Here is a 57,671-nt window from a genome sequence, read left to right as displayed (position 1 = left end):
CCGGGAGAACCTGACGCTGCCTCTGATGCGCCCGCTGCGGCGGGCCTTCGGCCGCCTGGACATGCGGGCCGAACGGGCACTGACCCGCTCGTGGATGCGGACCGTCGGGCTGCGCCCGCCCAATCCCGAGCAGCCGCTGAAGCTCTTCAGCGGCGGCAACCAGCAGAAGGTCGTGCTGGCCAAGTGGCTGCGCGTCCGTCCCCGCGTGCTCCTGCTCGACGAGCCCACCCAGGGTGTCGACGTGGGCGCCATCGCGGCCATCTACGAGTTGGTCCTGGCCGCGCGACGCGACGGGACCGCCGTCCTGCTGTGCTCCTCGGACACCAAGGAGCTCGTGTCCCTGTGCGACCGCGTCCTGGTGTTCAAGGACGGCCGGGTGGTCAGCGAGGTCCCGCGCGAGTCCCTGACCGAAGAACGGCTGATCCGCGACGAGTTGGGACTCGGGACGACCGGAAGCCGCACCGGAACGAGCGGACCGGAGTGAGGAAGATGCAGACAACCGATATCACCGTGAATCCCGCACACGCGGCGGACGGCACGCCGCCCGAGAGGACGCACGAGGTGCACGGGGTGCGCCGGTCGGCGCGGTTGCGGCGGGCGATGGCGTTCCGCAACGTCTCCGCGCTCTACCTGCTCGCGTTCATGGTCGCGGTGTTCGCCCTGTGGGTGCCGGACACGTTCCTGACCACCGGCACCTGGCGGTCCCTGCTCTCCGACCAGGCGGTCACCTGCCTGGTCGCGGTCGGCCTGGTCGTCCCCACCGCGGCCGGCGTGATCGACCTCGCGATCGGCGCCCAGGTCGGACTCGGAGCGATCCTCGTCGCCCGACTGCTCGTCGGCCACGTCCCGATCCCCGTCGCCATCGTGCTGTCCGTCCTCGCCGGCGCCGCCGTGGGACTCTTCTCCTGGCTGATGATCACCCGCGCCCGGATCCCCTCGTTCATCGCCACCCTGGCCGTCGGATCCCTCCTCGCCGCAGCCATCGCCTGGATCTCCAGCAGCCAGCAGATCGTCAACCTGCCCCCCGGCTTCTCCGAACTCGGCACCGGCCAACTCCTCGGCATCACCTACCCCGTCTACCTCATGCTCGCCGTCGCCGCACTGCTCTGGTACGTCCTCGAACGCACACCCGCCGGCCGCCGTATCCACGCCACCGGCGGCAATCCCCGGGCCGCCGCCCTGGTCGGCGTGCGCCCCTCCCGGGTCGTCCTGTTCGCACTGATCACCTCCGGAGCCGTCGCCGGACTGGCCGGACTGCTGCTGACCTCCCAGCTCTCCACCGGCGACCCCACCGTCGGCCCCGGCTACCTGCTCCCCGTGATCGCCGCCGTCTTCCTCGGCTCCACCCAGTTCCGCGGCGGCCGCTTCAACATCTGGGGCACCGTGGTCGCCGCCTACACCCTCGCCGTCGGAGTCAAGGGCCTCCAACTGGCCGGCCTCCCCGTCTGGATCCCCGACCTCTTCAACGGCACCGCCCTCCTCGCCGCCGTCGGCCTGGCCGCCTGGCGGAGGACGCCCGGCACCCGCAGGATCGGACCGGGTCTCCTACGGCGTGCACAGCCCACCACCCGATAAACCGGCAAGAAGCCGGACGCGGGCGCCCCGGGCCCACCGGGGGGTCCGCGACCGGCAGAGCGACCGAACGCGGGTTTGATGGGGGCCGGGTTCCCACCGGGGGGCAACCCCCCCCCCCCACACACCCCCCCCGCCCCCCGCCCCCCCCCCCCCCGGCCCCCCGGGGGGCCCCGCGACGGCAAGAGCTACCGAACGAGGTTTTCATGGTCAAGGCCGTCGATTCCGCACTGTTCCGCGAAACGCTGGGACACTACCCGACCGGAGTCGCCGTGGTCACAGCGGTGGCCGAGGACGGCAACCCCGCCGGCATGGTCGTCGGAACGTTCTCCTCGGTCTCCCTGGACCCACCGATGGTCGCGTTCTTCCCGGCCGTCAGTTCCGGGAGCTTCCAGCACCTCCGGACCGCCAAGGCGTTCTGCGTCAACGTCCTGGCAGCCGATCAGGAGGCGCTGTGCCGCCGCATGGCGACCGGCGGAGCGGGCAAGTTCGACGGAGTGCGCTGGCGGCCCGGGCCGCTCGGGTCGCCCATCCTGGAGGACGCCGTGTCCTGGATCGAGTGCACGTACGAGGACGTCCGGGAGGCGGGCGACCACTTCATCGTCCTCGGGCTCGTCCACGAACTGGCCGTCCAGCGGTCGACGCTCCCGCTGCTGTTCTTCCAGGGCGGCTACGGGCGGTTCTCCCCGGGGTCCTTCCTCGCCACTCCGGATCCCGATCTGATCCAGGCGGCGCAGCTGGCCGAAACGGTCCGGTCCCAGGTCGAGGAGCTCAGCGCCGAACTCGCGGTCAACTGCGGCGTGCTGGTCAAGATCCGCGGGGACGCCGTGCAGGTGCTCGCCGCGAACCGGGCATCCGTGGCCGAGCCGTTCCCGCTCGGCCACCGCCAGCCGATCATCCCGCCGCTCGGGGCGGCCTTCCTGGTGAACTCGGCCCCGGCGGAGGTCGAGGAGTGGCTGGGGCGTTCCCCGGACGACAGCCCGGACCGCCGCGAGCTCCACCGTGCCCGGCTCGACCAGGTGCGCGAGTGCGGCTACTCCCTCCTCGCCGCCGAGCCGGGACTGCTCGGGCGCCAGCAGGCGGCGCTGTCCGCGTTCGAGCTGTCCGACCGCCTGCCACGGCACGAACGCGCGGTGCAGCAGGCGACGTCCGAGCTGGCCGAACTCTTCTGCCCCGACCTCCGGCCGGGCGAACTCTACGACCTCGCATCGATCGTCGCTCCCGTCCCGACCGACGCGGACCTGCCCCCGATGGCGATCCGGATGACCGGAATGCCCGCCTCCGTGCCGGCGGAGCAGATCGAAGCCTGGGTCGGCAGGCTCAAGCAGGTCGCGGCCGCCGCCGGCGCGGCCATGACCGCTACCCGCAGGTGACCGTCGCAGGCGGCAGCACCGTCCCGACCGGCCCGCCCCGGGCTCTCACCCGGGCTCTCACCCGGTCGGCCGCCTCCGGAGGGTGATCGACAGCGGGAGACGTGCTCCGGCTCCGCCGCCGTGCGGCACGGCGGGAAGCACGGGCCCGGACGGGGACCGGCCCCGGAGGCTCCGGCCGGCGGACCCGTCCGGCCTCCGGCCCGGCAGCTCAGGCAGGCCCGGCAGCGTGGTGCATCGGCCCGGCAGCGTGCGGTGCATGCTGCCGGGCCGAGCTGTCGCGGCACCCCGGCGCCCGCCGACACGGGCCGGCCGCCGGGAAGGATCCCCGCTCCCGGCGGCCCCCGCGGGGGCCGCCGGGTCACCGCGCCCGGGCCGGCGTCAGCCGGTGGCGAGCTGGAAGGACTGGGCGCCGGTGCCGTTGCAGGTCCACTGCTGGACGAGGGCTCCGTCCGCGGTGGAGGCGCCGGGGATGTCCAGGCACTTGCCGCTGCTGCGGGAGACGAAGCGGTAGCTGCCGTCGGACTGGCGCACCGGCTGCCACTGCTGGTTGGCGCCGGAGTTGCGGGCCCAGGTGGTGAGCTTGGTCCCGTCGGCCGTCGAGGAGTTCGGGAGGTCGACGACCTGCTGGTTGCCGGCGGCGTTGCGGTTGGTGATCACGTAGTAGCCGCTGTCGGTGGCGCTGAACTGCCACTGCTGGTTGGCCTGGCCGTTCCCGCAGGTCCACTGCAGGATCGGGGTTCCGTTGGCCGTCCCGGCGCCCGACGCGTCCACGCACTTGCCCGAGTTGGTGTTGACCAGCCGGTACCAGGCCGCGGTGTCCACCGGGCCGGACGGGACCGAACCCCCGAGCGGGTCGAGGGTGATGGACGCCTGCTGCGGGTTGCCGTCGTGCACCAGCGACTCGTGGTTGCCGACGTCGTCGAAGGCGAAGGCGTAGGCGTTGCCGTCGGCCATCTGCGCGTGCAGGGCCCGGGCGTAGTGGTTGGTGACGGCGTCCTGGTAGAAGCCCGCGGCGCTGCTGTCGGGCTGGTTGGGGTTGGTGAGCAGCGTGGAGCGGTTGTACCCGGCGCACAGCGTGCGGGAGATCGGGCCGCGCACCAGGTCGTTGGGGGCGTCCAGCAGCTTGTAGCAGCCGAAGATGCTGTCCGAGTCGGGCTTCTGGAAGGAGGTGACGACCGCCCCGGAGCTGTTGGTGAAGTTCATGGTGTTGCCGGAGACCCGTCCGAAGTACTTCGTGTTCGGCTGGTCGGTGAAGGGCGTGACCGTCAGCGTCGAGCTGCTGTACTTCGACCACACGCGGTTGACGTAGTCGTCCATGACGGTGCTCGGCAGGGCGCCGGACTCGATGCCGTGGCCGGGGTTGACGGCGCGCAGCACCGTGCCGTCCGAGCGCGTCTGGATGAGGCCGGCCCAGCCGCCTGGCTGGTTCCGCAGGGAGTTGAAGAAGGCGTTGTAACCGCCCTGCTTCAGCTGGCCGGTGGACTTGGTGCTGCCGTCGGCCGCCTTGACGCCCACGGTGTACGGGAGCGAGAACATGTCGACCTGGGTGCTGTTGATCCACAGCCCGGAGTCGTTGAGGGTGTACTCGGTCCAGTCGAACAGGATGTTGTGGTTCGGATCGCTCGGGTTCTGCACGGCGGGCTGCACGAGCCCCCCGGTGGTCAGGCTGAAGACCAGCTTCTGACCGAAGGAGAAGTAGATCCGGCCGGAGAACTTCGGGATCCGGATCGTGGCGGTCTGGCCGTTCGCCGGCCCGGCGATCGACGCGTCCGGTGCCGGGGTCGGGGGGTTGCCGCCGGCCGGCCAGGCGTGGAAGGTGCCGTTGCCGTCGGCCCAGCCCTGCCGGCCCGTGGACAGCTGGGTGCCCAGGTCGTAGATGTAGAGCGGCTCGCTGCGCCCGGAGTTGTTGGTGAAGGTCAGCGGGATCGTGTCGGGTACGGCCGCGTCGGCGGGGGTGGCGATGAGCGCGGTCATTCCTGCGGCGGTGGTGGCCGCGGCGAGGAACAACGCCAGTGACTTCCGTGCCATGAGCACGTGTCTCCTCGTGGTGGGGGATTTTCTGGATCCGGGCGTGCGGGTGCGTGACGACACCGAGGGGGATGTCGGCGGCGCCCGGGCCGTTCTGCGTGCCCGTCCGGCGCTGAGGGGGAGTCGGTGGGCCGCCCTTTCTGAGAGCGCTCTCAGCATCAAGGCCCTGAGCGCGATCTGTCAACGCCTCGGCCGAACCGCCGTCAACCACGGTCCTCCGTCGGGGTGTTCACTCGGCGGCCCGCCGTCGACTCTTCCTGTCGGAAGGATTGACATGCGTGCGAGGTCGACGGTCTGATGTGGTTGATTCCGTTCGACCTCGTGGAGTTATGTTCTTTTTTCTCCGCGAGGACGATCGCGTTCCGCCATCCGGATCGGACACGTACCGAACGCACCTGCCCGCCTCCGCCGCACCCGCCCCGCCGCCGCCGACCCGGCGGCGGGGGCCGGAGCAGGCGCCGTCGCGGCGAGCGGCCCGACCGCCGACGCCCGGGCGCACCCACCCGTCAGCAGTACGCGCATGCCCGCACCCGAAAGGAACTCCCCGTGCTGAAAGGGAAGTCAAGCCGAGCACTGCTCACCCGCTGCGCCCTGGCAGCGACCGTGGCGGCGACCTTCTTCTCCACCGCCCCCGCCGTCCACGCCGCTCCCGCCGCGGCCACCACGTGGACGGTCACCGGACCGTCCGCCGGCTCGCCCACGTCCGCGCAGCTGACGCTGACCGACGGCGCACTGACCTTCGGCGTGTCGAACCAGGGCCGTGCGATCCTGTCGCCGTCCCCGATCGGCATCGAGACCGCCGCGGCCGACCTCACGAGGAACCTGACGTTCACCCGGCGCCAGGACCGCGCGGTCACCGAGGCGTACACGACGACCACCGGCAAGCAGTCCGCACGGCGCACCACGTACAACGAGACGACGCTGTCCTTCACCGGCACCGGCGGGGCCGCGCTGGACGTCGTGGTGCGCACCTCCGACACCGGCGCCGCCTACCGGTACGTGCTGCCCGGCTCGGGTCCGGTGACGGTGCGCCGCGAGGCGTCCTCCTGGAGCGTCCCGGCGTCGGCCGCCGCCTGGCTGGTGCCCCCGCACCGCGAGGACCAGGGGAAGTGGTTCCAGACCACCGCCGGCGGAGCACCCTCGAACAACTACGGCATGCCGGCGCTGTTCCAGGTCGGCGGAACGTACGCGCTGGTGGCCGAGACCGACCTGGACGGCCGCTACGCCGACAGCCGGCTGACCCACTCCGCCGGCTCCGGCACGTACACGACCTCGATCACCGCCGCGCCCGTCACCGGGACTCTGCCGCTGGCCACCCCCTGGCGCACCGCGACCGTCGGCGACCTGGCGACCGTCACCACCTCGACCATCGTCGACGACCTCGCGCCCGCCTCCAGGGTGGCCGACACCTCGTGGATCAGGCCCGGCACCGTCGCCTGGTCCTGGCTGACCGAGCACTCCAGCCCCGGTGACCCGGCCCGCCAGCGCCAGTACATCGACTTCGCCCAGCACAACGGCTGGGAGTACGTCCTGGTCGACGAGGGCTGGCAGTCGAGCTGGGTGCCGGACCTGGTGGCCTACGCCGCGCAGCGCGGGGTGCAGGTCATCCTCTGGTTCAACTCCTCCAACCTGCAGACCGCCCAGCAGCGCGACCAGTGGCTGCCCCTGGTCAAGAGCTGGGGCGTGGCCGGCCTCAAGATCGACTTCAGCTACGAGTACACCCAGCCGACCCTGAAGTGGTACGACGCCGTCCTCGCCCAGACCGCGCAGCAGAAGCTGATGGTGAACTTCCACGGCTCCGCCACCCCGCGCGGCATGCAGCGCACCTGGCCGCAGGTGATGACCGCCGAGGCGGTGTTCGGCGCCGAGCAGCAGCAGAACCGGGCCGTCTTCAACACCTACCTGCCGTTCACCCGCAACGCCGTGTCGAGCACCGACTTCACGCCGGTCGTCTTCAGCCTGGCCAACCGCGACACCACCGACGCCCACGAGCTCGCCACCGCGGTGGTCTTCGAGTCGGGCTGGCAGCACCTCGCGGACAACCCCGAGAGCTACCGGTCCCGGCCCGAGGCCCTGCGCATCCTCGACCAGCTCCCCACCGCGTGGGACGAGACCCGGCTGCTCGGCGGCAGCCCCGGCCAGGAGGCCTACCTGGCGCGGCGCAACGGCGGCCGGTGGTACCTCGGCGGCATCTCGGCGGTCGCGGCGAAGACCTTCCAGTCGCCGCTGGGCTTCCTCGGCGGCGGCCAGTGGCTGCTGGAGACCGTCCGGGACGGCTCCGGGGGGCTGCTCAGGGAGACCAGGGTGGTCACGAACACGGACACGCTGTCGGTTCCCGAGGCGCGCAACGGCGGCTTCGCATCGGTCGTCTGCCCCTACACCAGCGGGATGACGACCTGCGGCACGGCCGACACCGACGGGATCCTCAAGGGCCGGGAGTCCGGCCTGTGCGTCGACGTGCCCGACAACAGCCAGGCCAACGGGACGGCCGTCAAGCTGTGGGACTGCCACGCCGGCGCCAACCAGGCGTGGACCCTGAACCCGTCCGGCCGGCTGTCGGTGTACGAGACGAAGTGCCTGGACGTCAAGGGCGCCGGCACCGCCGACGGGACGGTGGTGCAGATCTACGACTGCAACGGCACCGGCGCCCAGAAGTGGGCGGTCAACGCCGACGGCTCGATCGTCAACACCGGGTCCGGCAAGTGCCTGGGCACGAACGACCACGGCACGGCCAGCGGCACCGGGCTGGCCATCCGAGCCTGCAGCGGCGGCGCCGACCAGAAGTGGGCGCGCGGCGACGTCTCCGCCCCCCTCAAGGGGCAGGAGTCGGGCAGGTGCCTGGACGTGCCGAACGGCAACGACGCCAACGGCACCCGGCCCGCGCTGTGGGACTGCAACAACGGCACCAACCAGCTCTGGACCTCGACGGCCACCAACCAGCTGCGGGTCTTCACCAACGAGTGCCTGGGAGCCGCCGGCGGGGCCACCGCCGACGGGACCGCCGTCGAGATCCGCGACTGCAACGGCTCGGCCGGACAGCAGTGGCGGGTGCGGTCCGACGGCGCGGCCGTGAACGTCGGCTCCGGCAAGTGCCTGGACGCCATTGGGAACGGCACGGCCAACGGCACCCTCGCGGTGCTGTGGACCTGCAACGGCGGCGCCAACCAGAAGTGGGCGCGCGGCTGATCCCCTCGTCCCGCCCGCGGCCGGCGCGTGCAGCGTCCGGCCGCGGGCGGGCCTGGCCCTCCGTCCGTGCGTCCGTGCGTCCGTGCGTCCGAGGGACGGGAGGCCGATTTCATCCGACACCGGCGCATCGTGCACCGACCATCACGCCAGGAGCCGCACATGTCTCACGAACAGCACAGTTTCCGACAGCGTTTCGCGGCTGCGGCCGCTTCGCTCACGTTGGCCGCCGGCGGTCTGACAGGTGCGGCCGCGGCGACCCTGACAGTCGCGGCCGGTGTGCAGATCGCCACCGTGGCCGCCGCGCCGGAGGCCGCCGCACTGGAGAACGGCCTGGCCCGGACCCCGCAGATGGGCTTCAACAACTGGAACACCACGGGCTGCGGTTCGCAGTTCGACGAGGCGATGGTCAAGGGCATCGCCGACATCTTCGTCTCCAAGGGCCTCAAGGCCGCCGGTTACACCTACGTCAACCTCGACGACTGCTGGGCGCTGCCCTCGCGGGACGCCGCCGGCAACCTGGTCGCCGACCCGGTGCGCTTCCCGAACGGCATCAAGGCCGTCGCGGACTACGTGCACTCCAAGGGTCTGAAGTTCGGCCTGTACTCCAGTGCCGGCACCAAGACCTGCGCCGACAACGGCTTCCCCGGCGGTCTCGGGCACGAGACCCAGGACGCCAGGCTGTGGGCTTCCTGGGGTGTGGACTACCTGAAGTACGACAACTGCAACAACACCGGTGCCGATGCGAAGACCCGGTACACGACGATGGGCGACGCGCTCAAGGCGACCGGCCGCCCGATCCTCTACAGCATCTGCGAGTGGGGCTCCAACTCGCCCTGGAACTGGGCGCCGCCCATCGGCAACTCCTGGCGCACCACCGGCGACATCAACGACACCTGGTCGAAGATGATCGAGATCGCCCACAAGAACCAGCCCCGTGCGCAGTACGCCAAGCCCGGCGCCTGGAACGACCCGGACATGCTGGAAGTCGGCAACGGCGGCATGACCGACACCGAGTACCGCACCCACTTCAGTCTCTGGGCGCAGATGGCCGCCCCCCTGCTCATCGGCAGCGACATCCGCACCGCGAGCCCGGCGACGCTGACCATCCTGAGGAACACCGACGTCATCGCCGTCGACCAGGACTCCCTGGGCAAGCAGGGCACCGTCGTCTCCTCGTCCGGCGGGCTCGTCGTGATGACCAAGCAGCTGGCCGACGGCGACCGCTCGGTCACCCTCACCAACGAGAACAGCTCCACCGCCACCGTCAGCACCACAGCCGCTGCGGCCGGGGTGCCGAACGCGTCCTCGTACAGGCTCACCAACCTGTGGACCAAGGCGGTGTCGTCGACGAGCGGCACGATCAGCGCGTCGGTGCCCGCGCACGGCACGGTGATGTACCGGGTCTCGGCCGGTACCGGCAGCAGCACCGGTACGACCCACCCGCTGATCAGCGCCTCCTCGCAGCGCTGCCTGGACGCGGAAGGCGACAGGACGGAGCCCGGCACCAAGATCGAGATCTGGGACTGCCACGGCAGTGCCAACCAGGCCGTGACACTCACCGCCGCCGGTGAGCTGCGCCTCTACAACGGCTCGGCGTGCATCGACGCCTACGACAAGCAGACCGCCCCGGGCACCGCGGTGCAGCTGTGGACCTGCAACGGCGGATCCAACCAGCAGTGGAGGCTCAACCCCGACGGGACCGTCACCGGCATCCAGTCGGGACTGTGCCTCGACGTCAGGGGCGGCGACAAGCCCGCGGGGAACGTCAACGGGATCCCGCTGGAGCTGTGGACCTGCAACGGCGGATCCAACCAGCAGTGGAGCCTCGGCTGATCCGTTCCGCCCTGGACGGAGACGGACCCGGCACGTGCGCGCCCGGCGTGCGTGCCGGGTCACCACCGACCGCCGGCGGCTCGCCGGGCGCCGAACACCTCACGGCCTTCAGCACCTGCCGTCGCGGAGCCGCAGGGAGGGGCACCCCCGTCCGCGGCCACCACGGCCGGCCGCTCATGGACGACTTCCCACGAGAAGCACTGCGGCCTCGCCCACGTCGGCCACGACACCCTGGTGCGCACCCCCGGGACCAGCACCCGCCGGGCACTCCGGACACTCCGGGTACTCCCGCTACGGCGCCACCCTCTTCGTCGTGCTCCGGCCCGCGTGGTACGACGACGAGGAGGAACGCGTGGAGTTCGGCGAGATCCACGCGTTCACGGGACAGGACTTCGCCGTCACGGTCCGGCAGGTCCGGCGACCCGACCTCGGTGTCGTCCGGCGCCGGCTCGAAGCAGAACCGGAATTCCTGGCGACGGGACCGGAGGCGGTCCTCACCTCGGTCCTCGACGAGATCGTCGACGGCTACGCACCGGTCGCGGCCGGACTGGAGGAGGACGTCGACGAGATCGAGAACCCGCTCTTCAACGGGAACGTCGACCCGCATCTCTCCAGACGCATCTACCAGTTGCTGTCACAGGTGATCGGCTTCCAGCACGCCGTCAAACCCCTCGCCGCGATGTTGCAGGCCCTGCTCCGCGGATCGCCGAAGTACGGGACGAACAGCGAGGTGGAGAACCGGTTGAGGAACGTGCTCGATCACACGATCCGTGTGACCGAGCGCGTTGCCACGATGCGGACCCTGCTGGACAACGCTCTCACCGTGCACGCCACGCTCGTCTCGCTCGAACAGAACGACGCGATGCGCAGGATGTCCGGCGCGAGCCTCGCGCAGGGCGAGGAAAGCCGCCGGCTCGCCCGCGAGACCATCGAACAGGGCGAGGAGGTCAAGAAGATCTCCTCCTGGGCCGCGATTCTCTTCACCCCGACGCTCGTGGCGTCCGTGTACGGCATGAACTTCGACCACATGCCCGAGTTGCACCGGGCCTGGGGCTACCCCTTCGCCCTCGTCCTCATGCTCGGCCTCGGAGTCGGTCTCTGGGCGGTGTTCAAACACAAGCACTGGCTGTAGGCGTACGGGGCACGAGGCGTCGCGCAGGTCCGCGACCGGGTCGGGGTTCGGTGAAGGGCCGCCCGGTGGAGGGTCCGTCCGGTGAAGGGGCCTTGCCGCACGCGGACGGGCCCGGGCCGGTGGCGCAGATCCATCCGGTTACCGAAGGTCAGCAGGGCCACCGTGCCGTCCCGCGGCGTGGGGGTGGGGCCGGCCGTGGTGACGGCCGGCCCCGGGAGGCGGATCAGGCGGGCAGGGTCCACTTCTGGGCGGCGGAACCGTTGCAGGTGTAGAGCTGCACCTTGGTGCCGTCCGCCGTGGCCGCAGCAGCCACGTCCAGGCACTTGCCGGACTGGGGGTTGCGCAACTCCCCCGCCGTGGTGGGCGTCCACTTCTGGGCACCCGTGCCGTTGCAGTCCCACAACTGCGCCTTGGTACCGTCCGCCGTACCCCCGGCAGCCAGGTCCAGGCACTTGCCCAGAACACGGAGCTCACCCGCCGTGGTGGTCGTCCACTTCTGGGCGTCCGTACCGTTGCAGGTGTAGAGCTGCACCTGGGTACCGTTCGCCGTGGCCGCAGCCGCCACGTCCAGGCACTTACCCGCCAAGCCCCGCACCGGACCCGCCGAACCCGCCGGCAGCAGTTCCTTGATCCGGACGTTCCGGAACGAGACGGGGTCGCCGTTCCCGTGGTTCTGAAGGCCGATGTATCCCTGCTGGAGGCTACGGACGGGGTCGGTGTTGGTGAAGTCGTTGATCTTCACGCCGTTGAGCCAGACCTGCAGGCGCTCGCCCTCCACCTTGATCTCGTAGGTGTTCCACGAGCCGGGAGGGTTGAGGGCGGCGTCGCGGGCGGCCTGATCGGCCGCCTTGAAGCCGTAGACGGAACCCGTGGTGCGGGAGGTGTCGTCGGAGGCGTCGATCTGGATCTCGTAGCCGTTGTTGACGGCCGACAGGGGGTCGTCGGAGGCCGGGAATCCCACGAAGACACCCGAGTTGTAGTCCCCGTCCATGCGCCAGTCGAGCTTCAGGGAGTAGGAGCGGAACTCCTTGGCCGAGTACCAGAGCATGCCCATGCCGCCCTGCGAGGTCAGGGTGCGGTTGGCCAGGGCGAAGGATCCGGGTCCGGCCTGCTTCCAGCCGGTCGTGCTGCTGCCGTTGAAGAGCGGGGTGTAGCCGTTCTCCGGGCGGCAGTCGGCATGCGCGACGCCTGCCGCGTAGCGGATGCCGCCGAGCAGGTGCTTCAGGAACGGGCCTTCGCCGTACGATTCCTTGGTGTGCCCGAGGCCCGTGTAGAACGCCCGGCCTCCGCTGTAGTCCTGGCACCAGGAGATGGGGTGGTCGCCCATCGACCCGCCGGAGTAGCTGCTCTCGTCCACCGAGGCCAGCACGTGCGTGCTGCTGCGCGGGTTGACCCGGTAGTTGTACCACTCGTCGGTGCGTGTCCAGGTGGCACCGAGGTCGGCGGTGGCCGGGTTGCCCTGGTCCTCGGTCCGGACGGTGGCCTGCTGGATGGACGGGTGGGAGGAGAAGTAGGCGCCGACCAGGCCTCCGTAGAACGGCCAGTCGTACTCGGTGTCGGCGGCGGCGTGTACCCCGACGTAGCCGCCGCCGGATGCGATGTAGCTCTCGAAGGCGGTCTGCTGGGTGCCGTTGAGGACGTCACCGGTGGTGCTGAGGAAGACGACCGCCCGGTAGCGGGAGAGGTTGCCGGCGGTGAACGCCGCCGGGTCCTCGGTGGCGTCGACGGTGAAGTTGTTGGCTGCCCCGAGGCTGCGGACGGCGGCGATGCCGTCCGGGATGGAATCGTGACGGAAGGTGACCGTCCTGGAGAAGACCAGGACCCGGTAGGCCGGGTCGGCGGCGGCCGCGGGTGTGGCGGTCGCGAGGGGGACGAGGGGGACGGTGAGCAGCGCTCCGGCTGCCGCCGCCGCCCACTTGGCAAGAAATCGCATGGTGGGGGGACTCCTTGTTCAGCGGTCGTTTCGTCGACGGGTGGTGCTGGGGAGGAGCGTGGGAACGGGGGACGGCGTGAGGGTGGGGCCGGCCGTGGTGACGGCCGGCCCCGGGAGGCGGATCAGGCGGGCAGGGTCCACTTCTGGGCGGCGGAACCGTTGCAGGTGTAGAGCTGCACCTTGGTGCCGTCCGCCGTGGCCGCAGCAGCCACGTCCAGGCACTTGCCGGACTGGGGGTTGCGCAACTCCCCCACCGTGGTGGGCGTCCACTTCTGGGCACCCGTGCCGTTGCAGTCCCACAACTGCACCTTGGTACCGTCCGCCGTACCCCCGGCAGCCAGGTCCAGGCACTTGCCGAGGACACGGAGCTCACCCGCCGTGGTGGTCGCCCACTTCTGGGCGTCCGTACCGTTGCAGGTGTAGAGCTGCACCTGGGTACCGTTCGCCGTGGCCGCAGCAGCCACATCCAGGCACTTACCCGCCAAGCCCCGCACCGGACCCGTTCCCTGACGTGTCATCACGAAGTCGTCCAGGTCGAAGAGCGCTCCGCTGCCGCCCTTGAAGACCAGGTAGAGCGTGGTGGTGGCGGCCGGCCGGTTGGTCAGCTGGGTGGTGACGTCCAGGAAGGTCTCCCAGCCTCCGGTCACCGGCACGGTGGCGGTGCCGAGCAGGGTGCCGGTCGAGGAGCCGGCCCGGACCTCAAGGGTGCCGCCCACGCCGCCCGAGGAGACCCGCGCGGTCAGGGCGGTGACGTTGGAGAGCGCGTAGGGGGTGAAGGAGATCCAGTCGCCGTTGTTGATGTCGCCGACCGTCCTGCCGCCGTTCGCCCCGTTGTGGGTGAAGACGTTGACGCCGGAGGAGGAGCTGTAGTGCTCGGCCTGGCGGTGCGTCGGCTGGGAGCGGTTCTCCGTGTGGGTGGTCAGGGCGGGCTGGCCGTTGGCGCCCTTGTCGGTGTACTCGGCGTCCCAGACGCCGTAGATGTTCGCGTTGGGGTCGTGCTCGCCGTCGGCGATGGTCTGCACCGTGCCCGAGCAGCCGGTGGCCGAGGTCTGCGGGTGCCCGTGGCTGTCGTGTCCCAGGATGTAGGTGACCTTCACCCGGGAGCAGTCGATGGCACCGTCCTCGGGGTCGGTGACGGTGACCCGGAACGGGACGGCCTCGCCGCTGTCGATGACGCTGCCGGCGACGGGGAGGTCCAGTTTCACGGTGGGTGCCGTGTTGCCCACCGTCACCGTGACACTGGCCGAAGCGGTGAGCCCGGCAGGGTTGGTGACCACCAGGTTCGCGATGTACTGGCCGTTGGCGGTGTAGGTGTGCGACGGGTTCGCGGCGGTGGACGTGGCGCCGTCGCCGAACTTCCAGGCGTAGCCGAGGGAGCCGCCCGCGGGGTCGGCGGTGCCGGCGGAGGAGAAGGTGACGGCCAGCGGTGACAGGCCGGAGGTGCGGTTGGCGGTGGCGACCGCGGTCGGGGGAAGTCCGTCGGGACGGTACTCGATGCGGTAGAGCGCGGAGTTGGCGTCGCCGCCGAAGTTGCCGGTGCCGTAGTCGAGCACGTAGAGCGCGCCGTCCGGGCCGAACGCCATGTCCATCACCTGGGTTCCCAGCCAGGGGAAGGCGTTGACGGCGTGGACGCTGCCGTCCGTCTCCTGTTCGATCCGCTTGATCCAGCGGCGGCCGAACTCGCCGGCGAAGAAGTCCCCGTCGTACTCCTGCGGGAACTTCACCTGCGAGGTGGAGGCGGCGTTGTAGCGGTAGACCGGGCCGCCCATCGGGGATTCGGAACCCGAGCCGAACTCGGCGACCGATCCGCCGTCGTAGGGGATCCAGGCCGACTGGGCGGGCGGGAGGCTGGTCAGGCCGGTGTTGCGCGGGGAGTCGTTCCGGGGAGCCGCGCAGTCGAACTTCTGGCCGGAGGCCTTGGTGGCGAAGTCGTAGTCGACGTAGGCGTCGTTCTTGCCGGTGCAGTACGGCCAGCCGAAGTTGCCCGGCTTGGTGATGCGGTTGAACTCGACCTGTCCTGCGGGTCCGCGGGTGGCGGAGGTGGAGCCTGCGTCGGGCCCGTAGTCGCCGAGGTAGACCACTCCGGTGCCCTTGTCCACCGACATCCGGAACGGGTTGCGGAATCCCATCGCGTAGATCTCGGGGCGGGTCTTCGCGGTGCCCGAGGCGAAGAGGTTGCCCGAGGGGATGCTGTAGGAGGCGTCCGCGTTGACCTTGATCCGCAGGACCTTGCCGCGCAGGTCGTTGGTGTTCCCGGCGCTTCGCTGGGCGTCGTAGACGGGGTTGCGCGAGGAACGCTCGTCGATCGGGGTGTAGCCGTCGGACGCGAACGGGTTGGAGTCGTCCCCCGTCGAGAGGTACAGGTTGCCCTGGGCGTCGAAGTCGATGTCACCGCCCACGTGACAGCAGATCCCGCGCGAGGCGGGCACGTCGAGGACCTTCTTCTCGCTGGCCAGGTCGAGGGTGCCGTCCGTCTTCAGCACGAAGCGGGAGAGCCGGTTGACGCCGTCGAAGCGCGCGAAGTCGGCGGCGGCGCCGTCACCGGGCGCGTCGCCCGAGGGGGTGGAGAGCGTCGGGGCGTAGTACAGGAAGACGAAGCGGTTGGAGGCGAAGCCCGGGTCGACGGCGACGCCCTGGAGGCCTTCCTCGTCGTGCGAGTACACCGGCAGCGTGCCGGCCACCTTCGTGTCGCCGGCCTCGTTCGTCAGGCGCAGCGTGCCGTCACGCGAGGTGTGGAGCACGGAACGGTCGGGCAGGACCGCGAGGGTCATGGGCTCGCCGACCTCCTGGACCCCCTTGGCCAGGGTCACCTGTGCGAAGGCCGAGGCCGCGATCTCCGCCTCGCCGGGTTCGTGGGCGTGTGCCGTGGCCTGCTGCGTCAGGCCGACACCCGCCACCAGCAGGACGCTGACGACGGCGGACAGCACTTTTCGTGGGCGCGGGGCTGGTCCGGTACGGGTAAGCACGTTGCTTCTCCATGGTGGATTGTGGGGTGGGTCCGCGTTCACATGCCCGCTGTCGCGCGGGCCTCATGTGGGGTGCCCCAACACCGAAGTCGCGGGGCGCTGCGGGCGGGCAGGGGGGTCGCACCGGTTCGCGTCGGCGGCGGGCCCTTGGTCTGGGACCGTAGTGGCTTCTTTCCTGTACGGGAAGGCCTTTGACAGGCACGGCCCATGACTTTTAATCAATTTAGGGCAAAGGGGGGTTGCCGGTGATCCACCCGAAAGGCGGCGCGGGTCAGGAGGGGCAGGTGGTGAGCCGCCCCGGCCGGTCACGCACCGACGCCACGTCAGGGCGTGCCGCCGGGCCCGGCACGCACACGGCCGGGGCCCGACGGCCCCGGGCCGAGAGGCTGACCGACAACTCCCCCGCAGGTAAAGGGACTTCGGCGCCCGCCCGGTCGGCGCTCCAGCCCGGACCGCGCGCCCGGCAACACGCCCGGCACGCCGCCCGGCACGGGTCGCCTCACGGGCGGAGCGGCGGGCCGGGGCTCAGCTGCCGGCGTTCTCGGAGAAGGCGGCGTCGAAGGACCGGGCCGGAGGGGAGAAGGCGTAGCGGCGCAGTTGCGCCAGGGACTCGGGGGCGCCGTGCAGCCGGTCCATCCCCGCGTCCTCCCACTCCACGCTGATCGGGCCGGTGTAGCCGATGGAGTTGAGCATCCGGAAGACGTCTTCCCAGGGCACGTCGCCGTGGCCGACCGAGACGAAGTCCCAGCCCCGGTGCGGGTCGCCCCAGGGCAGGTGGGAGCCGAGCCGGCCGTTGCGGCCGTCCAGGCGCTTGCGGGCCTCCTTGCAGTCCACGTGGTAGATCCGGTCCCGGAAGGCGTCCAGGAAGCCCACCGGGTCCAGGTCCTGCCAGACGAAGTGGCTGGGGTCGAAGTTGAGGCCGAAGGCGGGCCGGTGGCCGACCGCCTCCAGGGCGCGGCGGGCGGTCCAGAAGTCGTAGGCGATCTCGCTGGGGTGCACCTCCAGGGCGAACCGCACACCGACCTCGTCGCAGACGTCCAGGATCGGGTTCCAGCGCTCGGCGAAGTCCGCGTAGCCGCGTTCCACCATGGCCTGCGGCACCGGCGGGAACATCGCCACCGTGTGCCAGATCGACGATCCGGTGAAGCCCACCACGGTGTCCACGCCGAAGGCCGCCGCGGCCCTCACGGTGTCCGTCATCTCGGCGGCGGCCCGCTGCCGCACGCCTTCGGGTTCGCCGTCGCCCCAGATGCGGGCCGGAAGTATGGCCTGGTGCCGTTCGTCGATCGGGTGGTCGCAGACGGCCTGGCCCACCAGGTGGTTGGAGATGGCCCAGCAGCCCAGTCCGTACGTGTCGAGCAGGGCGCGCAGCCCGTCGAGGTAGCCGTCCTCGTTCAGGGCCCGCTGGACCTCGAAGTGGTCGCCCCAGCAGGCGAGTTCCAGACCGTCGAAGCCCCAGTCGCGGGCCAGCCGGCAGACCTCCGTCAGGGGCAGGTCCGCCCACTGGCCGGTGAACAGGGTGAAGGGTCGGGTCATGCAGGTGCCTCCTTGGGGGGCTTTCTCCGGGTGGGGCCACAACGGGAAGGTCACTCAGGCGGTTCCGGCCACGGGCAGTCCGGCCAGCTCCAGCAGCAGGCCCTTCACCTCGGTGGCGGCGATCCGGTCACGGGCGGCGGACACGGCGGAGCAGAGCAGCACCGGCCCGTCCGCCGGATCGTCGGGCAGTCGCCCGTGCGAGCCGCGCACCGCCCGCGCGGCGGCGTCGAGGCCGACGACGTCCATGGTGTACCGCAGGCCGAGCTTCTTGCGGGCCAGGGCGAGCGCCGCACGCCGCCGGGCCGCGCCCGGCGCCTCCGGGTCGAAGAGGAGCTCCGCCGGGTCGTAGCCGGGCTTGCGGTGGATCTCCACCGTCCGGGCGAAGTCCGGGGCGCAGGCGTCGTCCAGCCAGTAGTAGTAGGTGAACCAGGCGTCGGGCCCGGCGACCAGCACCAGCTCGCCCGAGCGCGGATGGTCCAGTCCGTGCGCGGCCTTCCCCTCGGCGTCCAGCACCAGGTCCACCCCGGGCAGCGTCTCGCAGAGCCGGCGCACCGCGGCCACGTCCGCACGGTCCCGTACGTAGACATGGGCGACCTGGTGGTCGGCGACGGCGAACGCCCGGGAGGTCCAGGGGTCGAGGTACTCCATGCCGGCCTGGGTGTGCACGCTCAGCAGGCCCTCGGCACGCAGCAGCCGGTTGACGTCCACGGGACGGCGCGCCTCGGTGATGCCGTACTCGGAGAGCACCACCACGGTCGCGCCCCGGGTCTCGGCCGCCTCCAGCAGCGGTCCCAGCTCGGCGTCCAGCTCCCGGGCGGCGGCGGCGCTGCGCGGGTCGGCCGGGCCGTACCGCTGGAGGTCGTAGTCGAGGTGCGGGACGTACACCAGCGTCAGGTCGGGGTCGTGGTCGGCCATCACCTGGCGGGCGGCGCGGCAGATCCAGCGCGAGGAGGCCAGGCCCGCGCCCGGCCCCCAGTACTGGAAGAGGGGGAAGGTGCCCAGCAGGCCGGTCAGCCGGTCGTGCAGCCGGGGCGGGTGGGTGTAGCAGTCCGGGTCCTTGCGGCCGTCGGCGTGGTAGACCGGGCGGGGGGTGACCGTCCAGTCCACGTCCGCGCCCATCGCGTACCACCAGCAGACGTTGGCGACGGTGTAGCCGGGGCGGGTGCGGCGGGCCGTCTGCCACAGCTTCTCCCCGCCGACCAGTGCGTTGTGCTGCCGCCACAGCAGCACTTCGCCCAGATCCCGGAAGTACCAGCCGTTGCCGACCACGCCGTGGCCCGACGGCCGCTCCCCGGTGAGGAAGGTGGACTGCACCGAGCAGGTCACGGCGGGCAGCACCGTGCCCAGTTCGGCGCGGAAGCCGCGTTCGCCCACCGCCCGCAGCCGGGGCATGTGCGCCAGCAGACGGGGGGTCAGCCCGACCACGTCGAGGACGACCAGGGGGCTGCCGCTCATGCGATCGACCCCGTGGTCCCGGCCGGGACCGCGCCGCGGACGGACAGCTCCTGCGCTGCCCAGGCCAGCTCGGCGGCGATGCCGTCGGCCAGCCCGGCCTCGGTGCGGGGCCGGGCGCCGCCGGGCAGCACCCCCCAGGTGTAGGTCTCCACCTCCAGGTGGTCGCAGCCGGGGCCGTCCGGGCGCAGCAGGTCGTCCAGGGCGGCTCGCAGCACGGGGGTGGTGGAGCGCAGCGGCGGCGCGGGGTCCGCGTGCAGCGGCACGTGGTAGTGGACGCGCCAGGGGCCGGGCAGCCGCCGGTGCACCGCCTCGTCCAGGTCGTCGGCGCCGTGGCCGGACGGGGAGCGCACCTGGTGCAGGAAGCGCGGCTCGGACCAGCCGTGCAGCGCCGCGCCGTCGGCGGCCGGGTCCGCGACCTCCAGCGCGGCCGACAGCTGGACCTTGACCACCGGCAGCCCGGCGGCTGCCAGCCGGGCCAGCGCGGCCCGCGGATCCTCGTAGGCGCAGGCCAGGTGGGCCAGGTCCAGGCAGACCCCGATCCGCTCGGGGTCTGCGCCCCGCAGCAGCGCGGCGGCCTGCCCGGTGGTCTCCACCACGCATCCCGGCTCGGGTTCGAAGCCCACTCGCACCGGGCGGCCGGTGCGCCGCTCGATCTCTGCCAGCCCGGAGGCGAGCCGGTCCAGCGCCCGGGCGCAGCGGTCGGCCCGGTCGCCGTCCCAGGGGGTGCGCCAGGCCAGCGGGAGGGTGGAGACCGATCCGCGGGCGGCGTCGTCCGGCAGCAGGTCGGCGAGGACGGCGGCCAGGTTGAGGGTGTGGGCCAGCCGCTCGGGGGTGGTCCAGTCCGGCCGGTAGACCCGGTGCTTGACCACGGGGGCGTGGAACGCCTGGTAGGGGAAGCCGTTGAGGGTCACCACCTCCAGCCCGCGGGCGGCCAGTGCGAGGCGGAGCCGGGCCCGGGCGGCGGTGTCGGCGGCGAGGAGGGCTGCGACGGGGGCGGCGAGCCACAGGCCCACACCGAGGACCGGCGTGTCCAGGGTCCGGCGGACCACGGCGGCGTACCGGTCCAGCTGGCCCACGATGCCGGGCAGGTCCTCGGCGGGGTGCACGTTGGTGCAGTAGCCCAGGTGGAGGGTACGGGGCCGGTGGGTGGGTGAGGCCGGGTCGGGCAGGTGGAAACGCATCAGTTGCCTCCCCTGCGTATGGAGTTGCCTGCGAAGGCGTCCGCCGGCCGGGGGTCCGGGTCGAGTTCCAGTCGGCCCGACCGGGAGTAGAAGGCGACCGGGTTCCGCCACAGGACCTGGTCCACGTCGTCGGGGGTGAAGCCGGCGGCCAGCATGGCCCGGCCGGTCTCCCGGGTGAGGAGCGGGTCCGAGTGGCCCCAGTCCGCCGCCGAGTTGACCAGTATCCGGGCGGTGCCGTAGCGGAGCAGCAGGGCCACCGTGCGCTCCGGTGTCATCTTGGTGTCGGGGTAGACGGAGAACCCGGCCCAGCATCCGGCGTCCAGTACCCGCTGCACCGTCAGCTCGTTGAGGTGGTCGACCAGCACCAGGCCGGAGTCGATGCCGGACTCCCGCACCACGGCCAGCGTCCGGTCGGTGCCGACGGCCTTGTCCCGGTGCGGGGTGTGGACCAGGGCGGGCAGCTCGTGCTCCACCGCGAGCGCCAGCTGGGCGGAGAAGACCTCGTCCTCCTCGGGGGTCATCGAGTCGTAGCCGATCTCGCCGACCGCGACCACGCCGTCCTTCTCCAGGTAGCGGGGCAGCACGTCGAGCACCTCGCGGCAGCGCGCGTCGTTGGCCTCCTTCGGGTTGAGCGCCAGGGTGCAGTGGTGGCGGACCCCGTGCAGCGACGCCCGGTACGGCTCCCAGCCGAGCAGTGCGTCGAAGTAGTCGGTGAAGGAGGAGACCCCGGTGCGCGGCTGGCCCAGCCAGAAGGCCGGCTCGACGACCGCCCGGACACCGGCGGCGGCCATCCGGCGGTAGTCGTCGGTGGTGCGGGAGGTCATGTGGATGTGCGGGTCGAAGATGCGCATCAGCGGTTCTCCTGCTGCGGGAGGTGCGGGAGGTCCCGGGGATCGCCGCCGGGACCGTGAGCGGTGTCGGCCGGGTGGTCCCGGCGGTGGGTCAGGTCCCGGCCGTGGGTCAGGTCCCGGCCGTGGGTCAGGTCCCGGCGGCGGGTCAAGCGCTCCAGCAGGACGGCGGCGTCGGCCGGTACGGGGCGCCCCGCGCTGCGCCGTTCCTCGGCGAAGCCCGTCAGCATGGCGGCCAGGGTGGCGTCGGCGCGCAGGTCCAGACGGTGCACGACGGTCAGCGGCACTCCGGTGAAGACGCACTTCAGCACGGACTGGCGCCAGATCGCGTCGTCGAGGTGGTCGGCGGCCGGGCCGAGTGCGGCGGCCAGCAGCCGGGGGTCGTTGGTGCGGACGGCGTCGAGCAGCAGCGGTACCCCGAGGCGGCCGATCCCCAGTACGGGCAGGGCCTTGAGCACGGCGCGCTTTTCGGCGGCGTCGCCCGCCCGGTAGGCCTCCGCCACCACCTCGGCCAGTTCCGCGCCCTCCAGTCCGGTGGCGCCGAGCAGGACGGCGCGGGCGGCCTCGTCGGCCGTCCAGCCGGGTGCGGTGGGCAGCGGGCTGCGGCCGCAGCGGCGGGCGGCCGTCGCGAGGCGGTGTCCCAGCGCCGGTGCCCGGGTGGCACGGTCGGCGGTGGCCACGTCCCGGATCGCTTCGGCGAGCCAGCCGGCACCGGGCAGGGGTGCGAGGGCGGCCCGGAGTTCTGCGAGGGAGAGGTGCGGCCCGGCCGCGGGCGGGAGGGTCGTCCGGGTCACCTGGTCCTCCGTCGGGTGGTGGGCCGGGCGCTCCGCAGGTGTCCGGAGTCGTCGCTGCGGGGTTCCGCCGGGGTCCGGGCGGTTTCCTCCGGACCTCCCTGACGGGCGGTCGGCTCGGCGGCGGTGCGCAGGAAGGCGAGCGACGCGGCGGCGACCCGGGGGGCGGCGTGGGAGTGCCGGGGCAGCTCCACCGAGGTCAGGCCGCGGTAGCCGGACCCGGCCAGGACCTCCAGCACCGGCGGGAAGTCGATCTCGCCGGCGCCGAACTCCAGGTGCTCGTGCACGCCCCGCCGCATGTCCTCGATCTGTACGTGGACCAGGTACGGCGCGGCCGCCGCCACGCAGTCCGGCACCGGGTCCGGTTCCAGGCAGCGGCAGTGGCCGATGTCCAGCGTGAGTCCGAAGCGCTCCGGGGCGCCCAGGCGGCGGCGCAGCTCGTGCCAGTCCGCGAGGTCCGCCACCAGCATTCCCGGCTCGGGCTCGAAGCCCAGCACCACCTCCGCCCGCTCGGCGGCGGCCACCAGTTCGGTGCAGCCCTCCGTCAGCCGCCGCCAGGCGGTGGCGGGGTCGGTGCCCGGCTCGGGCGTGCCCGACCAGCAGGAGACCGCCTCCGCGCCCAGGTCGGCGCCGACCTCCACCGCCAGCCGCAGATAGGCCAGTCGGGACGCGGGGTCGTCGTCGAGCAGAGTGGGGCGGTGCTTGCGGCGCGGGTCGAGCAGGTAGCGGGCGCCGGTCTCCACCACCACCGCCAGGCCGAGTTCGCGCAGCAGGTCGGCGACGGCGGCGGTACGGCGGGCGAGGCCGGGGGCGAAGGGGTCCAGGTGGTGGTGGTCCAGGGTCAGGGCGACTCCCTGGTAGCCGAGGTCGGCGATGATCTGCAGGGCGTCGGTCAGCCGGTGGTCGCCGAAGCCGTTGGTGCCGTAGCCGAAGCGCAGCGGGGAGGGGGTGCCGGTCATGCGCGGGGGGGCTCCTTCGGGGACGAGTGGGGTGGGGGCTCGTGCCGGAACCGGGCGGAGGATGCGGGGCGGGACGTGGGCTCGTGCCGGAACCGGGCGAAGGTGCAGGGCCGGACGGGGGCTCGTGCCGGAACCGGGCGAAGGTGCAGGGCCGGACGGTCCGCGGCGAGCCGGGTCCGGGGCCGGTCAGGTCGGGGACATCCGTCTGGCGAGCAGCCTGCCCGCCACCGTCGCGGCGGCCAGGGCCAGGGCCGTCCGCGGTCGGCCGTGCCGGGCCGTGAGGGAGGCCTGCAGGGAAGGCAGCGACGTGATGCCGGCGGTGACGGCCTCCCGGATCCGGGAGGCGGTCGGCGACCGTACTGCAGCTGCCTGCGCCGATCCGTACCCGGCCGCGTACCAGCCGGCGAGCGTGCCGGCGGTGGCCGTCGTCCGGGCGCCGGCGGCGGCGCTCAGGGCGACGGTGGCAGCCAGGGTGACGGCGGGGAGGGAGGAGGTCGCGCCCGACACTTCCGCGCGGGACAGCGCGGTCACCGTCCAGGTGTGCGCGGCGACGGCCAGTGCCGCGGGCAGCGCGCGGCCCGGCTGCCCGCCGCTTGCCCCCAGCAGGACGTCCAGCGCCCTGCAGCAGGCCATCACGGGGGGACCGGCGGCCCCGCCCTTGGCCGCGAGGTCGTACGTCCACAGGGCGGCGGCCAGCGGTACCGCCGCCGCCAGGGCCCGGTAGCCGCCGGCCGCCGCGGCCAGGGTGACTCCGGCGCAGGTCAGCCCGGCGGCCAGGGCCAGCGCGGTGGTCGGCGAGACCCTGCCCGAAGGGATCGGCCGCTCCGGCCGTTCCCTGGCGTCGAGCTCACGGTCGGCCCAGTCGTTGGCGGCCATCCCGGCCCAGTAGAACGCGACGGAGGCAGCCGCCAGCCCGGCCGTCCGCGGGCCGAGGCAGCCTGCGGCCGAGGCCCCGGCGACGAGGTCGCCCGGTACGGAGAGAGCGGCCGGGGCCCGGACCAGCTCGGCCAGGTCGGGCAGCGTCGTCATCGGGCGGTCCCGGCGGCGAAGGCCCCGTCGGTCCGGTCCGGGGAGCCGCCCGTCCGGCCGGCGGAGGTGTCCGGTTGCCCGGCCGGGGTGTCCGGTTGCCCGGCCGGGCCGGTCAGCCGCTCGGCGAAGCCGCACAGCCGCGCCCACTGCTCCGCCAGGCCGTGCGGCAGGTCGCCCTCCGGGTCGAGCGGGTCCTTGAAGAAGAAGGCCAGGTCGGGCAGGGGGCCGGCGAGCCCGGCGCGGTGGGCGGCGGCGGTCAGCCGGGCGAGGTCCAGGACCAGGGGTGCCGCCAGTGCCGAGTCGCAGCCGTGCCAGGTGAACTCCAGCCGCATGCGGGTGTCCAGGAAGCCGGAGAAGCTCACCAGGTCCCAGGCTGTCTTGAAGTCCCCCAGGTCGGGCACGTAGTCGATCCGGCAGTCGCCCTCGGGCCGGTGGCCCAGGATCGCCGGCAGCACCTGCTGCTTGCTGGCGCTCTTGGCGGCGTTGGCTCCCGGGTCGGCCAGGGAGGCGCCGTCGCCGCCGCCCAGCAGGTTGATCCCGGACCAGCTGCGGACCCTGAGGTTGCGCATCGCGAACATCGGCGCCAGTACGGACTTCAGCAGCGTCTCGCCGGTCTTGCCGTCGTGCCCTGCCAGGGGCAGTCCCTGACGCTCCGCCAGCTGCATCAGGGCCGGCAGCCGTGCACCGGTGGAGGGGGTGAAGTCCACGTACGGGCAGCCCTGTTCCAGCGCGGCGAGGGCGTAGAGCGAGCTGGGCGGCAGTACCGCCGCGCCGGGCTCCTCCAGGGCGCCGCGCAGGGCGTCCAGGTCCCCGTGGGCGGGGTGCGGCGGCGGCGCGGGCTCGGTGTTGGAGAGGTTGACGACCACGACGCGGGACAGCGCGTGGCGGTGGGCGAACCCGGCGAGGTCGGCGCGGACGGCGCGGACGGCGGAGGCCTGGTCGGGGTGGTCGCCGGGCTCGGGGGCGGGACGCAACTCGCTTTCCACTTCGGCCAGTTCGGCGGCCAGCGCGGCCACGAGCCGGGCGGGGACGACACCGGAGTCGGCCAGTTCCTCGGCCTTCTTGAGGAGTCGCAGGTCGGACCTGTCATGGCCGCCCACGACCAGGTCGGTCCACTCCGGCAGTGCTGCAGCGGCGAAGGGCGGGAGTTCGGTGACACAGCCGTCGGGCGCGGCCAGGCCTGCTCTCAGGGCCAGCAGGCCGAGGACCGAGGTGGTCGCAACGGAACCGCGGGCACCGATGAACCAGAGTCCGGTGGGCATGGAGCCTCCGTGCGGGAGGGGCGGGTACGCGGGGAAGCCGCGGTGTCCGCGGGGGACCACAGCGGCGTCACGAGCGTGGCGCTCCGGTGATGGACTGTCAAGAGACTAACGAGGGAACGAACTTAAAGGCGCATCCGGTGCGACATACTTTTGGCTCACTCGTAGAAAAGTTTCGTCGTTCTCTGTCAAAGATCTGGACAGGCCGCGGCGCCGTCCCTACGGTCTGGCAGTGCGGCTCGGGCCGGTGAAGCCGCGGGCCGCCGGTCGGACGGCGTCCGCACGGCCGGCCGGCAGCACCACGACGCCGATCCGCCCGGTCCACCGATTCACCGATCCATCGATCCACCGGCCCGCCGATGCCCGGATGCAGAGGTGCACGCACCCTGCCGACATCCCGCACGGTCCCCGTCCACCCGGCAGGCGCGAGGGCTCTCGCGACCCCGGCCGACCCCCCCCGTTCCTTCGAAGGAGGTGATTCCGTGAGCGTCCGGTACGGAGTGCTGAGCCTGTTGCGCGATCTCGGCCCGCTGTCCCGTGCCGAGCTGTCCGGCCGGCTGGAGGTGCCGCGTCCGCGACTGCTGGCCGAACTCGACCGCATGGTCGCCGCCGGCCACGTGCTGGAGGCGGGGCCCGCCCTGTCCAGGGGAGGCCGCCGCTCCACCCTTGTCGAACTCCATCCCGGTGTACGCTTCGCCGCCGTCGACCTGGACACCGGCTGGGTGAACGTCGAGATCACCGACGGCCGGCTGGAGCCGGTCGCCTCCCGCGCCGAACCCTGCGACATCCGCTCCGGTCCCGGCGCCGTGCTGGACCGGATAGGCGAACTGCTGCACACGATGCGCGCCCAGGGCCACTACGCCCGTCTGAGCGCCATCGGCATCGGCATCCCGGGGCCCGTCAGCTTCCGCGACGGCGTCCCCGTCTCCCCGCCGATCATGCCCGGCTGGGACCGCTTCCCGGTGCGCGACGAACTCGCCCGCGGACACGGCTGCCCCGTGGTGGTGGACAACGACGTCAACGTGATGGCTCTCGGCGAGCAGCACAGCGGCGTGGCCCGGGCCGTCGACGACCTGCTCTTCGTCAAGATCGGCAGCGGCATCGGCTGCGGCATCCAGATCCACGGCCGGATCTACCGGGGTGCCGAGGGGTGCGCCGGCGACATCGGCCACCTGCAGGTCGAGGCCGGCGGACCCGTCTGCGCCTGCGGCAACACCGGTTGCCTGGAGGCGTACTTCGGAGGCACCGCACTCGCCAGGGACGCCACGGCGGCGGCCCGGTCCGGCCTGGCCCCGGCGCTGGCCGAGCGGCTCGCCGCCGCCGGCGCCCTCACCGCGGAGGACGTCGCCGCCGGCGCGGCGGCCGGCGACATCGTCTGCGTCAACCTGATCCGCGAAGGCGGTCGCCGGGTCGGCCAGGCGCTGGCCACGCTCGCGAACTTCATGAACCCGTCGATGATCGTCATCGGCGGAGGGCTGGCAGGGCTGGGCCACCTGCTGCTCGCCGAGATCCGCAGCGTGGTCTACCAGCGCTCGCTGCCGCTCGCCACCGGCAATCTGCCCGTGGTCCTGTCCGAACTCGGTTCCCGGGCCGGCGTCGTCGGCGCCGCCCTGCTGGCCAGCGAACTCGTCTACGGGAGACCTTCATGACCGACCCACCGGCCCCCGCCCGTGCGGACCGCACCGCCGCCGGTGCCGAAGAAGCACCACTCCTCACCCTGCGCGGCATCGTCAAGACGTTCCCCGGCGTCCGCGCCCTGGACGGCGTGGACCTGACCGTGCGCCCCGGCGAGGTGCACTGCCTGCTCGGCCAGAACGGCGCCGGCAAGTCCACCCTGATCAAGGTCCTCTCGGGGGTGCACCGGCCCGACGCGGGTGAACTGCGCTGGCAGGGACGGCGCGTGGCGTTCACCGGCCCCCAGGCCGCCATGCGGGCCGGGATCGCCACCATCTACCAGGAACTCGACCTGGTCCCCGACATGACGGTCGCGGAGAACATCTTCCTCGGCCACGAGCCACGCACCGCCGGCTTCGTCCACCGCGGCGCCGTCAGGGAGAGCGCCCGGGCGGTACTCGAACGCCTCGGCCACGGAGAGATCCCGGTCACCCGTCCGGTGGGCAGACTGCCTGCCGCCGCCCAGCAGATCGTCAGCATGGCCCGGGCCCTCTCGGGCAGCGCCCGGCTGATCGTCATGGACGAGCCCAGCGCGGTGCTCGCCCACGACGAGGTCGAGAACCTCTTCCGGATGATCCGCAGACTGCGCTCCCAGGGCATCGCGGTCATCTACATCTCGCACCGCCTGGAGGAGATCCGCGAGATCTGCGACCGGGTCACCGTCCTCAAGGACGGCCGCACCACCGCCGCCGGCCTGCCCGCCCGCACTCCGGCCGACGAGCTCGTCTCCCGGATGACCGGCCGCTCGCTGGAGTACGTCTTCCCGCCCCGGCCCGAGGCGCCGCCGTCCGGCGGCGAACTGCTCCGGGTCGAAGGCCTCGGCCGGCGCGGGGAGTTCGCCGACGTCTCCTTCACCGTGCGACCCGGCGAGATCGTCGGCATCGCCGGGCTGGTCGGCTCCGGCCGCTCCGAGGTGCTGGAGACCGTCTTCGGTGCCCGCCGCCCCGACACCGGCCGGGTCAGCGTCGACGGCGTACGGCTGCGGCCCGGCAGCGTACCCGCCGCCGTGCGGGCGGGTCTCGGCCTCGCCCCCGAGGAGCGCAAGAGCCAGGCGCTGCTGCTCGGCGAGCCCGTGCAGCGGAACATCGGCCTGGCGACGCTGAGTCGGCACGCCGTCGCCGGTTTCGTCCGCCGCGGCGCCGAGCGGGCCGCCGCGACCGAGGTCGCCGACCGGCTGGAGCTGCGCCCGCGCGACGTGGGCCGCAAGGTCCGCACCCTCTCCGGCGGCAACCAGCAGAAGGTGGTGGTCGGCCGCTGGCTGCTCGGCGGCACCCGGCTGCTGCTGCTCGACGAACCCACCCGCGGCGTGGACGTCGGCGCCCGCGCCGAGCTCTACCGGGTGATCAGGGAACTGGCCGGAGGCGGGGTGGGGGTGCTGCTGGTCTCCAGCGAGGTGCCCGAAGTGCTCGGTCTCGCCGACCGGGTCCTGGTGATGCGTGAGGGCCGGATCGTCCGGGAGGCCCGCGCGACGGAGATCGACGAACCCACGGTCCTCGACCTCGTCATGGCGGGGTCCCTCTCGGAAGGAGCGGTCCAGTGACCGATCTCGCCCCGGCACACGTGCCGGCGACCAAGCCCGGCTGGTGGAAGGGGGACGCGAGCGAGCCGGTCCGGCGCAACCTGGGACTGGCCGCCGTACTGATCGCCTTGGTGATCATCGGCATGATCAGCGCCTCCGACCAGTTCCTCACCAGCGGCAACATCCTCAACATCCTCACCCAGGCCTCCGCCATCGGCGTCATCACCCTCGGGATGACCTTCGTGATCATCGGCGGCGGCATCGACCTCTCGGTGGGCGCGCTCACCGCCCTCGCCGCGATCTGGTGCACCACCGTCGCCACCCAGGACTACGGCGCGACCGGCATGATCTTCACCGCCGTCGTGGTCGGCACGCTGGCCGGCGCCGTCAACGGCCTGCTGGTCGCCTACGGGCGCCTCGTGCCCTTCATCGCCACCCTGGCCATGATGGTCGGCGCCCGCGGCCTGGCCACCAAGATCTCCGACAAGCAGACCCAGCCGGTCGAGGTCGATGCGATCAACCGCCTCGCCGAGGCCAAGGTGGCCGGCGTCCCGGCACTCGTGCTGGTCTTCGCCGCGGTCACCGCCGCCGGCTGGGTGCTGCTCAACCGCACCACCTTCGGCCGCCGCACCGTCGCGGTCGGCGGCAACGCGGAGGCCGCCCGGCTGGCCGGCATCAACGTCCGCCGGCAGACCGTCTACCTGTACGCGCTCTGCGGCTTGTGCTGCGGCATCGCCGCCGTGATGGTCGTCGCCCAGGCCAACGCCGGGTCCTCCGGCCAGGGCGACCTCTACGAGCTGGACGCCATCTCCGCCGCCATCATCGGCGGCACCGCCCTCACCGGCGGCCGCGGCAGCGTCGTCGGCTCGTTGATGGGCGTCCTGGTGTTCACCACCATCACCAACCTCTTCATCCTCAACAACCTGCCGACCGAGGTCCAGAACATCGTCAAGGGCGCCATCATCGTCGGCGCCGTCCTGGTCCAGGAGTTCCAGCCCCGTGAACTGCTGCGGCGGCGCTGAACCACCTCTCCTCCCCTGCCGCGCGGCCTTCGGGACGCCGGCCGCACGTCAACCCCCTCCACTCGCGAAGGACATGCCATGAACGCTCAGCCCCAGCCGCTCTCCCGCAGAAGGATCCTCCTCACCGGTGCCGTCGCCGGCGCCGGCGCACTCGTGGCCGGCTGCACCTCCAACCACCGCGACGAGGACCCGGTCGCCGCCGCCCCGGTCGCCGCCACCAGCGGCACCCCCGGCAAGGCCATCACCGTCGGCTTCTCCGTGCCGGCCGCCGACCACGGCTGGATGGCCGCCATCACCTCCAACGCCCAGGGCCGCGCCAAGCAGTACAAGGAGGTCACCTTCAAGGCCGTCGAGGCCGGCGAGGACGCCACCGCGCAGCGCGCCGCCCTGGAGACCCTCATCCAGTCCAAGCCCGACGTCATCATCGTGCTGCCGCACGACGGCGCGCAGCTCACCGCCTCCGGCCGCAAGGCCATGCAGGCGGGCATCCCGGTCATCAACCTGGACCGCGAGTTCTCCGACGAACTGGCCTTCCGCGTCCTGGTCAAGGGCGACAACTACGGCATGGGCGTGGCCGCCGGCCACTTCATCGGCGGTCGGCTCAAGGCCGCCGGCAAGACCGCCCCGGTCATCGCCGAGATCGCCGGGATCGACAACCTGCCGCTCACCCAGGAGCGGAGCAAGGGCTTCAAGGACACGCTCGCCGGCTACGGCTTCACCGTCGGCCACCGGGCCGCCGCCGAGTTCACCATCGACTCCGGCCAGCGGGTCGCCGCCAACCTGCTCCAGGCCGCCCCCGCCCTGGACGCGCTCTGGAACCACGACGACGACCAGGGCGTCGGCGTGCTCGCCGCCATCGGCCAGGCCGGACGCAAGGAGTTCTTCATGGTCGGAGGCGCCGGCTCCCGCAAGGCCATGGAGCACATCCGGGACGACGACAGCGTCCTCAAGGCCACCGTGACCTACAGCCCCAGCATGTCCGCCTCGGCCGTGTCCCTGGCCAGGCTGGTCGCCAACGGCCGCGGCATGGGCGACCTGGCGGAGCTCGGCGTCCCCAAGGAGATCCGCCTCGCCTCGGAGACCATCACCAAGGAGAACGTGGCGAACTACCTGCCGCTCGGCTTCTGACGCACGCCCGGGGTGCCGGCGCCGCGCCGGTCCCTCCACGACAGGGAGAGAAATTGTCCACTCAACGACTTCGGATCGGCATGGTCGGGCATGCCTTCATGGGCGCCGTGCACTCCCAGGCATGGCGCACCCTGAACCACGTCTTCGACCTGCCGCTCCGGGTCGAGCAGACGGCGCTGTGCGGCCTCCACCCCGACCAGGCCGAGGCCGCCGCGCACCGGCTCGGCTGGGCCGGGCACCTCACGGACTGGCGTGAGCTCGTCGCCCGTGACGACATCGACGTCATCGACATCTGCACTCCCAGCGACAGCCACGCCGAGATCGCCGTGGCGGCACTCGCGGCGGGCAAGCACGTGCTGTGCGAGAAGCCGCTGGCCAACACGGTCGACGAGGCCCGCACCATGACCGCGGCCGCCGAGCGGGCCGCCGCCCGCGGGATCCGTTCCATGTGCGGCTTCACCTACCGCCGGGTGCCGGCGCTCTCGCTGCTGCGCAACCTCATCGCCGACGGCCGCCTCGGTGAGATCCGGCACGTGCGCGCCACCTACCTCCAGGACTGGATCACCGACCCGGAGTTCCCCCTGGTCTGGCGGCTGCGCAGGGAACGGGCGGGATCCGGCGCACTGGGCGACGTGGGTGCCCACATCGTCGACCTGGCGCACTACCTGACCGGCAGCCGGCTCACCGGGGTCACCGGGGTCACCGAGACCTTCGTCCACCTGCGGCCGCTGCCCGCCGACCGGGACGGCGGCAGCGGCGGGCTCACCGCCGAGGCTGCCGCCACGCCCGAGCTGGGACGGGTGACGGTGGACGACGCGGCGGTCTTCATCGGACGGCTGGAGAGCGGCGCCCTCGCCACCTTCGAGGCCACCAGGTTCGCCACCGGCCGCAAGAACGCGCTGCGCATCGAGGTCAACGGGTCGCTCGGCTCAGCCGCCTTCGACTTCGAGCGGCTCAACGAGCTGGAGTTCCTGGACACCGCCCAGCCCGCCGCCGAACAGGGCTTCCGGCGCATCCTGGTCACCGAGCCCGACCACCCCTACCTGGCCGCCTGGTGGCCGCCCGGCCACGGGCTCGGCTACGAGCACAGCTTCACCCACCAGGCCCGCGACCTGGTCGCGGCGATCGCCGAGGGGCACGACCCCCGGCCCTCGTTCGCCGAGGCGCTCCAGGTGCAGCTGGTGATCGACGCCGTGGAGCGCAGCGCGACGAACAGCTCCTCCTGGACCGCCGTACCGGAGGCCACGACGGAAACGGAGGCCGAAGCGGCCTGAGACCCGGCCGCCCGTACTGTCCGGTGGCCACCCCGGCGGCCGGTGGCCACCGGACGGCTGTTCCAGGACCGATCCGCCGCAGGAACAACTCCGGCACGGAACCCCGGCGTTCGTCTCGTGGAGAGACAAAGGCGCTATCGGTTCAGCCAATACCCTTTCCGGACACGAAGCGTGACTGCTAGGTTCGACGGGAACAGCCGGGGGCTGGGACGCTACCGAGTCGCGGGGAAAGGAGAGGTGGAGTGCGGCGGATGACGGCACGGGTCGCCAACTCCCACCAGAGCACGCTGCTTCTCCGGCTACGGGACAGGGGCTCTCAGTCACGGGCCGTTCTGGGCGAGGTGATCGACCTCTCCCGTTCGAAGCTGGCCGTGGAGATCGACCGGCTGCTGGAAACCGGCCTGGTCGTCCAGGACGGCGTCGCGGCCTCGCGCGGCGGACGTCCCTCGCACAACATCCGGCTCTCCCCCGACCTGCGCTTCCTCGGGATAGACATCGGTGCCACCTCGGTCGACGTCGCGATCACCAACGCGGAGCTGGAGATCCTGGGCCACCTCGCCGAACCGCTGGACGTGCGGGAGGGACCTGTCGCCGTGTGCGAGCGGGTGCTGGCGATGGTGGCCGAGCTCCGCGCCGCCGGCCATGCCGAGCACCTAGACGGGGCCGGGGTCGGGGTGCCGGGCCCGGTGCGCTTCCCCGAGGGCATCCCGGTCGCCCCTCCGATCATGCCCGGCTGGGACGGCTACCCCCTCCGCGAGGTCCTGGGCCAGGAGCTCGGCTGCCCCGTCCTGGTGGACAACGACGTGAACGTGATGGCGCTGGGCGAACAGCACGCCGGCGTGGCCCGCTCCGTCGGCGACTTCCTGTTCGTCAAGATCGGCACCGGCATCGGCTGCGGCATCGTGGCCGACGGCCGGGTGCACCGCGGCGTCACCGGCAGCGCCGGCGACATCGGGCACATCCAGGTCGAGCCGAACGGGCACCTGTGCATCTGCGGCAACCAGGGCTGCCTTGAGGCCTACTTCGGCGGCAACGCCCTGATCCGCGACGCCCGCGCGCTCGCCGCCGACGCCCGCTCGCCCGAACTCGCCGCGCGGCTGGCATCCACCGGTGCGCTGACGCTCGCGGACGTGGCCGCGGCAGCGGCCGCGGGGGACAGCGCGGCCCTCGAACTCATCCGGCAGGGCGGCCACCGCACCGGTCAGGTCATCGCCAGCCTGGTCAGCTTCTTCAACCCCGCCATGGTGGTGATCGGCGGAGGCCTCACCGGCCTCGGGCACACGCTGCTCGCCAGCATCCGCACCCAGGTGTACCGGCAGTCCCCGCCGCTGGCCACCGGCAACCTCCCCATCGTGCTGAGCGAACTCGGCTCCACCGCGGGCGTCATCGGCGCGACCCGCCTCATCAGCGACCACCTCTTCTCCGTCGCCCACTGATTCCCGGCGCGGTCCGCCGGGCCGGACACGCCGTCCGGTGAGGTGCCCGTGCCGCTGCGCGCCCGGGACGGGGCGGTTCATCCGAACCTGGCGACGCCCGTGACGCCCTCTGCACCGGTCGCACGGGAAACTGCCGGACCGACAGGGTCCGTTGCGCTCGCCACGATCAGCTTGCCCACGGCGTCCCCGAGCAGGGTCTGGGCCTGGGGTTCGAGCTTGTCGTCGGTGATGAAGAGGTCGACCTCGTCGAGCCGGGCGAAGCTGCTGAGCCCGACGATCCCCCACTTGGTGTGGTCGGCGACCACCGCGACCCGCTGGGCGGAGGAGATGAGGGCGCGGTTGGTCTGCGCCTCCGCGAGGTTCGGCGTGGTCAGCCCCGCCCGGTCCGAGACGCCGTGGGCGCCCAGGATCAGCAGGTCGACGTGGAGGGTGCGGATCGCCTGGTCCGCGATCGGGCCGACCAGCGCCGCGGAGCGCGTGGGCGAGCCACCGGTCAGCAGCAGCGACGGTGCGGTCCCGCCCCGTTCCTGAGCGGTCGTGCGAAGGAGATCGCCGATCGGGAGCGAGTTGGTGACCACGGTCAGGTGAGGGATGTTCAGCAGCCGCATGGCGATCGCGTAGGTCGTGGTGCCGGCCGAGAGGGCGATCACGGTGCCGGTCTCGACGAGTGAGGCGGCCGCGTCGGCGACGGCGGCCTTCGCGGCGGATTCCCGGCCGGACTTGGCTTCGAAACCGGGTTCGTCGACGGCCCCGCCGGGATTGGCCACGGCGCCCCCGTGGACCTTCTGCACCGCCCCGGCTCTGGCGAGTGCGTCCAGGTCGCGTCGGACGGTCATGTCGGAGACCCCGAACTGCTCGACGAGGTCGGACACCCGGACAGCACCTGACTGGCGCACGCGGTCGATGATGAGGGAACGTCTCTGGGACGCCAGCATCGCCGCATCCGCCATGACCATCCCCTGTCGCACACACCGCACGCCGTGACATCGGACCGAAAGCACCGGAACCGAACAGACACAGGATAGGCCTCAACATCACCGGGGAGGAATGGGCAAGCCGGTGGAATCGGCCGGCGGGCCGCCCGGGCGCCCGGGGGCCGGGTGGGCGGACGTGCCACGAGGAGTCCCTTCGCCGATGAGGAGCGCTCGGACCGGCGGCCGGAACAGGGCGCCACGAGCCTGGCCACAGTGTGGCCGCGATCAGGCCCGGTGCATACGGATCCTCCGATAACATCGCAGCGCCGACCTTGTGCCGGCCGACAAACCTGACGGTAGAGACGGTGGATCGAGGCGAACCCCTCATGGAGCACGAGACCCCGCCCGCCTGGCCCGTACGGCGGCGGATGCCCGACCTCTCCGCCCTCGACGGCCCGACGCGCGCCACGGTGGTGGCGGCCGTGGAACGTCTGCGCGCGCTGCGCGGGGTCTTCGCCGACCGCCTCCTGGCCCTCGTCCGGTCGGACGTTCCCGGCTACGCGGTCCTGTCCGACGACGAGCTCCGGGCGTCGGCCCGCCGGTTCATGGACATCCTCATCGGGGAGCTCTCGGCCCTGCGGGTTCCCGACGGTGCGCTGCGCGACATGCTCGGCGAGTACGCCCTGGAGCGCGTCGCCCGTGGAGTCCCCCTCGACGTCCTCGCCATCGGTTACCAGCTGGGCTCGCGCGAGATGCTCGCCCTGATCGACGAGGTCGCCGCAGAGGTCGACCTGCCCTCCGGACTCCTGCTCGCGGTGCACGACAGCACCTGGGAGTTCGCCAACGAGGCGTCCTCGGTCTTCGCCCGGGTCCAGCACGACCTGGCCCTGGAGCGCGCGCATTTCGACGCCGAGCGCCGCTCCGCCTTCGCGGGGGGCGTGCTCGGCGGGGCGTTCACCACCGAGCGGATCCACCGTGACGCCCCTCTCTTCGGGCTCGACCTCCAGCTCCCCCACGTCGCCCTCGCCGCGCGAGCGGCGTCCGCCGCCGACGCCGACGCGGTCCGCCGCGCCGTCGCGTCCGCCGTCGGTGTCCCCGCCGACCGTCTCCTGCTGGCCCAGGTGGGGCCCGGCCTGGGCTTCATCGTTCCGAAGGCCCCCGCGAGCACCGCCCACCACCTGGTCGCAGCCGGCCCGCCCCTGCCCCTCGAACAACTCCACCACGGCTTCGACGAGGCGGTGGTGGCACTTGAGACCGCCGAGCGGTTCGCGATGACCGGGCTGGTACGGCTCTCCGACCTGGGGCCGCGTCCCCTGGTCCGCTCCGCCGCCCGAACCGCCGACCTGCTCTCGGCGCGCCACCTCGCGGCCCTCGACGAGACGGGACGGTCGAACCGCGAGATCGAGGAGACCGCGCGGGTGTACCTGGAGTGCGACCAGGAGGTCCGGGAGACGTCGCAACGGCTCGCCGTCCACCCGAACACCGTGCGCTACCGGGTCAACCGCTTCCAGGTGCTCACGGGGCTGAACCTGCGGCACACCGAGGACCTGGTGACCGCGTGGTGGCTGCTGAACCGGCGGCGGACGCACGGCCACCCGTCCCGGCCGCCGCTCCCGCCCGCCTGACCCGAACCGCCCCGGACGGACCCGCGTCCGCGGCGGGGCCGTCCGCCCCGGCACCCGGGACGAGGGGCCCGGCCGGGGCGGCGACGTGCACACCCCGGTGGTCGGCGACTCACCCGCGTCGACGACGAGGCCCGACCGGCGCACCCTGTCGGGGCACACCGGTCGGGCTTCGTCGTCAGGCCTGCCGGACTCCCCCGGGCGGGGCCGGCGGGGTTCTTCCGGTGACCGCCGGCACGCCGGCCGTCAGGCCGGGAGGCCGATGGCGCGTTCGCCGTTGCGGCGCTGCTGGATGACGACGGCGATGACGAGGAGCGCGCCCTGGGCGACGTTCTGCCAGAAGGAGTTGATGCCCTGGACGGTGAGGCCGTTCTCCAGGGCGCCGAGGAGTGCGACGGCGAGCAGGGTGCCGCCGATGCCGCCCTTGCCTCCGCGGAGGGCGCAGCCGCCGAGGGCGGCGGCGGTGATGGCCTTGAGTTCGAGTCCTTCGCTGCCGGAGGTGGGCTGGCCGGAGCCGGTGCGCGCGGTGAGGAGGATGCCGGCGACGGCGGCGACGGTGCCGATGAGGGCGTAGACGGCGACGAGGTACTTGTTGATGTTGATGCCGGCGAGGCGGGCGGCGGTGTCGTTGCCGCCGATGGCGTAGATGTTGCGGCCGATGTCGGTGTACTTGAGGAGGAGGTGGACGGCGAGGGAGGTGAGGATGAGGATCCAGACCATGACGGGGAGGCCGGCGATCTTGCCGCGGCCGAGGAAGACGAAGACGTCGTTGTTGAGGACGTAGCCCTGGGCGCGGCCGTTGGAGACGAGCTGGGCGAGTCCCTTGTAGGCGGCGAGGCCGGCGAGGGTGGCGATGGTGGGGTTGACCCGGCCGTAGACGATGACCACGCCGTTGAGGACGCCGATGAGGATGCCGACGCCGACGGCGGCGGCCATGCCCACGAACGGGTTGGCGCCCGCGCTGGTGAAGGCCATGGCGCTGACGACGGAGGCGACGCCGGCCTGGGAGCCGACGGAGATGTCGAGGCCGCCGCAGATGATGACGACGGTCTGGACGACGGCGAGCAGGCCGGTGATGGTCGCGGCCTCGGCGATGACCTGGATGTTGTTGACGCTGAGGTAGTTGTCGTTGAGCACGCCGAACAGGGCGAGGACGACGGCCAGGGCGCCGATCAGGCTGAGGTTCTGACCGCCGATCGTGGCGAGGAACGTCAGCGGGTTCGAGCCCTTGCGCCGGTCGGGGCTGCTGTCGGCGGCCGGTCGGGTGGTCGTGGTGCTCATGCGGATGCTCCAGGGACGGGGGCGATGTCGTCGGCCATGGCGAGGTTGAGGATGGCTTCTTCGGTGGCCTCGGCGCGGTCGAGTTCGCCGGTGATGCGGCCGTTCTGCATGACGACGATGCGGTCGGCGAGGCCGAGGACCTCGGGGAGTTCGGAGGAGATGACGAGGATGGCGACGCCCTGCTCGGCGAGGTCGGCGATGATCCGGTAGATCTCGGCCTTGGCGCCGACGTCGATGCCGCGGGTCGGCTCGTCCAGGATCAGCACCTTGGGTTTGTGGGCCAGCCAGCGGGCGAGGACGACCTTCTGCTGGTTGCCGCCCGAGAGCTTGCGCACCTCGTGCTCGATCGACGGGGTGCGCACCCGCAGCCGGTCGGCGTACTCCTGCGCCAGCTCCCGCTCCGCCGAGCGGCGGACGAAGCGGAAGCGGCGCAGGCGCTCCAGGACGACCAGCGAGGTGTTGTCGCGGATCGAGCGGTGCAGGAAGAGGGCCTGGGCCTTGCGTTCCTCGGGCGCGAGGCCCAGGCCCGCACGGATGGCGGCTCCGGGCTTTCCCGGGGGCAGCCGTCGGCCGTCGAGGGTGACGGTGCCGGAGCGGACCGGCAGGTCGCCGGCGAGGGCGAGGGCGAGCTCGGAGCGTCCGGCGCCGATCAGGCCGGCCAGGCCGACGACCTCGCCCGCGTGGATCTGCAGGGTGACGTCGCGCACGGCGTCGGTGGTGACGCCCTGGACGTCGAGGACCAGGCGGCCGGGGGTGACGCGCTCGCGGGTGAACATGGCGGACAGGTCGCGGCCGACCATGAGGCGCACCAGCTCGCCCTCGCTGGTGGTGGCGGCGTTCTGCACACCGGCGAGGGCGCCGTCCCGCAGCACGGCGATGCGGTCGGCGAGTTGGAAGATCTCCTGCATGCGGTGGGAGACGTAGACGATCGCGACGCCGTCGTCACGGAGCCGGCGGATCAGCGTGAAGAGCGCGTCGACCTCGTGCTCGGACAGCGAGGAGGTCGGCTCGTCGAAGGCGACGATCTTCGCGTCCTCGGTCAGTGCGCGCATGATCTCGACGAGCTGGCGCTGGGCCGGGGTGAGCCGGGAGCCGAGCAGTCCGGGGTCGAGGACCTTGTCGAAGCCGTACCGTCGGAGGTCGGCGGTGATGCGGCGGCGCAGTTCGGCGCGGTCGAGGCGCCGGCCGGCCTTGCGGGGCAGGGAGCCGGCGTAGACGTTCTCGGCGACGGAGACGTGCGGGATGATCTCGGGTTCCTGCGGGATGATCCGGATGCCGGCGCGGCGGGCGTCGGTCGGTGTGGCGAACTGGACGGGTTTGCCGTCGAGGACGACGCTGCCCTCGGTGGGCCGGTGGTCGCCGGTGAGGATCTTCAGGAGCGTCGACTTCCCGGCGCCGTTCTCCCCCATGAGGGCGGTGATCCGGCCGGCCGGGAAGTCCAGGGTGACGCCGCCGAGAGCCTGCACCGGGCCGAACCGTTTGACGACGTTCTGCACGCCGGCGCTGCCGGGGGTCGGTGCGGCGGGCGGGCGGGGATCCGGGTTCGTGTCGTGGGCTGTGCTCACGGTGGTCACCTTCGGGTTGTGCGGGAGACGGGAGGCGCTTGTCACGCGGGGGCCGGTGACATGGGTGGCGGGTCGCCGCCCCGGCCCCGCCGGGGGGGCGGGGTGCCGGGGCGGTGGTGGCCGGTGTCCGGCCGGGTGTCAGCTGCAGGTGACGCCGGCGGACTTCCAGGTGGTCGCGTCGACCATGGTGGTCGCGGCGAAGGCCTCCTTCGGGAAGTCCTTGCTGTTCTTGAGCTTGTCGTACATGGTCTGGACGGCCAGCGCCCCGACGTCCTTGCCGTTGATGAAGAGCGCGGCCTTCATGCCGGAGGGCTTGCTGCCGCTCCAGTCCTTGCAGGCGAGGTAGGCGCCGAGGCCGACGCCGATGACGTTGTCGGCGCCGATGCCGGCGTTCTCCATGGCGGTGACGCCGCCCTGGACGTTCTCGTCGTTGCAGCCCCACACCACCCAGTGCTTGACGCCCGCGTTGGCGGTGATCGTGGCGGCGATCTTGTCCTGGGCACCGGTGGGCGTGTTGTCGGTCGCGACGTCGATCTTCTGGACGCTGGCGCCGGACGCCGCGATGAACGCGTCCTTCGCGGCGTTGACGCGGTCGGCGCAGACGGTGACGTCCTGCTTCCAGGCGGAGACGATGCGGGTGTCGGCCTGGTTCCAGCCGGCCTTCTTGAACTCCTCGCCGGCGCGCTTGCCGACCTCGGTGCCCATCTGCTGGCCGGAGAAGCCGATCCGGGCGACGAGGTCGTCCTTGCCGCACGCGGACGGGTCCGGGCCGGTGGCGCAGATCTGGTCGTCGGAGGTCAGCAGGGCCACCTTGCCGTCCTTCGCGGTCTGCACGACCTGCGGCCCCACCGCCGGGTCCGGCACCACGATGATGATGCCGTTGGTCTTCTGCGCGATGGCCGACTGCACCTCGCTGACGGTCTTGTTGGCGTCGTTGCCGAGGTTGACGACCTTGAGGTCGATGCCCAGTTCGGCGGCCTTGGCCTTGGCGCCTGCCGCCTCGCCCACGAAGTACTCCTGGTCGCCCTGCTTCTGCAGGTAGGTAATCGAGATCTTGCCGTTCACCGGCGCCGCGGGGACGGCGTCCGACGTCACCGACTCCTGCCCGGTGGAACAGGCGGTGGCCAGGCCGAGGGTGAGCAGCAGGCCGGTCGCAGCGACGGTGCGGCGGGTGGTGCGGAACATGGACAGCTCCTTGAGCATGCGCCGGTGTCGGCGCTGGTGTGCGGGGGAAGGCGGCGGTACCGGGAACGCATGGCTGACCGCGGTGGGATGGGGAGGGCAGGGCCTCTCCGGAGACGTCCGCGGACTGCGGCAGCCCGTTCCACCAATAACTAACACGTTCAAACGGTATGCAACACATAACATCCTTGACGCGCAACGGCGTCAAGGGGGCGGACGGACCGATATCTGCTCGTGACCATCTGTCACGCGCGTTTCGGCCCATCGCATTCGTTCAGCCAAAAACCTAAACTGGCATGCCTGTTGATCAATCAACCAGCCGCCGCCCGCCGGCGGTGTCCGGCTTCACGGGCCCGCGGGCAGCTGACCTGCAGATTCCCACGCGTGTCGACACCGGGCCGGTTTCACACACATTCCGACACCGGACCGGTGTCCGGTCGACGGGGCCGGCGGAGGGCGTGGTCACCCCCGTCGGAGCCGCGTGCCGCTCCTGCGCACGCTTCCGGCCGGACGGACGGGCGTGCGGACCCTCACGGGAGCCGACCGCGACGCCGAAGGCTGCCGCCCCTTCGCACGGGGGCGGCAGCCTTCGGTCACTGCCCGGACGTGCCGGGCACGCTCGTCCACCGGTCGTGTCCCGCACCGGTCGTGTCCCGCACCGGTCGTGTCCCGCACCGGGCTTCGGGCGGCGGGGCCGGGACTGACGGGACGGCTCCTGCTACAGCACGGTCAGGCTGTCGAAGTTCGCTCCGGTGGCCTTGGTGAGGGTCGCGCGGACGGTGACGTTCGTCCCCTGCGGGAGGTTCTCGGTGCAGGAGGCCGTCGCCCAGGTGTCCCAGCTGCCCGTGGGCGGCAGGGCGAGGGTGGAGCCCTTCCTGCCGTTGACGTCGATGGTCACGGGGCGGTCGGTGTCGCTTCCGTTGGCGTAGCGGATGAGGAGTTGCCTGTTCCCGGCCGACGCCACGCTTACCGTCCACGCGATGGTGGCCCCTGCGGACGTCCCGTCGAAGTCGGCGTAGCCGGTGCCGGTGTAGCCGGGATGGCGGGTGTCGAGGATGAAGGTGCTGTCGAACCGCGCGCTCTCGGCCTGGTGGACCGTGCCGCCGCCGACGGCCGGGAAGGAGGCACCGCTGGGCTCGACGGTCGCGGCGGTGCCGCCGTTCCCGCTCACGGGGATCTCCGGTGTGACGACGGTCAGGACCTTCGCCTGCGCGTCCCACACGCTGCCGCCCGCGCTCCCGCTGATGAGGGCCGCGGCCTCGCTGGTGAAGGCCGGCAGGGTGGCACCGCCGTTGACCCGCATCCCCACGGGCTTCGCGAGGCCGTGGAAGCGGACGAGGTAGCGGCGCCTGTCGGGCGCGCCCTGGTACGTCCCCTGCGGGTGCGCGACGACGACGCGGGTCGCGGCGTCGGTGTAGGTGAGGCGGGTGACGCTGGTGTTCTGGGCACCGGCCCGGTACGCCTCGGTCACCCCGTCGTCCTCGACGAGTTCGAAGGCGCCGTCGGCCCCCGCGTAGACCTCCATCTCCAGCTGCCGCTTGGTGAGGTAGGCGGTGCTCTGCGCGTACGGGTACCTGGGCAGGATCGCCCCCGCCTTGACGAACAGCGGTGTCTCGCCGGTACGGGTGGTCCAGGCGAAGTCGCCGGTGTCGGATCCGGTGTGCTTGATGTCCGCCCAGAAGTTGTACCAGGTGGCTCCGGCCGGCAGCCAGATCTGCTGGACGCCCCCGCCGTCGGAGGTGAGGGGTGCGACGAGGAGCGAAGGGCCCCACATGTACTGCAGGTCGTGGGTGTAGGCCTGGGGCCGGTCCTGGTGGTCGATCACCATGGCCCGTGCCATGGGCATGCCGGTGGCGGCGGCCTGGTGGGCGAGCGTGTAGATGTACGGCATCAGGGTGTACCGCAGTTGGCCGTACCGGGCGAAGTCGGCCTGCGCCTGCGCTCCCTGGTCGAGCGGCCAGCGCGATGCCTTCGTGCCGTACTGGGCGGTCGAGGCGGAGGTGTGGGGGCGCCAGATCGGGGAGAGGCTGGACCAGGCGACCGGCCAGTTGCGGTAGAAGGCGTCGGAGACCGTGCCGCCGTCGAAGCCGCCGCCGTCGATGTTGGCGAAGGGGAAGCCACCGAGACCGGCCGTCTGCATGCCCCGGATCTGGTTCCGCATCTCCTCGTAGGTCTGGCTGATGTCACCCGTCCAGTAGTGCCCGTAGCGCTGCTGGCCCGCGGTCGCGCCGCGGCTCCAGGTCCACGGGCGCTTGGCGGATCCGATGTGCCCGCTCCCCGAGGGGTCCCAGCCTTCTCCGCCGACCCCCTTGTGCAGGTTCAGGAAGTAGGCGTTGCGCCCTTCGGCCCAGGTGCGGCCGTCGGCCGTCCTCGCCGTGTACGGGATCCCTCCGAGGTCGTCGGTCTCGTCGATCCACAGACCGTCACCGGGGTACCCGAGGCTCGGGTCGAGGGCCTTGTCCCAGAAGACCTTCCACACCCAGGCGCGGGTGGCGGGGTTGGTCCAGTCGGGGACGGCGTTGCTGTCCTTCACGTCCTTCAGGTCGGCCGCCGCGAGGCTGTAGCCGGGCGGCGGGCCGGCCTTCCACCCCGCCATCTCGTTGGTGTTGTTGCGGTTGTAGTCCAGGGTCACGGTGACGCCGTTCGCGGCGGCCCACTTCCGGTAACCGGCGGGGTCGGGCCAGCGGTCGGGGCTGAACTCGAACCACGAGCCGGACCAGGAGCCCGAACCGGCGCGCCAGCGGTTGTCGTTGACCTGGTGGTCGAAGGGGAAGCCGGCCGCGCGGTGCCGGCCGATCTTCTCGCGCCACCAGTCCTGGGTGCTCACGTCGGCGAAGCTCTTGTCGGACATGTGGAGTCCGAAGATGGACTGCTGGGGCAGTCGCGGGCGGCCGGTGAGCCGGGTGTAGCGGTCGAGGAGCTGCGCGAACCGGGGACCGTTGATCAGGAAGTAGTCCACCTGGGGGCGTGCGCCCCCGGCGTCGTGCCCGTCGGCGAAGAACCCGTACCCGTTGCTGCCGCCGAAGTTGAAGGTCGTGTCGAACGTGGTGTTGAAGAACACCCCGTACCCCTTGCTGGAGAGATAGAACGGCACGATCGCGGGCGCCTGGTCGATCGGGTTGTGGGCGGCGGCGTACGCGTCGGCGTAGTTGTGGGAGAGCGTGTCGCCGGTGCGGTCGAGCCGCGGTGCACGGCCGAGTACGCCGTGCCCGGCCTTGAGGAAACGCTCGCCCGAGGACGGCGGGGCGAATGCCTGGGTGGCGATGGTGGCGTTCGTGCCGCCCCAGCTGATGCCGCGGGTGGCGTCCTCCTTCACCAGCAGGGCGCCGGTGGCCCGGGAGTAGAACTCCAGCCGCATCGGCCGCTTGCGCAGGACGACGCGCAGGCCGTCGGCCGCGGCGGTGTGCACCTCGATGGTGTCCGAGGTGACGGTGAGGCTCAGGCTGCCGCCCATGGCGGAGTGGTTCCCGGGCACCACCATCTCGTAGCGGGTGTCCGCGAAGAAGCTCTCCCCGGCGCGGGCGGCGTGCACCCTGACGATCTGGTCCCCGTACGCGGTGAGGCGCAGTTGCTGACCGGTCGTGCTGGTGACGGTGACGCTCCGGCTGTCGGCCGTGTGCTTGGAGTAGTCGGCGAGCTGTTCCGGGGCCGCAGCCGCCGCGCGGGTGGGCACGGTGCTCACCGCGCCCACGGCCATCGCGCCGACGGCCGTGGAGAGCAGGGTCCTGCGCTTGATCTGTCCGGGTTCCATGGTGTCTCCCATAGGTGTGGCTGCCGGGGTGGCCGGACTCGGCCCTGTCGGGGCGCGGCTCCTGTCAGGAGACGCGCCAGACCTGGTTCGAGCCTCCGTTGCCGCTCCACTGGTCCAGGGCGGTGCCCGCGGTGGTGGAGTTCTTCGGCACGTCGACGACCAGGCCGCTGTGGAGGTTCTTGAGGACGTAGGAGGTGTTCGACGCGGAGGCGTAGTCGCCGACCGCGTCGAAGGCCCACAGCTGGTTGCTCGCGCCGGAGCACGGCCACTGGATGAGCTTTCCGCCCGCGGTGGTGGAGGCGCCCGACACGTCCAGGCACTTGCCGCTCTTGGCGCTGACGAGGCTGAAGACGTTGCCGTGGGCGCGGCGGAGGTTCCAGGTCTGGTTGGTGCCGCCGGTGGCGGGCCACTGGATGATGCCGGCGCCGTCGCTCGTGGACGCCTTGTCGACGTCGACGACCTGCGAGTTGCCGGCGCTGGTGAGGACGTGGCCGGCCGCACCGGGCACGGAGGCGTCGGCGGTCCAGGTGCCCGCGGAGACGTCCAGCGACCAGGACGAGAACCATCCGACGTTCAGCGTCGTGCCCGAGAAGGTGATCGGCAGCCAGACGAGCGCGGAGCTGCCCAGGTCCGAGGGGTTCCAGCGGTCGCCGGCGTAGATGTACGTGGTGCCCGAGGAGCCGCTGACCGGGATGATGTTCGCGGTCTGGGTGTTGTACGTCGAGGTGCCGACGGGTGCGAACTCGGTGAGCGTCGTCCACGGCCCGCTCAGCGAGGTGGCGCTGGCGTACACGTTGTCGTTGAGGTTCCAGCCGGTCAGGCGGGAGCCGAGGAGGTAGTAGCGGCCGCCGGACTTCATCATCGCCGGGGACTCGTAGTCGGGCAGGAGGGCGACGGTGGAGGCCGCGGAGAGGTAGTCGGCGGACAGCCGGTCGATGCGCAGGCCGTGCTGCGGATCCCGGGACAGCAGGTAGGCGGTGCCGTCGGGCTCCTGGTACAGGCCCAGGTCCTTGCTCTGGAAGCCCAGCGGCCGGGAGCTGCCCCGGTAGGTGTACGGGCCGCAGGGGGTGGAACTGGTCGCCACACCCACCTTCGCCTCGGAGTAGGACGGGCTGTCGATGTGCATGTACATCACGTAGGTGCGGGTCGAGGCGTTGTGGATCACCTTGGGCCGCTCCACGATCCGGCCCGGCCCCAGGTCGCCGCTCGCCTGCCGGGACAGCGCGGTGCTCCGGTAGGTCCAGGTGCGCAGGTCGGTCGAGGAGTAGCAGGGGATCGCACGGAAGGACGTGTCCGAGGAGTTCTCGCCGGTCTTGTCCTCGCCGAACGCGTACCAGGTGCTGCCCGACTTGACGATCCCCAGGCCGTGCATCTGCAGCCGGTTGCCGTTCTGGTCCTTCCACGCCGCGCCCGGGGTGAACGTGCTCACGTCCGCCGCGCGGGCGGTGGGCAGTGGTCCCAGGAGGGTCGCCGCGAGGAGCAGCAGTGCCGCCACGGTGCGCCGGAGCAGCACCGCCGGCCCGGGGGTGTTCTTCCGCATGGTTTCTGCCTTCTCCGGGGTCGTCGCCGACCGGTCGGGGTGGGTTGTCGTCGGCCAGGAGCGTCGATTCGAAAGCGGTCACCGCCCGGTTCCCGGCGGGACTGACGCCGGGAACCGGGGCACTGTGCGGCGGCGCCGCCGACCGGGTCGGCGGCCGACGGCGCCGGGCGCTGCCGGAGGCCCGCCGGTCCTCACCCGTGAGAAGGGGCGGACGGCCCGCGGCAGCGCCGTACGGGGGGTCAGCTCGACGGCGGCAGCGTCCACTTCTGGTTGGTGGCGCCGTTGCAGGTCCAGATCTGGAGCTGGGTGCCGTTGGTGGTGCTGGAGTGCGGGTCGTCGAGGCACTTGCCGGTGGCGGGGTTGACCAGGGCGCCGTTGGCCGGCTTCCAGTTCTGGTTGGCGGCGCCGTTGCAGGTCCACAACTCCACCAGGGTGCCGTTGGCGGTGTCGTTGCCGGTGATGTCGAGGCAGAGGCCGTTGGCGCGCAGGGTCTGGCCCTTGACGGTCCACTGCTGGGACGGTCCGCCGTTGCAGTCCCAGATCTGGGCCTTGGCCCCGGGTGCGGTCGATGCCTTGTAGTCGTCGAGGCACTTGCCGGCGATGCCGGACCTCACCGGGCCCGTCGGGTCCGGGGGGTTGCCGCCCGGTCCCGGCAGGGCCGCGACGAGTGCGTCCTCGGCGCTCGCCGTGCTGCTGGAGGAGAGCTCCCTGATCGGGCCGGCCCAGGAGACGCCGAATCCCTTGCTGTTGGTGTCGTGGGCCGCGATCGAGCTCGCCTGGGCGTTGAGCCACGCGTCGTAGGCGGTGGTGCGGGCGGCGGTGGCCAGCGTCCGCAGTCCGCGCACGAAGATGCCCTTGAACGAGGCGGCGTCCGGGCCGCAGCCCGAGGATTCGCACGGCTCGGTGAGGACGCCGTTCCTGGACAGGTGGGAGATCGCGGCGTCGGCGATCTGCCGGGCGGTGGTGAGCAGAGCGGTGTCCCCGGTGGCCTCGGACAGCTCGGACAGGCCGGCCAGCACGACGCCCTGGTTGTAGGACCAGGTCTGTGCGCCGTTGTTCCTGCACGAGGCGTCGAGGCCGTCGTTGACCAGGTGCGAGCTGTTGATCATCCCGGTGCCCTTGAACCAGTTCCACTCCTGCTTGGCCCGGTTCAGGTAGGTGGTGTCCCCCCGGGATGCGGTTGTGCAGGGCGGCCGTCAGCTGGAGGAAGAGCTCGTTGGGGATGGCGTTCTTGTATCCCCTGGCCGTGCTCCACCAGATGCCGCCGCCGCACGTCGAGTCCCAGTAGCCGTGCAGGTAGTCGGCGTCGGTCCTGGCCATCTGCAGGTAGGCGGGGTTCCCGGTGATGTCGTACGCCTGGACCCAGGCCAGCGCCCACCAGGCCGTGTCGTCCATGTACTCGTTCTCGAAGTTCGACGCCTTGTGCTTGTCGAAGGCCCCGGAGATCGCGTACGAGTACTGGGTGTCACCCGTGGTCTGCTGGTAGGTCTCGATCGTGCTCAGTGCCACCGCGGAGTTCCACCAGCCGGTGCCGATCTGACCGGTGCCGGGGTCGTAGGACTTCATCAGCGCCGCGGCGCCGTTTGCGGCGGGTGAGGCCGCCGACGCCGTGCCGGCCGATCCGGCCAGCGCCGACGCTCCGAGGGCCGTGGCCGTCACGGCCGAGCGCAGGACCATGGCCCTGCGCCGGCGCTTCGTCCCGCGGTCCCGGTCACCGGGTGCGGTCGTGCTGCCGTCCATGACACCGGGTGCGTGCGCGGTCGTCCTCACCGCGGCGTGTTCCGCCGTGTGAAGTCTCATGTCTTCCCTCGTTCCGGGTGGGGGTGGGGGGTGAGGGTGCGGGTGGGCGCGGGGGCCCTGTGACGTGCGCGAAGTGAGGCGGTGAGCTTTCGACGGGACGGCGTTCCTGGGGGTGTCCCGCGACATGGCGTGGTCGTGCAGGCCGCCGGGGAAGGCCTCCCCGGCCCGAGCCGGGGCGGGGCGGGGCAGAGCAGCGTGGCGTGGGGCGGGGCGCGTTGCCGTGCTCCCCGGAGCCGGGCGGTCCGTCAGGCCCCGGCGAGGGTCCAGGTCACGGTGTCGGTGTGGGTGGCACCGGCGATGGAGGCCGTGACGGTGAGGGTGTTGGTCCCCTGGCGGAGCTTCACGCCGGTCCACTTGAAGATGCGGTCCGAGCTGTTCCGCTTGCCGAGCGAGGTGCCGTTGAGCACGGCGGTGACCTCGGTGGCGTTGGAGTAGACCTTCACCTCGGTGGTGGCGTCGGTGCGTGCGGTCCAGCGGCGGCTGGTGATGTGGAGGGTCGGCTCGGGTGACCAGTTGGCCTTGTACCAGTAGAAGGAGTCCTTGCGGGTCGAGCGGTCGCGGGTGACCAGGCCCTTGTCGTTGATGCCGCGCTGGCCGCCCTCGTTGCGTCCGTCGGAGGCGAAGTCGAACATGTTCCACACGAAGCTGCCCCAGACGAAGGGCCGGGCGGCCAGTTGCTTCCAGGAGGCCTCGTGGAGGAGCGCCTGGTACTCCTCGGGGTGGAAACCGCTCCCGTAGCCGGACGGGTTGAGGGCGTGCTGGGTGATGTTCGCGCCGGCGCCGTACTCGGAGAGGGCGAAGGTGCGATTCGGCTCGGCCTTGTGGAGGCTGTCGGCCCAGCCGCCCAGGTCGTTGTAGGAGCCGCCGTACCAGCCGAAGTACTTGTTGTACGCGGTGGTGTCCGCGTGGCCCGCGACCTTGGCGTCGTTGCCGAGGTTGTTGGCGTAGGCGCTGAGGCGGTCCGGGTCCTCGCTCCTGACCAGCGCGGCAAGGCTCGCCAGCAGGTTGTTGGTGGCGGTGTCGTCGGTGCGCTGCTCGTTGCCGATGCCCCAGAAGACGATCGAGGGGTGGTTGTAGTTCTGCCGGATCAGCTCGCGCAGCTGGTTCTGCGTGCTCGCGGTGAAGGCCGCCGAGTTCGTGGTGCCGTTGACCAGCGGCACCTCGGCCCACACCACCACGCCGGTGGCGTCGGCGAGGTTGTAGTCCTTCTGGTCGTGCTGGTAGTGCGCCATCCGGACGGCGGTGGCGCCGAGTTCGCGGATGAGGGCGAAGTCCTGCATGTGGTCGGCGTCGCTCTCGGCCCAGCCGACGCCGGCGCGGTCCTGGTGCAGGTTGACGCCGTGCAGGTCCAGGTGCTTGCCGTTGAGCGAGAACCCGCCTGCGGGGTCGAGGCTGAAGCTGCGCAGGCCCAGCGGCTCGGTGACGACGTCCGTGACCTTCCCCGCGACGGCGTCCCGGATCTCCACGGTGGCGCTGTACCGGTACGGATCGGCCAGGCCGTTCCACCGGCGGGGGTCGGCGATGGTGAGCGTCTGGACGACGTCCGCGCCGGAGTCGGCCCCGATCGTCTGCGGTGCGCTGCTGCGGTCGGCCACGATCGTGCCGTTCGCGTCGGTGACGACGGCGCGCACCACCAGGGAGCGGCTGGTGGTGTTGTTGTTGAAGACCGTCGCCCGCACGTCGACCGTCGCCGAGGCCGCGGTGACACTGCGCTGGCGCAGGTAGACGCCGGGGCCGGCGTGGTCGAGCATCCGCACCGCGAGCTTGTCGACCGCGTAGAGGCTGACGTTGCGGTAGAGGCCGCCCTGGAAGGTGTAGTCGGCGCTCAGCGGTGCGATGTCGGGGTTGTCTGCGTTGGTCACCTTGACCGCCAGCACGCTCTCCCTGCCCGGCGTGAGGTTCGCCGTGGCGCCGAACCGGAAGCGGGAGTAGCCGCCCTGGTGCCGGCCCAGGTGGGTGCCGTCGATCCAGACGTCGGCGACCTGGTTGGCCCCGGCGAACTGCAGGAAGAGCATCTTCCCCGACAGGTCCTCCGGGACGGTGATGCGCCTGCGGTACCAGCCGACGCCGCGGTAGTAGTTGCCGCCGCCGTCCGCCCCGTCCTGGGCGTTCCAGGTGTGCGGCACGCTGAGAGCGCTCCACGCGCCGTCGTCGAAGGCGGGGGCCTGCGCGCCGGCGACGTCGCCCTGGTGGAAACGCCAGTCGGAGTTGAGGCTGAGCCAGGTACGCGATGCGGGCGGGGTGTAGGTCTGCGCGGCGGCCGGCGCGGCACCGGCCGTGCCGCCGCCGGCGGCGAACGTGGCGAGCGCGCCGCCGGCCAGGGTGCCGAGCACCGTGCGGCGGCTGGGGAGTTCGTGCATGGCATGCCTTCCCGGGGGGTGGGGGATGCGGTCCCGGACGGCTTGTGACTCCGTGCCGTGCGGGGGGAGGCTCAGGCTGGAACCACTGGGCCACATACGTGAACGATGATCTGCAATATGAACTCTAGTGAGAGGCGAGGCTAGGCCGGGGCGACTCCCAGGGTCAACCCTGCTGCGTGAGCGAGTAGTTCCATCCCGACGAGTGCAGCCGGACCCCTCATGCTTCACATGGGTGAACGCGCCGCGTGATGACCATCCTCACATCCCACGGGCTCCGACGCTCCGGCCTGCGGCTTCTTGCCCGGCCCGCATGTCGGAAAATGTTTCTTTGTCTTGAGTCTTGACCCTGGAAGAAACAGGACAGCACACTTTGGCCCATCCCCTCGCTGGGCGAAGGGCACATTCCGGGCCTGGACCAGCACCGCCAGGACGCGGCGACGACGGCGACCGTCGGAAGTCCCGCGCGAACCGCACCACGGTCCCCGTCCTGACCCTCCGTCTCCCCGCGAGGGGCGGCGGCTTCCCGTCCGATCCTGCAGCGGGTCGAGCCGGACAGGCCCGACAGTTCACGCGATCCTCCGTCCCGTCAGGCGGGCAACACGCCCGGCGGGACACGACCACACAGCGAAGGACATCACCCTCCATGCCCGAATTCCCCGGAAGCAGACTGAGCCTCCCCGCCCCCTCGCGCCGCCGGGTGCTGTCCACTCTCGCCGCCGCCGGCGTCGCGGCGCCCCTCCTTGCGGCCTGTTCCGCTCCGAGCGGCCCCAACAGCGGAAGCGCCTCGGCCGCGCCCGGCTCGCTCGCCGACACGCCCGCCGAACCGGTCACGCTGAACGTGCTGGACGTGGCGGGGAACCTGGCCCTGACCAAGCCGATGATCGAGGCGTTCACGGCCGCGCACCCCGAGATCGTCTCGCGGGTGACGTACAGCACCGGCACCGCGCCTCAGCTGGCCGCGAAGGTCCAGGCGCAGCAGCAGGCGGGCAACGTGCAGATCCACCTGGTGCTCACGGGGACCGACGGTCTGGCCTCCGGCATCCAGAAGGGCCTGTGGTACGGGTTGAAGCCGTACCACGACACGTTCTTCCCGGGCCTGATGGCCAACTACCAGCCGGCTGCGGCGGCGATGACCTCGCTGGCCGAGGACCAGGGCATCGAGCTGGTCTGGTACCCGTCGGGGCCGCTGCTGGAGTACGACCCGGCGAAGGTCTCGGCGCCTCCGGCCACCGCGGACGCACTGCTGGACTGGGCGAAGGCGAACCCGGGGAAGTTCCAGTACGCGCGGCCCGCGAACTCCGGTCCCGGGCGGACCTTCCTGATGGGCCTGCCGTACCTGCTGGGTGATTCCGATCCCACGGACCCGGCCGACGGGTGGTCCAAGACGTGGGCGTACCTGACGGAGCTGAACAAGCACGTCGACTCGTACCCGGCGGGGACGACCGCGACGATGAAGAACCTCGCCGCCGGCACCGTCCACATGGTCGCCACGACGACGGGCTGGTACGTCAATCCGCGTGCGCTGGGCACCGTCCCGGCCGGGATGAAGGTCGCGAAGTTCTCGTCGTTCACCTGGGTGAGCGACGCCCAGTTCGGGGTGATCCCCAAGGGCGTCGAGGCCGACGTGCTGACCGCGGTGCTGCGGCTGCTGGCGTGGATGCTCACCCCGGAGCAGCAGGCGTTCGCTTACGACGAGGGCTACTTCTACCCGGGTCCGGCCGTGAAGGACGTGCCGCTGAGCAAGGCCCCGGCGGCTTCGCAGAAGGTCGTCGAGAAGTTCGGGGAGCCGGACTTCGACGCGTGGATCAAGCAGTACCCCATCAAGAACTCGCTGCCGGCCACCACCCAGGTCACGGCCTTCGACCTGTGGGACCGCCGGATCGGCTCGACGAAGTGAGCAAGGTGTCCCCGATGACCCGTACCGCATCCGATCAGAAGTCCGGCCCGGTCCCCGGTCCGCCGGCGGAGGGGCCGTCACCGGTTGCCGACCGTCCCGGGTCGCAGTTGCGTGAGCTCCGGCTGGAGGGCGTCACCCGCGCCTACGGTGCGCACACCGCGCTGCAGCCGCTGGATCTGACCCTGCACGGCGGTGAGTTCGTCGCCCTGCTCGGCCCTTCGGGGTGCGGCAAGACGACGGCTCTGAACTGCCTGGCGGGCCTGCTCCCGCTGACGGGTGGTCAGATCCTCCTGGACGGGCGGCGGATCGACACGCTGCCGCCGGAGAAGCGCGGCTTCGGAATGGTCTTCCAGAACTACGCGCTCTTCCCGCACCTGAGCGTGCGGGCCAATGTCGCGTTCGGGCTGAAGATGCGCAAGGTCGGCAAGGCGGAGATCGAGCGCCGGGTGGACGGGGTGCTGCGGCTGGTCCGGCTCGGCGAACAGGCCCGCAAGCATCCGGGGCAGTTGTCGGGCGGTCAGCAGCAGCGTGTCGCGATCGCCCGTGCCATCGTCCTGGAGCCGCCGCTGGTGCTGATGGACGAGCCCCTGTCGAACCTGGACGCGGCGCTGCGGCTGGAGATGCGCACCGAGATCCGCCGCATCCACCAGCAGTTCGGCCTGACGACCCTGTACGTGACCCACGACCAGGAGGAGGCGCTGTCGCTGGCCGACCGCCTGGTCGTCCTGCACGAGGGACGCGTCAGCCAGATCGGCACTCCCGCCGACCTGTACGAGCACCCCGCCGACCCGCACGTGGCGGCGTTCATGGGCTACCGCAACCTGTTCCACCTGGAGGTGGCCTCCGCCGACACCGACGGCGTGCTGGCCCGCGGACGGGGAATGGCCATGCACGGCACACCGGTCGCCGGCCGCCGGCTCGTCGCGGGTGACGAGGTCGTCGTCGCGATCCGCCCGGAGGACATCCACCTCGCCCAGGACGGCGGCCGTGCCGACGTGGAGGCCGTCGCCGAGATCGTCGAGTACCACGGGCGGCAGTTCCACGTGGAAGCCCTCACCCGCGAGGGCGACCGCATCCACTTCACCACCGCCGCCTCCGTGCGCCCGCACGACACCGTGGCGCTGACGATCCCCGCCGAACGGGCCATGGTCTTCCTCCGGAACCCCCAGGAGACGGCCGCATGACCACCACCCTGTCGCCGCCGGGAGTCGCACCCGGCCCGGTGAGGGACCGCGCGGCGCTGCGGCACCGCCTGGCCGAACGCGGTGTCGACCGCACCCTGCTCCTGCTGCTGCCCGGGCTGCTGGCCGTGGTCGTGCTGTTCTGCTACCCCTTCCTCTACGGGCTGCAGATCTCCTTCCATCCGGACACCGGCGGTTTCCTCGGCTCCTACCGCGCCTTCTTCGGCAACTCCTTCGCGGTCGGCTCCATCGGCATCACCTTCCAACTCGCCCTGCCCGCCGCACTGATCAACGTCGGCGCGGCCGTGCCCGTCTCCTACGGCATGCGCCGTGACTTCCGCGGCAAGCGCCTCCTGCTGACCCTGCTCGTGGTGCCCATCACCCTGGGCACGGTCCTGACCGCCGAGGGCATCGTGGAGTTCTTCGGCCCGGTCGGCTGGTTCAACCAGACCCTGCACGCGCTGGGCCTGGCCGACACACCCGTACAACTGACCTACAACTACTGGGGCGTGCTGCTCTCCCTGATCATCAGCGGCTTCCCCTTCGCCTTCCTGCTCACGCACTCCTACCTCTCCGGCATCCACCCCGCTCTGGAGAAGGCCGCGGCCACCCTCGACGCCGGCCGGCAGCAACGCTTCCGCCACATCACCTTCCCCCTGCTGCTTCCCGGGCTCCTGACGACGTTCTGCCTCACCTTCGTCCTGGCCTTCGCCGTCTTCCCCTCCGCGATGATGGTCGGCGATCCCGACGGCAAGACCCACGTCATCTCCGTCGAGGCCTACGAAGTCGCCCTGGAGCGCTTCGACTACTCCCAGGGCTGCGCCATCGCCATGGTCATGACCGCCCTCATGCTCGCCGTCATCGGCATCGCCATGGGCCTGCGCTCCCTCCTCTACCGCGGCTCGACAGGAGGCAAGGGATGAGCACCCCGACGACCGCGGCCACCACCGCTCCCCCCGCCGGCACCGGCACCAAGCACGCGGGACGCCGGCGCCGCACCCTGACCCTGCGCCCGGGAACCTGGCTGGTCCGGGCCGCCCTCGCGTTCTTCTTCGTCAACCTCCTCGGCGTCATCGGCTCCGTCGTCCTGAACTCCTTCGGGAAGACCTGGTTCACCGGCTGGGCGCCGCGCGGCTACACCACCACCTGGTACAGCGAGGCCTGGAAGGAGTTCGACCTGGGCCCGGTCATGTGGGTCACCGTCGAGGTCTCCTTCCTCGTGGTGGTGCTGTCACTGCTCCTGGCGGTACCCGCCTCCTACGCCCTGGCCCGCCGGGACTTCCCCGGCAAACGCCTGCTGACCACGCTGTTCGTCCTGCCGATCCTGGTACCGCCCATCGCCTACGGCATCCCGCTGGCCACCGTGCTGTACAAGTTCCACCTGGCCGGCTCCCTCACGGGCGTCGTCCTGGCCAACCTGGTGCCCTCCATCCCCTTCGTGGTCTTCACCATGACGCCCTTCATCGAGCAGATCGACCCCCGCCTCGAAGCGGCGGCCCGGATGTGCGGCGCCTCCACCCGTTCCGTCCTCGTCCGCGTGCTGGGCCCCCTGCTCCTGCCCGGAATGCTCGCCGCGGGCATCCTCGTCCTGGTCCGCACCTTCGGCATGTTCGAACTGACCTTCCTCACCTCCGGCCCCGACAGCCAGACCCTGATCGTGTCCCTGTTCTCCGCCGTCTTCTCCGCCGGAATCCGCACCCCCCAGTCCATCGACGCCATGGCCGTCATCTACACCGCCTCCATGGCCGTCCTCCTCCTCGTCTCCCTCCGCTTCGTCAACCCCACCCAGCTCGTCGCCCGCAGCTCGAACTGACCCCCGCATGCCGGAAGGCGAAGGACCCCCATGACGTCATCGACACCGCACGGGCCGCACCGCACGGCCGGCTCCCTCCACCGCGGCCGGCGCATGCTCGCCGCAGCCGCGCTGCTGACCCCGGCCCTGCTCGGAACGGCGTTCTCGGCCGCTCCGCCCGCCGCCGCGTCGACCAACGGCGCCGGAGCGAAGCCCATTTCGGGATGGAGCAGTTGGAGTTTCATCCGGAAGGACCCGACCGAGGCGAACATCCAGGCGCAGGCCGCCGCGCTGGCCTCCACCGGCCTGGTGAGCCACGGCTTCACCTACGTCAACATCGACGACTTCTACTACCTCGACCCCGGCACGGACGTCGACGCCTACGGCCGGTGGGTGGTCGACAGCGCCAGGTTCCCGCACGGGATGAAGGCCGTCGGGGACTACGTGCACGGCAAGGGCGAGAAGTTCGGCCTGTACCTCACCCCGGGTATCCCGGTGGCGGCGTACAACCGGAACACCCCGATCGAGGGGACGTCCTTCCACGCCCGCGACATCGTCTCCGACACCACGCACTACGAGACGAACTACAACTTCCGCGACGGCTCGATGTACTTCATCGACTACGCCAAGAACCCCGCCGCCGCGCAGGCGTTCCTCAACTCGTGGGCGAAGCTGCTGGCCTCCTACGGCGTGGACTACCTGAAGATGGACGGGGTCCACACCTCCGACAAGGACGACGTCCAGCACTGGTCGCAGGCGCTCGACCGGTCCGGGCGCACCATCCACTTCGAGCTGTCCAACGCCCTCGACATCAACCAGGGCCCGTTCTGGAAGCAGTACTCCAACGGCTGGCGGGTCGGCGGTGACATCGAGTGCTACTGCAGCACCCTGACGAACTGGAACGCCGTCTCCCAGCGGTTCAACACCCTGCCGGCCTGGGTGCAGTACGACTCCTCCGGCGGATACGGCGACCCCGACTCCATCGAGGTCGGCAACGGGGCGGCCACCGGCCTGACCGTCGACGAACGCCGCACGCAGCTCAGCCTGTGGGCCATCTCGGCCGCGCCGCTGCTCCTCGGCACCGACCTGACCCACATGGATGCCGGCGACCTGGCCCTGCTGACCAACGACGAGGTCCTCGCGGTCGACCGGGCGGGCCGTCCCGCCCACCCCGTGGTGCAGGGCGCGCAGCAGCAGACCTGGTGGGCCCACACCAGTGACGGCTCCTACACCGTCGGCCTGTTCAACCTCGGCGGCTCCACCGCGAACGTCACCGCGAACTGGTCGGACCTGGGCTTCACCGGAAACGCCACCGTCCGCGACCTGTGGAGCCACACCGACCTCGGCACCTCCGGCGGGAAGTTCACCGCCTCGGTCCCCGGCCACGGCTCCCGCCTGCTGCGCGTCACCCCGGCCGCCGGCCACGGCACCATCGGCGCCCCGCTGGTCAGCAAGCTCTCCGGCCGCTGCGCCGACTCCCCGCAGGGCACCACCTACAACGGGGTCCAGCTGGAGGTCTGGGACTGCAGCAGCAGCGGCAGCCCCAACCAGAACGTCACCTACAGCACGTCCGACAAGACCCTGCGCATCGAGGGCAAGTGCTTCGACGCCCACAACAAGGAGACCTCCCCCGGCACGCACGTCGAGATCCACGACTGCAACGGCGGGAGCAACCAGCAGTGGAACAGGAACGGCAACGGCACCGTCACCGGTGTCCAGTCGGGCCTCTGCCTGGACGTCACCGGTACCACCAACCCCAACGGCGCCGGCCTGGAGCTGTGGACCTGCAACGGCGGCAACAACCAGCAGTGGACCTTCAAGTGACCCGCACACCGCTGACAACCAAGGCATTCGTACACCGTGGAGGACAGATGAGATCTCGATGGGTGGCAGTGGCGCTGGCGGCCGCCGTCGGCGTGGGGCTGGCCGGTCCGCAGGCGCTGGTGCAGACGGCCCGGGCATCGGACAACGGCATCGCCGTCAACGCCCCGCTGATGGGCTGGAGCGGGTGGGGGTTCCTGCAGCGGGATCCCTCGGCCGCCAAGTTCAAGGCCCAGGTGGACGCCCTCGTGTCGAGCGGGCTGAAGGACCTCGGCTACAACTACGCCAACATGGACGACTTCTGGTACAAGTGCCCGGGCAGTCAGGGCCCCGACGTCGACTCCGACGGCCGCTGGGTGACCGACGGATCGCTGTTCCCGGGCAGTGACGGCAAGGACGGCATGGAGGTCCTCGGAGACTACGTGCACAGCAAGGGACTGAAGTACGGCCTCTACGTGACGCCGGGCATCTCCGCCCAGGCGGTGGCCAGGAAGACGAAGATCAAGGGCACGTCGTACACCGCGGACCAGATCGCCACGACGAGCAGCGCGAGCAACTTCAACTGCAAGGGCATGCGCAACATCGACTTCAGCAAGCCCGGCGCGCAGGAGTTCATCAACTCCTGGGCCGACCAGTTCGCCGACTGGGGCGTGGACTACCTGAAGCTGGACGGGGTCGGTGCGTCGAAGACGGCCGATGTCACGGCCTGGTCCAAGGCGCTGAAGCAGACCGGCCGCCCGATCGCACTCAACCTGTCCGCCAGCCTGTCCGCCTCCAACGGCGCCACCTGGTCGTCGCTGGCCAACTCCTGGCGCATCGACGGCGACATCGGCGCCAGCCCGAAGGGCTACAGCTTCCCGCTCACCAGCTGGGCCAACGTCTCCAGGCGGTTCGACGACGCGGCCACGTACCAGCCGTACGCCGGGAAGGGCGGATGGAACGACCTGGACTCGTTCGGTGTCGGCAACGGTGACGACGACGGCATCACCCCGCCGCAGCGGCAGACCAACATGGCGCTGTGGGCGCTGGCCAGCTCGCAGTACATGCTGGGTGCCGACCTGACCCACCTCGACGCGGGCGACAAGGCGCTGCTGGCCAACAAGCGGCTCATCGCGATCGACCAGGACGGCATCCCCGCCGCCCGGGTGGTCAAGACCGACAACGAGCAGGTCTTCGCCAAGCGCGAGAAGAACGGCACCTGGTACATCGGTGTGTTCAACACCGACACCTCCTCCAGCCACACCTTCAGCCTCCCGCTGGCCCAGCTCGGGCTCACGGGCACCGCGAAGATCACCGACATGATCAACAACGACAAGCCGCTCGGCACCGTCAGCACCTACACCACCAGCGTGGCCGCCGGCGGCGTCGCCCTCATCTCCGCGGTCGCCACGTCCGGCACGGGCGGCACCGGCGCACTGGTGAGCGCCCAGTCCGGCAAGTGCGTCGACACGGCCGGCGGCACCGTGTACTTCCCGGGTACCAAGGAGCAGATCTGGGACTGCAACGGCGGCATCAACCAGCTGTTCTCGCCGACCTCCTCGGGCGAGCTGCGCACGATGGGCGCCACCGAATGCCTCGACGTGTACGAGGGTTCCACCACGTCCGGCGCCAAGGTCGACCTGTGGCCGTGCAACGGCAGTTCGGCCCAGAAGTGGTCGGTCAGGAGCGACGGAACCATCGTCGCGGAGAAGTCCGGTCTGTGCCTGGACGTGACGGGCGCGAAGACCGCGAACGGCACTCCGCTGCAGTTGTGGACGTGCAACGGCACCTCGGCCCAGAAGTGGTCCTGGGACTACTGACCCCCGCTCCCACCGGTTGACGTCCGGTCGTG

The 57,671-nt window shown here is 71.6% G+C and carries 38 protein-coding genes and 3 pseudogenes (1 of these 41 running past the window's edge); 19 read left to right on the top strand and 22 right to left on the bottom strand.

Translation table 11 applies throughout. The features are described from left to right. From SNE206_RS31525 to SNE206_RS31515, 3 genes are all read left to right on the top strand, one after another. Positions 1 to 484, top strand: partial view of a sugar ABC transporter ATP-binding protein gene (locus SNE206_RS31525; protein ID WP_407916955.1) — the end only. It extends 1,064 nt beyond the left edge of the window; only the last 484 of its 1,548 coding nucleotides appear in the window; its start codon lies beyond the left edge, outside the window; its stop codon occupies positions 482 to 484. Positions 485 to 489: 5 nt separating this feature from the next. Further along, positions 490 to 1,575, top strand: coding sequence for an ABC transporter permease (locus SNE206_RS31520; RefSeq protein ID WP_407916954.1), 1,086 nt, complete (start codon positions 490 to 492; stop codon positions 1,573 to 1,575). 203 nt (positions 1,576 to 1,778) lie between these two features. After that, entirely contained in the window at positions 1,779 to 2,945 is a 1,167-nt protein-coding gene (locus SNE206_RS31515; RefSeq protein ID WP_407916953.1) for a flavin reductase, read from the top strand. A gap of 378 nt (positions 2,946 to 3,323) precedes the next feature. Here SNE206_RS31515 and SNE206_RS31510 read toward each other — a convergent pair whose 3' ends face one another. Together SNE206_RS31510 and SNE206_RS31505 are read right to left on the bottom strand one after the other, a co-directional pair. Next, positions 3,324 to 3,767: an RICIN domain-containing protein gene (locus SNE206_RS31510; protein ID WP_407916969.1), complete on the bottom strand. Its 444-nt coding sequence runs from the start codon at positions 3,765 to 3,767 to the stop codon at positions 3,324 to 3,326. A gap of 27 nt (positions 3,768 to 3,794) precedes the next feature. Continuing rightward, positions 3,795 to 4,973: pseudogene (locus SNE206_RS31505) on the bottom strand (glycoside hydrolase family 64 protein); the annotation flags it as partial. A 546-nt stretch (positions 4,974 to 5,519) separates the two neighbouring features. On the opposite strand from SNE206_RS31505, the gene SNE206_RS31500 reads away from it, so the two are divergent. The 3 genes from SNE206_RS31500 (at position 5,520) to SNE206_RS31490 (ending at position 11,124) form a co-directional block, all read left to right on the top strand. Further along, entirely contained in the window at positions 5,520 to 8,159 is a 2,640-nt protein-coding gene (locus SNE206_RS31500) for a glycoside hydrolase family 97 catalytic domain-containing protein (protein WP_407916952.1), read from the top strand. Between the two features lie 159 nt (positions 8,160 to 8,318). Continuing rightward, complete coding sequence (locus SNE206_RS31495; protein ID WP_407916951.1) at positions 8,319 to 9,992, top strand: glycoside hydrolase family 27 protein; 1,674 nt, start codon at positions 8,319 to 8,321, stop codon at positions 9,990 to 9,992. Between the two features lie 34 nt (positions 9,993 to 10,026). After that, positions 10,027 to 11,124: a magnesium and cobalt transport protein CorA gene (locus SNE206_RS31490; protein WP_407916950.1), complete on the top strand. Its 1,098-nt coding sequence runs from the start codon at positions 10,027 to 10,029 to the stop codon at positions 11,122 to 11,124. A 223-nt stretch (positions 11,125 to 11,347) separates the two neighbouring features. On the opposite strand, the gene SNE206_RS31485 is transcribed toward SNE206_RS31490, so the two are convergent. The 10 genes from SNE206_RS31485 to SNE206_RS31440 all read right to left on the bottom strand — a co-directional run bounded on the left by SNE206_RS31485 (position 11,348) and on the right by SNE206_RS31440 (position 25,084). After that, entirely contained in the window at positions 11,348 to 13,057 is a 1,710-nt protein-coding gene (locus SNE206_RS31485; RefSeq protein WP_407916949.1) for a lectin, read from the bottom strand. 122 nt (positions 13,058 to 13,179) lie between these two features. Then, positions 13,180 to 15,981 carry a lectin gene (locus tag SNE206_RS31480; protein WP_407916968.1) on the bottom strand — a complete coding sequence of 934 codons (2,802 nt, stop codon included), beginning with the start codon at positions 15,979 to 15,981 and terminating at the stop codon, positions 13,180 to 13,182. A gap of 567 nt (positions 15,982 to 16,548) precedes the next feature. Continuing rightward, the gene (locus tag SNE206_RS31475; protein WP_407916948.1) at positions 16,549 to 17,559 is read right to left on the bottom strand and encodes a sugar phosphate isomerase/epimerase family protein; all 1,011 of its coding nucleotides are present in this window, start codon (positions 17,557 to 17,559) and stop codon (positions 16,549 to 16,551) included. 54 nt (positions 17,560 to 17,613) lie between these two features. Then, positions 17,614 to 19,014: an alkaline phosphatase family protein gene (locus SNE206_RS31470; RefSeq protein WP_407916947.1), complete on the bottom strand. Its 1,401-nt coding sequence runs from the start codon at positions 19,012 to 19,014 to the stop codon at positions 17,614 to 17,616. Next, on the bottom strand, positions 19,011 to 20,195 hold the full coding sequence (gene eboE, locus SNE206_RS31465; RefSeq protein ID WP_407916946.1) for a metabolite traffic protein EboE: 1,185 nt from the start codon (positions 20,193 to 20,195) through the stop codon (positions 19,011 to 19,013). The genes SNE206_RS31470 and eboE overlap by 4 nt, the downstream gene beginning before the upstream one ends. After that, positions 20,195 to 21,046, bottom strand: a complete 852-nt coding sequence (locus SNE206_RS31460) for a TatD family hydrolase (RefSeq protein ID WP_407916945.1) — start codon at positions 21,044 to 21,046, stop codon at positions 20,195 to 20,197. Before SNE206_RS31460 ends, eboE begins: the two co-directional genes overlap by 1 nt. Then, entirely contained in the window at positions 21,046 to 21,837 is a 792-nt protein-coding gene (locus SNE206_RS31455) for an EboA domain-containing protein (RefSeq protein ID WP_407916944.1), read from the bottom strand. The genes SNE206_RS31460 and SNE206_RS31455 overlap by 1 nt, the downstream gene beginning before the upstream one ends. After that, the gene (locus SNE206_RS31450) at positions 21,834 to 22,793 is read right to left on the bottom strand and encodes a sugar phosphate isomerase/epimerase family protein (RefSeq protein WP_407916943.1); all 960 of its coding nucleotides are present in this window, start codon (positions 22,791 to 22,793) and stop codon (positions 21,834 to 21,836) included. Before SNE206_RS31450 ends, SNE206_RS31455 begins: the two co-directional genes overlap by 4 nt. A 186-nt stretch (positions 22,794 to 22,979) precedes the next feature. Further along, entirely contained in the window at positions 22,980 to 23,822 is an 843-nt protein-coding gene (locus SNE206_RS31445; RefSeq protein WP_407916942.1) for an SCO3242 family prenyltransferase, read from the bottom strand. Next, complete coding sequence (locus tag SNE206_RS31440; protein ID WP_407916941.1) at positions 23,819 to 25,084, bottom strand: inositol-3-phosphate synthase; 1,266 nt, start codon at positions 25,082 to 25,084, stop codon at positions 23,819 to 23,821. The genes SNE206_RS31445 and SNE206_RS31440 overlap by 4 nt, the downstream gene beginning before the upstream one ends. Before the next feature lie 479 nt (positions 25,085 to 25,563). Here SNE206_RS31440 and SNE206_RS31435 point away from each other — a divergent pair, with 479 nt between their 5' ends. The 6 genes from SNE206_RS31435 to SNE206_RS31410 all read left to right on the top strand — a co-directional run bounded on the left by SNE206_RS31435 (position 25,564) and on the right by SNE206_RS31410 (position 33,134). Next, positions 25,564 to 26,730 (top strand): ROK family protein, encoded by a 1,167-nt coding sequence (locus SNE206_RS31435; RefSeq protein ID WP_407916940.1) that lies wholly within the window; start codon positions 25,564 to 25,566, stop codon positions 26,728 to 26,730. Continuing rightward, positions 26,727 to 28,295, top strand: coding sequence for a sugar ABC transporter ATP-binding protein (locus tag SNE206_RS31430; protein ID WP_407916939.1), 1,569 nt, complete (start codon positions 26,727 to 26,729; stop codon positions 28,293 to 28,295). Before SNE206_RS31435 ends, SNE206_RS31430 begins: the two co-directional genes overlap by 4 nt. Beyond that, positions 28,292 to 29,296 carry an ABC transporter permease gene (locus SNE206_RS31425; protein ID WP_407916938.1) on the top strand — a complete coding sequence of 335 codons (1,005 nt, stop codon included), beginning with the start codon at positions 28,292 to 28,294 and terminating at the stop codon, positions 29,294 to 29,296. The genes SNE206_RS31430 and SNE206_RS31425 overlap by 4 nt, the downstream gene beginning before the upstream one ends. A 78-nt stretch (positions 29,297 to 29,374) precedes the next feature. Beyond that, complete coding sequence (locus SNE206_RS31420) at positions 29,375 to 30,424, top strand: substrate-binding domain-containing protein (RefSeq protein WP_407916937.1); 1,050 nt, start codon at positions 29,375 to 29,377, stop codon at positions 30,422 to 30,424. 80 nt (positions 30,425 to 30,504) lie between these two features. Next, positions 30,505 to 31,698, top strand: coding sequence for a Gfo/Idh/MocA family protein (locus SNE206_RS31415; RefSeq protein ID WP_407916967.1), 1,194 nt, complete (start codon positions 30,505 to 30,507; stop codon positions 31,696 to 31,698). A 251-nt stretch (positions 31,699 to 31,949) separates the two neighbouring features. Further along, positions 31,950 to 33,134, top strand: a complete 1,185-nt coding sequence (locus SNE206_RS31410) for an ROK family protein (protein ID WP_407916936.1) — start codon at positions 31,950 to 31,952, stop codon at positions 33,132 to 33,134. A gap of 77 nt (positions 33,135 to 33,211) precedes the next feature. Here SNE206_RS31410 and SNE206_RS31405 read toward each other — a convergent pair whose 3' ends face one another. Then, positions 33,212 to 34,084: a DeoR/GlpR family DNA-binding transcription regulator gene (locus SNE206_RS31405; RefSeq protein ID WP_407916935.1), complete on the bottom strand. Its 873-nt coding sequence runs from the start codon at positions 34,082 to 34,084 to the stop codon at positions 33,212 to 33,214. A gap of 350 nt (positions 34,085 to 34,434) precedes the next feature. Here SNE206_RS31405 and SNE206_RS31400 point away from each other — a divergent pair, with 350 nt between their 5' ends. Then, complete coding sequence (locus SNE206_RS31400; RefSeq protein ID WP_407916934.1) at positions 34,435 to 35,673, top strand: PucR family transcriptional regulator; 1,239 nt, start codon at positions 34,435 to 34,437, stop codon at positions 35,671 to 35,673. A 243-nt stretch (positions 35,674 to 35,916) separates the two neighbouring features. Here SNE206_RS31400 and SNE206_RS31395 read toward each other — a convergent pair whose 3' ends face one another. The 9 genes and pseudogenes from SNE206_RS31395 to SNE206_RS31355 form a co-directional block, all read right to left on the bottom strand. Next, complete coding sequence (locus tag SNE206_RS31395; protein WP_407916933.1) at positions 35,917 to 36,951, bottom strand: ABC transporter permease; 1,035 nt, start codon at positions 36,949 to 36,951, stop codon at positions 35,917 to 35,919. Next, positions 36,948 to 38,516: a sugar ABC transporter ATP-binding protein gene (locus tag SNE206_RS31390; protein ID WP_407916932.1), complete on the bottom strand. Its 1,569-nt coding sequence runs from the start codon at positions 38,514 to 38,516 to the stop codon at positions 36,948 to 36,950. Before SNE206_RS31390 ends, SNE206_RS31395 begins: the two co-directional genes overlap by 4 nt. A 138-nt stretch (positions 38,517 to 38,654) precedes the next feature. Further along, positions 38,655 to 39,701 carry a substrate-binding domain-containing protein gene (locus tag SNE206_RS31385; RefSeq protein WP_407916931.1) on the bottom strand — a complete coding sequence of 349 codons (1,047 nt, stop codon included), beginning with the start codon at positions 39,699 to 39,701 and terminating at the stop codon, positions 38,655 to 38,657. Positions 39,702 to 40,416: 715 nt separating this feature from the next. Then, positions 40,417 to 43,449 carry a TIM-barrel domain-containing protein gene (locus SNE206_RS31380; protein WP_407916930.1) on the bottom strand — a complete coding sequence of 1,011 codons (3,033 nt, stop codon included), beginning with the start codon at positions 43,447 to 43,449 and terminating at the stop codon, positions 40,417 to 40,419. A 64-nt stretch (positions 43,450 to 43,513) separates the two neighbouring features. After that, entirely contained in the window at positions 43,514 to 44,989 is a 1,476-nt protein-coding gene (locus SNE206_RS31375; RefSeq protein WP_407916929.1) for an RICIN domain-containing protein, read from the bottom strand. 239 nt (positions 44,990 to 45,228) lie between these two features. After that, entirely contained in the window at positions 45,229 to 45,603 is a 375-nt protein-coding gene (locus tag SNE206_RS31370) for an RICIN domain-containing protein (protein ID WP_407916966.1), read from the bottom strand. 117 nt (positions 45,604 to 45,720) lie between these two features. Continuing rightward, positions 45,721 to 46,146 (bottom strand): annotated as a pseudogene (locus SNE206_RS31365) (glycoside hydrolase family 76 protein); the annotation flags it as partial. Positions 46,147 to 46,234: 88 nt separating this feature from the next. After that, a pseudogene (locus SNE206_RS31360) lies at positions 46,235 to 46,555 on the bottom strand (glycoside hydrolase family 76 protein); the annotation flags it as partial. Between the two features lie 479 nt (positions 46,556 to 47,034). Then, positions 47,035 to 49,149: a glycoside hydrolase family 2 protein gene (locus SNE206_RS31355; RefSeq protein ID WP_407916928.1), complete on the bottom strand. Its 2,115-nt coding sequence runs from the start codon at positions 49,147 to 49,149 to the stop codon at positions 47,035 to 47,037. A 643-nt stretch (positions 49,150 to 49,792) separates the two neighbouring features. On the opposite strand from SNE206_RS31355, the gene SNE206_RS31350 reads away from it, so the two are divergent. Genes SNE206_RS31350 through SNE206_RS31325 form a run of 6 tightly spaced genes read left to right on the top strand, consistent with a single transcriptional unit; the run spans position 49,793 to position 57,639 of the window. Next, positions 49,793 to 51,046, top strand: a complete 1,254-nt coding sequence (locus tag SNE206_RS31350; RefSeq protein ID WP_407916927.1) for an extracellular solute-binding protein — start codon at positions 49,793 to 49,795, stop codon at positions 51,044 to 51,046. Between the two features lie 14 nt (positions 51,047 to 51,060). Then, entirely contained in the window at positions 51,061 to 52,230 is a 1,170-nt protein-coding gene (locus SNE206_RS31345; RefSeq protein ID WP_407916926.1) for an ABC transporter ATP-binding protein, read from the top strand. Continuing rightward, positions 52,227 to 53,150: an ABC transporter permease gene (locus tag SNE206_RS31340; protein ID WP_407916925.1), complete on the top strand. Its 924-nt coding sequence runs from the start codon at positions 52,227 to 52,229 to the stop codon at positions 53,148 to 53,150. The genes SNE206_RS31345 and SNE206_RS31340 overlap by 4 nt, the downstream gene beginning before the upstream one ends. After that, the gene (locus SNE206_RS31335; protein ID WP_407916924.1) at positions 53,147 to 54,040 is read left to right on the top strand and encodes an ABC transporter permease; all 894 of its coding nucleotides are present in this window, start codon (positions 53,147 to 53,149) and stop codon (positions 54,038 to 54,040) included. Before SNE206_RS31340 ends, SNE206_RS31335 begins: the two co-directional genes overlap by 4 nt. Before the next feature lie 30 nt (positions 54,041 to 54,070). Beyond that, complete coding sequence (locus SNE206_RS31330) at positions 54,071 to 55,843, top strand: glycoside hydrolase family 27 protein (RefSeq protein ID WP_407916923.1); 1,773 nt, start codon at positions 54,071 to 54,073, stop codon at positions 55,841 to 55,843. A gap of 47 nt (positions 55,844 to 55,890) precedes the next feature. Then, a complete protein-coding gene (locus SNE206_RS31325; RefSeq protein WP_407916922.1) occupies positions 55,891 to 57,639 on the top strand; it encodes a glycoside hydrolase family 27 protein in 1,749 nt (582 codons plus the stop codon). The last annotated feature ends 32 nt before the right edge of the window (positions 57,640 to 57,671 follow it).

It is taken from the genome of Kitasatospora sp. NE20-6, from assembly GCF_045862635.1.
Note: the sequence above shows the minus strand (reverse complement) of the source record. Positions and strands in the feature narration are given on the sequence as shown.

Coding starts and splice junctions, on each gene's coding strand:
- SNE206_RS31520 (WP_407916954.1), top strand. CDS start 490: ATGCAGACAACCGATATCACCGTGAATCCCGCACACGCGGCGGACGGC.
- SNE206_RS31515 (WP_407916953.1), top strand. CDS start 1,779: ATGGTCAAGGCCGTCGATTCCGCACTGTTCCGCGAAACGCTGGGACAC.
- SNE206_RS31495 (WP_407916951.1), top strand. CDS start 8,319: ATGTCTCACGAACAGCACAGTTTCCGACAGCGTTTCGCGGCTGCGGCC.
- SNE206_RS31485 (WP_407916949.1), bottom strand. CDS start 13,057: ATGCGATTTCTTGCCAAGTGGGCGGCGGCGGCAGCCGGAGCGCTGCTC.
- SNE206_RS31475 (WP_407916948.1), bottom strand. CDS start 17,559: ATGACCCGACCCTTCACCCTGTTCACCGGCCAGTGGGCGGACCTGCCC.
- SNE206_RS31470 (WP_407916947.1), bottom strand. CDS start 19,014: ATGAGCGGCAGCCCCCTGGTCGTCCTCGACGTGGTCGGGCTGACCCCC.
- eboE (WP_407916946.1), bottom strand. CDS start 20,195: ATGCGTTTCCACCTGCCCGACCCGGCCTCACCCACCCACCGGCCCCGT.
- SNE206_RS31460 (WP_407916945.1), bottom strand. CDS start 21,046: ATGCGCATCTTCGACCCGCACATCCACATGACCTCCCGCACCACCGAC.
- SNE206_RS31450 (WP_407916943.1), bottom strand. CDS start 22,793: ATGACCGGCACCCCCTCCCCGCTGCGCTTCGGCTACGGCACCAACGGC.
- SNE206_RS31445 (WP_407916942.1), bottom strand. CDS start 23,822: ATGACGACGCTGCCCGACCTGGCCGAGCTGGTCCGGGCCCCGGCCGCT.
- SNE206_RS31440 (WP_407916941.1), bottom strand. CDS start 25,084: ATGCCCACCGGACTCTGGTTCATCGGTGCCCGCGGTTCCGTTGCGACC.
- SNE206_RS31430 (WP_407916939.1), top strand. CDS start 26,727: ATGACCGACCCACCGGCCCCCGCCCGTGCGGACCGCACCGCCGCCGGT.
- SNE206_RS31420 (WP_407916937.1), top strand. CDS start 29,375: ATGAACGCTCAGCCCCAGCCGCTCTCCCGCAGAAGGATCCTCCTCACC.
- SNE206_RS31415 (WP_407916967.1), top strand. CDS start 30,505: ATGGTCGGGCATGCCTTCATGGGCGCCGTGCACTCCCAGGCATGGCGC.
- SNE206_RS31410 (WP_407916936.1), top strand. CDS start 31,950: ATGACGGCACGGGTCGCCAACTCCCACCAGAGCACGCTGCTTCTCCGG.
- SNE206_RS31405 (WP_407916935.1), bottom strand. CDS start 34,084: ATGGCGGATGCGGCGATGCTGGCGTCCCAGAGACGTTCCCTCATCATC.
- SNE206_RS31400 (WP_407916934.1), top strand. CDS start 34,435: ATGGAGCACGAGACCCCGCCCGCCTGGCCCGTACGGCGGCGGATGCCC.
- SNE206_RS31395 (WP_407916933.1), bottom strand. CDS start 36,951: ATGAGCACCACGACCACCCGACCGGCCGCCGACAGCAGCCCCGACCGG.
- SNE206_RS31385 (WP_407916931.1), bottom strand. CDS start 39,701: ATGTTCCGCACCACCCGCCGCACCGTCGCTGCGACCGGCCTGCTGCTC.
- SNE206_RS31380 (WP_407916930.1), bottom strand. CDS start 43,449: ATGGAACCCGGACAGATCAAGCGCAGGACCCTGCTCTCCACGGCCGTC.
- SNE206_RS31375 (WP_407916929.1), bottom strand. CDS start 44,989: ATGCGGAAGAACACCCCCGGGCCGGCGGTGCTGCTCCGGCGCACCGTG.
- SNE206_RS31355 (WP_407916928.1), bottom strand. CDS start 49,149: ATGCACGAACTCCCCAGCCGCCGCACGGTGCTCGGCACCCTGGCCGGC.
- SNE206_RS31350 (WP_407916927.1), top strand. CDS start 49,793: ATGCCCGAATTCCCCGGAAGCAGACTGAGCCTCCCCGCCCCCTCGCGC.
- SNE206_RS31345 (WP_407916926.1), top strand. CDS start 51,061: ATGACCCGTACCGCATCCGATCAGAAGTCCGGCCCGGTCCCCGGTCCG.
- SNE206_RS31340 (WP_407916925.1), top strand. CDS start 52,227: ATGACCACCACCCTGTCGCCGCCGGGAGTCGCACCCGGCCCGGTGAGG.
- SNE206_RS31335 (WP_407916924.1), top strand. CDS start 53,147: ATGAGCACCCCGACGACCGCGGCCACCACCGCTCCCCCCGCCGGCACC.
- SNE206_RS31330 (WP_407916923.1), top strand. CDS start 54,071: ATGACGTCATCGACACCGCACGGGCCGCACCGCACGGCCGGCTCCCTC.
- SNE206_RS31325 (WP_407916922.1), top strand. CDS start 55,891: ATGAGATCTCGATGGGTGGCAGTGGCGCTGGCGGCCGCCGTCGGCGTG.